Below are 57,671 nucleotides of genomic sequence, written 5' to 3'. Positions count from 1 at the left end.
CCGAAAGAAACGCATACTTCTTCCTCCTTGGAAGAGTCTCAAGAAGTCGCCTGTGATTTCTTGAAACAAGACTTACTTGGACCTAGTCGGTACGAGGCCACTTTCAGTCGCCTCGTATCCTCTTTCGCACACTCCGCATCCTGACACCATACCAAAACTCTATTGTTTCAACAGTAGCACTTTGGCTGCGGCGCCAGTGTAGTTTCGTTTACAGCTTCTCCGGGTTGTTGGCGCTCCGTGAAAATCAGGCAACCGACGCAAAGCAAATCCCTTGGAAAAATTATGCGACGGTTCGTGCCTTCACCCGCATTCCCCTTCCCAACGGGCCACTCTTCCCCATTGCTAGAGGGAGGTGCTCACTTGACCAGTCGCCGGTGCAATAGCGTGGTAGCGATGGGGAATAGCACGGCAGTCAGAGCGAATACATAGAGTAGGGCAAACAGGTGCGAAATCCCCAATTCTCCGGTCGCGAATCCCCGGGCCAAGTGCACAGAGGAGGTGAGGGGCGCAGCCCACGCTATCGGCTCTACCCAATCCGGCATGACGGCGATGGGGAAGAACGCGCCGCTGAAGAAGTAAAGGGGACTTGCTACTACCGTGAAGGTCAGCGACAGAATGTGCACGTTCGGAGAGAGCGCGGCGAATATGAGGCCCAGCGCCCCAAACTGCATGCCAACCAGCGCCGCTGCCAGCAGGACGCCCACGCCGGACACGTTGTCAATCCACCCAAACAGCGCCGCCACCGTCCCGATGCACACAGCCGTGAGGACCGCCCTGGTCATGGACCAAGCTAAGTCGCCCATAGCAATCTCACGCGTGCTCACCGGCGCGGTCAGCGTTGTTTCATACACACCCTTCTGAATGCGCATGAACCCACCCCAAGCGCACTCGAAAATGGCATGGAACATGGCAGAGCCAACGATGACTCCGGGAGTAACGAACTTTGCGTACGGTACACCATCGACACTATCCACCAGCGTGCCAACACCGATGCCAATGGCCATGAGGATGACGAATGGCTCTACGAAATACCAGGATAGGGATGTAAGCAAGTTGCGCCTGAGCACCAGGGCGTGCCGGTACCAAATACCGGTAATGCTGCGCAGCCTGAAACCGGCGAGGTAGGTGTTGGGAGCGGCGATGTTCACTCGTCCGTCAGCTTCCTGCCCGCCATGGCCAAGAAAACGTCCTCGAGATTTGAAGACCGGTAGGAGACGCGTACACCTTCCAGGCCGGAGAGATCAGGACGCTCGCCGTTACGGGATGTGACGGTGATTATCGCGCCGGCTTCTCGATAGTCGAATCCGGCGCCTTCGATCCAGCCCACAACGTCTTGCCGTACACCGTTAGACACCCGTACCTGCGCCACCTCCGGCCCCGCGTGCCTGTTTACAACTTCGTCCGGCGCGCCCTCAGCCAGGATTTTGCCGTGGTGCATGATGGCAAGCCGGTCGCACAAGGCTGTGGCTTCATCCATGTAATGCGTGGACATGAGAATAGTCACGCCTGCCTGCTTCATCGTATCCAACTCTTGCCAGACGCGATTGCGGCCTTGCGGGTCAAGGCCGGTTGTGGGCTCGTCGAGCACGATTACTTGCGGGTTCGTCATGAAGGCCCTGGCAATTGCGAGACGCCGCTTCATGCCACCCGAAAGATAGTCGATTTCCCCATTCGCCTTGTCGGTCAAATCGAAGAACATCAGCACGGCGTCCGCTCGCTTTTCAGCTTCCCTGTGTGAAAGCCCAGCGATGAAGCCATACGTAATGAGGTTACTCTTGGCATCAAGATCAGTATCGAGGCCGTCCTCCTGGGTAACGACACCGAGGATGTTGCGGACTTCTCTCGCCTGCCGGGACACGTCGATACCTGCAACGGTCAGTTCCCCTGCAGTCAAAGGAGACAATCCGCTTACCATGCGCATGGTAGTAGTCTTGCCCGCGCCGTTCGGGCCGAGCAGGCCGTAGGTCTCGCCGCGGCTAACCTCGAAAGAAACTCCGTCCACTGCGACGGTCTCGCCAAACCGTTTGGTAATGTCGGTCGCGCGAATGACAATTCGGTTGCTCGAGCCGCTCACCCCTACTCCTTTGTTCCGACTTCACACAGACAGAGAGCCCTAGACCGCAGCAGACAGTCCGCATGACGCTGAGGAGCCGATCTCTTCAGACCGGCGAAATTCGACGATAGGATTGGCACGCCTGGAGGGATTCGAACCCCCGACCCTCGGTTCCGAAGACCGATGCTCTGTCCACTGAGCTACAGGCGCATGGCGTACTCTTACCAGTATAACAGGGGTACGGGAGGAGTCTCGGAGTCAAATAAGACAGGAAAGGCCAGCAGCAGACTACCAATACTGAACAGCAAGACTAGGCTTCAGCCATGTCTCTCGCTGTTGGATTCCCGCAGGGACTCTAGATTCCGCAAACGTCGTTCAACGCTGCGCTCGAAATAACAACCCAACGGCTTGGTTGCTGGAGCAGGGCGTCCCACTTTCACTGTTAGGGGCTAACGACAGTGCCATCGTCGCGGCGCAGGGGCGCCCAACCACCGCCATACGGCATTTCCGGCAAGGGGAAACGCGCCGCCAACTCTTCGTCGAGCTCAACGCCGAGGCCAGGTCGTTCGTTCGACCACATTGCCCCATTGCGAATCTCAGGCGTACCGGGAAACACGTCCTGTGCGGCCTGGTTGAACACGTGCTGCTCCTGAATGCCAAAGTTGTGGCAGGCAAAATCTAGATGCATGTTGGCTGCATGTCCCACAGGAGAAACATCTGCCGGGCCGTGCCATGCCGTGCGCACGCCGTAGAATTCGCAAAAAGCCGCCAGCTTGCGGGCCACCGAAATGCCGCCAATGTCGGAGATGTGGACCCTGATGAAGTCGATAAGCCGTTCTTGAATCAGGGGCACATACTCGGCCTGATTGACAAAGAGTTCGCCCATGGCAATTGGGGTCGTGGTCTGCTGGCGCATGATGCGAAAGTAGCCGTTATTCTCCGGCGCCAGCGGGTCCTCCAAGAAGAATAGATTGAAGGGTTCTAGCGCCTTCGCCAGGCCAAGCGCCTGCACCGGCGGAATGCGCTCGTGCACGTCGTGGAGCAGTTCCACACTATCGCCTAATTGGTCGCGCAGGTGCTCAAAGAGACGGGGCACCTTCCGCACGTACGGCGTTGGCTCCCAAGCACCCTCTAGAGCTCCATGATCCACTCCGAGCACTTCGTCATCGGGTGTGACGGCATGCCCATCTTGGCTGCCCGGTTCGCCTTGGGCCGAGCGCTGCCAACCGGTGGCGTTGCTGCCAGCGCTGTATCTCGCCAATCCCGGCTCCGACGTTGAACATTTAACATAGCGGTACCCCTGTTCCATAAACCCGCGCACGGACTCTTCCACCGCGTGCACATCGTCGCCGCCGGCGGCGGTATAGAGCGGGACATAGTCCCGGCATTTGCCGCCAAAGAGCTGGTACAGGGGCACGTTTGCGCACTTGCCCTTTATGTCCCACAGCGCCGCATCCACTCCCGCCAGGGCGTTATTCAGCACCGGTCCGCTGCGCCAGTAGGAACTCACGTAGGCCGACTGCCAGATGTCCTCGATGGCGGACGGGTCCTTGCCGACAAGGAAGGGGCGCAAGTAGTCGTTGACAGCAGTTACAACGGTCAGTGGGCGTTGCCTGAACGTGGCACAGCCCAAGCCGTGGAGACCGGGCGTGCTCGTTTCGACTTTGACGACGACTAGCGCAAGGCCTGCCGGCGCGGTACAGATAGCGCGTACGTCTGTGATCCGCATGAGTGAAACTCCTCAATAGGGCGCGTCCCGAGTCTATGCCACGGTCAGCGGCCATCGCTTGCCGCCACGTCAGGCATTCGGTGAAATTTGGGAGATACAGAGTATCCTGTCAAACCCCGCCAGATCCTGGTAAACGTCTGCGCGAGCGTCCGGTAGGTGTTGTGCTGCCAGCGCGGTCAAGCATTCTGCCATATCGAATCCTATTTCAAAGAGCGCGTGACCACCGGGCAGGAGATAGGTTGAGAGTTCAGGAAATAAGGCCCGATAGGCATCAAGGCCGTCCTCGCCGCAGGCAAGTGCAATGGTAGGCTCGTAGTCCCGCACGTCGCGGTCTAGGCCCGCTACCTCTTCTCGTGGGATGTAGGGCGGGTTGCAGACTATGACGTGGACAGATTCAGGCAATGCCTGTAGGTAACTTCCCTGCAGCAAGACGAGCCTGTCCGAAACCCCGTGAGCAACTCCATTCCGCCGCGCCGATGCCAGCGCTTCGGCAGAAATATCTGTGGCGTAAACAGTGGCTCGCGGCAGCGCCTTGGCGATACTCACGGCAATCGCGCCGCTGCCCGTGCCAATGTCGGCGATGAGCGGGTGAGATATACCGTGGCAAATCGGCGGGCCGAGCAAACGGTAACTGTTGCTGCTATCGCAGTCGAACAGATCAAGCGCCTTCTCAACCAGCAGTTCCGTTTCCGGTCGAGGGATGAGGACGCGCCGGTCTACGGCGAAGTCCAGTCCCATAAACTCTTTCCTGCCAACGATATAGGCAACGGGTTCACCTTGCTGACGGCGCTGTACATGGCCGCGAAACGATGCCACCTGCGCGGGCGAAAGCGATAGGACGTTTCCCCCGGCCAAGGCTACTTCAGTGCAGTCCAACACATGCCTAAGGAGTACGCGCGCATCTCGGGCGTGGGAGTCAATGCCACTCCCCTTGAGCTGCTGTGAGGCCCAGTGGAGTACGTCCTGCAGGCAAGATGATTGGGGACCACTGCTCGCCGTCGCGACAGCGTACACACCTGGGGAGCGTGCCTGCGGAGAAGCAGCGGCTGCTTCATTTCCCGATGCGGGAGATCTTGTTGCTGAAGATGTGAGCACGGCGGCGTTCCAATGGCTTAGCCCTTCGAGCCGGCGGCAGCCAAACGCTCTGACTCGTTCGTGGTTGTGAGAGCGTCCACGATGCCTTCTACGTTGCCGTCCATCAACTGGTCCAGGTTATAGACGGTAAGGTTGATGCGATGATCGGTCAGCCGGTTCTGCGGAAAGTTGTAGGTGCGTATCTTCTCGCTCCGCTCTCCCGTACCAACCAAGCTCCGACGCATGGCAGACTCTTCCTCCCGCTGCTTACGCTGCTCCAATTCAAGTAGGCGCGCCCGCAAGACTGCCAACGCACGCATCCGGTTCTGCTGCTGCGATCGTTCATCCTGGCATGTCACCACCAGTCCAGTGGGGAGATGGGTAATGCGCACGGCTGAGTCGGTAGTGTTCACGCTCTGGCCGCCGTGACCGCTCGCGCGATAGACGTCGATTGAGAGATCGTCCGGGCTGATGCTGACGTCGATATCCTGCGCTTCGGGCAATACGGCGACCGTGGCAGTGGAGGTATGGATGCGACCGCTCGTCTCAGTAACTGGAACGCGCTGCACACGGTGCACACCGCCTTCAAATTTGAGCCGGCTAAAAGCGCCTTGCCCTTTCACGAGAAAGATGATCTCTTTGAAACCGCCAATGCCCGTCGGACTGGATGACAAGAACTCCGTCTTCCAGCCCTGCTTTTCCGCAAAGAGGTTATACAGGCGAAAGAGGTCGGCAGCAAAGAGCCCTGCTTCATCGCCTCCCGTGCCGGCACGAATCTCCATGATGACATTGCGGTCGTCGTTTGGATCTTTCGGCACCAAGGCAGCCCGGGTCCGCTCCATGAGCGACTCTTTTTCCGTCTCAAGTTGCTGTATTTCGAGCCGCGCCATCTCCAGGAGCTCGTCGTCATCCTCTTCAGCCAACAATTCTTCAGCACCGCTGATTTCTCTATCCACCCGCCGGAGGTTGTTATAGAGGACAACTACCTTTTCCAAAGAGGCCTGTTCCTTGGCGAATGCAGTGATTTGAGGAATGTTGCTGCTATGCTCGGCCATGAGCAGATTGAGTTCCTGATAGCGCGCTTCGATTTCGGCTAGTTTTTCTAACATCGTTCGTTACAATACCTCACGCACTACTCGCTGCATGCAAAGATTCGTTTCGCGCCCGCTCATCTGCCGCCATCACAGCCTGCAAGGCGGCAATGGCAACTGCAACTTGATCGCCATCCGGCTCACGTGTTGTCAGAGACTGCATGAGCAGACCGGGCCACACGAGCGCGCGCACAAGAAGCTGCTGAAAGTGAGTTGCCGAAAAGCGCAGCCACTCGTAAGAGACACCGATGAGTAGCGGGACCAGCAGTATACGAGAGAGCACTCGCAGCCACAATGGCGGATGCCCCAAGGACGCAAACAAGATCACACTCAATGCTACCACTACCAGTAGCAGGGCCGTGCCGCAGCGTGGATGGGCAGTGGAGCAGGTCTGCACGGATTCAGGCTTCAACTCAATGCCCTGTTCCTGCGCGTGGACAGCTTTGTGTTCGGCACCGTGGTATGCAAATACCCGCGCGATCTTCGGTGAATTTCCAATGAGCCATAGATAGCCAATGAACGTGAGAAGCCGTATCAGTCCCTCGATGAGATTGGTTCCTACGGCACTTCCAATCAGACCGTGCATAAAGCCGGCGACAATCATCGGCATGACGAAGAAGAGACCAATTCCTAACGCCAAGGAATTGAGCATAGGCACGCGCACTGAGGCGGCGGAAGGTAAGTGCTCCGGTTCGTCCTCATCACGCTCGTCGGCCTCTGCCACCTGAGCAGAAAACGAAAGCGCCCGGGTGCCCAACGCCAAAGCGTCCCACAGTAGGGCCATGCCTCGCACAAACGGAATCTTGCTTGTCCTTCCTCCGTAAAGTCGCTGGGGAAGGGCCTCGGCGCACGTCACGATGTGCCCCTCAGGATGCCGAACGGCCACCGCCACGTGGCGATGACCGCGCATCATCACACCTTCCAAAACCGCTTGTCCGCCGTAAAGGGACCGTGCCATACTTCCCAAACCGGGTGGCGCCTATCCATCCAACGCTACAACCAACCTCACTTGGCAGTTACTCCCGTCTTGAGTACACACATCTCACCTTCTACAGGGCCAAGACTCTTGACAACACTCTGCAACGTCAGCACAAGAGCGAGACTTTAGATCGTGCGTGCAGGGAAACGGCCAACGCTACTTCTGTAGCCGCTTCGAACGTCTCATCCTCTGCATGAAGCGGTCAACTTGACCCTCCGTATCTACCAGTTTCTGCTGGCCGGTGTAAAAGGGGTGACACTTCGAACAGAGGTCGACGCGCAGCGACTCCGCAGTTGATCCGGTTGTGAACGTGTTGCCGCAACTGCATACGATTGATGCTTGCTCGTGATAGGTTGGATGAATGTCAGCTTTCATTTTCTCTTCCTCTTCAACAGCTTGTTCTCTCAATATATGAAGCGAATTCTCTCGCCATGCGCTTGAATTGCGTGCTTCCTATCCCCTGGTCAAGGGCAGGCAGCGGCGAGGATCATATGTGCTACCAGTATACCCCATGCTTGTCATATGGTACAGTGAGTGCGCCGTGCACCAGCCCGTATTTCGCGCCAGGGACAGCGGGAGTAGATACAGCGAGACCCACTTTCCGCGGGCTACTTCCACCCTCGAGAGTTCGCACTGTCAGGCAGGTTATGATGCCGCAATTGGAAGTGAACATTGCGCCCCGCCACCCGACAGGACTCATACTCAAGAATCCCGTGATTACGGCCTCCGGCACGTTTGGCTACGGCACGGAGTACGCGCCCATCTACGACGTGAACCGCCTCGGCGCCATTTCTGCCAAAGCTGTCACGCTGAAGCCGCGTAGCGGCAATTCTATGCCCCGCATCGTAGAGGTGCCGGGCGGCATGCTGAATGCCATCGGCTTGCAGAATATCGGCGTAGAGGCATTGATCCGCGAAAAGGCGCCGCTCTGGGAGAAATGGGATGTGCCGGTAATTGCCAATGTGGCGGGAGCCTCATTGGAAGAGTACGTTACCATTGCCGAAATGTTGGACGGCGTGCCGGGAATCGCCGCACTCGAACTCAATATATCGTGCCCGAACGTTGCCCACGGTCTCGACTTCGGCACCGAACCGACCATGGCCGGCGCGCTTACGCAAGCCGTCAGCGAGCGCTCTTCCCTACCCTTGATCGTCAAACTGACGCCGAATATTACGGACATACGGCCGGTTGCCGCCGCCGTAGCCGATGCCGGAGCGCATGCTTTGGCAATCATGAATACCGTAACCGGACTTGCCATCGACGTAGAGCAGAAGCGTCCCGCGCTGGCTACGACAACCGGTGGTCTATCCGGCCCGGCGGTGCGCAGCATTGCACTCCGCCTCGTCTACGCCGTCGCGCCTCTGGTAGACATACCAATTATTGGAATTGGCGGTATCGGTACCACCGATGATGCCCTCATGTTCCTCATGGCGGGAGCGACAGCCGTTCAAGTCGGCACGGCGAACTTCTACAACCATCGTGCGCCCTTGGATATCATTGCAGGACTGAGAGACTACGGCGCGAGAGAAGGGTTGGCGAGCATTCAGGACATCATTGGAGTGGCGCTACCCCAGCGCGCCGGGATTCCGGCTACCTAAGATGCCCTGTGCGGCCGGTCGCTACATGATGGAGCGAACGAGCCCGCCGTCTACCTGAAGGGTAGCCCCGGTTATGTAGCTTGCCCGCGGGGACGCCAGAAAAACCGCCAGATCCGCCAGCTCCACCGGTGTTCCCAGACGACTCAGGGGAATCTTGGCCTCATACTCTTGCATGATGCTTTCTTCGGACTGGCCGGTCGCCTTCACCTGGGCGGCCACATTGTCCTTGATCCGGTCTGTATAGATGCTGCCGGGGCAGATGTTGTTTACAAGTATGCCGTCAGCCGCCAATTCATTCGCTAGAGACTTGGCTAAGCCGATGACGGCAGGACGAATTGAATTTGAAAGCAAGAGGTTTTCCAGGGGTTGTTTTACCGAGGTTGAGGTGACATTGATGATCCTCCCACCATCGGTTTTTCGCATATGAGGCAGCACTGCGCGTACAAAGCGTACGACGCTCATGAATGTAAGATTGAATGCGTTTTCCCAGTCCTCGTCTTCGAAGTCTGCAAATGTACCCACCGGCGGACCGCCGGCATTATTCACCAGAATGTCGATCTTGCCCTGCCGCTGCACGATAGTGTTAACGAAATTCTCAATTGCATCGGGTTTCATTACGTCTACGGGAACGGCCAGCACCTCAAATTCGGCTACGGCTTGAATTTCCTGGGCTGCCTGCGAAAGGTTGTCCGGACTGCGTGAACAGATTGCAACCCGCGCCCCTTCCTTGGCCAAGCCCAGGGCGATTGCCTTGCCAAGACCCTTGCTTCCCGCGGACACGATAGCTGTTTTACCATTTAACTCAAGATCCATGTGCTGTCTCCTTAATCTTTGGCTGCAAGTGAGCACATGCTGCCACGCGCTCGTTAAGACCTTTCAATACAATTTACTCTGAAGGGAACGATCTGCAAGTCCACCTCGACGATGAAATGATCGCCGCCTTTCTCATGTGCCTTCTCGCCGACTTTTCGTCACACTGACCCTTCGTCACTCCAAGTCGAGAGCTGCCGGAGCGAGCTTGACAGGGTGCTAAACTGCGGTTTCCACATGGTCAGCAAAGGGAATACGCAAGGTTCGGTCCTCTAGCCGTGCCGTGCCTGGAGAGAGCCGGGCAAGGACTGTGGGAAGCACAATGTTGCGGCGATACACGCCTATGCGCACTGTGAGTTCATCTCCCCTCTTCACCACGTCGATGTTCCCTTTCTGTCCAAAGGGTAAATCAATGTCCAAGATATAGCCCCCGTCTTCCCGCTGTACGGTATGGCTTTGTCCGTCATAGTAGAGCTTTAGCGGGTCGTCTTCCGCAAAGAGCACGGATGCCGTCTGCTTCAACATCTCAAGTCCCACGGCCTCTTGAGCAAAGAGGGGCACCCGCCGTGTCGGCAGCGGTGAGAAAGCCTCATGGATGAACTGCAAATGCTTCTTCTGGGCCTCATGCCACGCCGTGAAGTAGGAATCCTGCACGCTATCCGGCAGCACTCGGTTGCAGATGACGAGGTCAGTGCCGTAACCGTAGAGAGTCAGGTAGGTAAGCGTCCGCTGCGCCTCGCGGATTACCATACGCTCCGGATTCAATACCAAGCGCACCGAAGCACGTTGCCGATCGGCCAAGAGGTCGCGCAGCCTTCCCAACTGCCGCACCAGGTCTTCAGCCTGATTGAAGACCTCACTGCCTGGCGTGGGGACCCCCAAAACCGATTCAAGGACTGGATTCACTACCCGTGCCACACGCCGTTTAAGGGGCAGAATGCGCTCCAGCCACCAGCGGGCATCCTCCGGAAAAGCCAGCAGTCGCAGTGTCTCGGCGGTAGGCGCGCAGTCAACTACCACGGCGTCGAACTCATTTGACTCATGGTGCATATTCACCCAGAGCAGGCTCGACAACTCCTCCATGCCGGGCAGAATTGCCATTTCCTCGGCGAGCGTCTCATCTATGCCGCGCCATGCCAAGAGTGCGCTCAGCCAAGCCTGTACGGTGCCCCAATGTTTGCGCAAGTTGTAGTAGACATCAGTCTCCTGCGCCCATAGATTTGGTGCAATCTTCTTGGGTTCCGGCCCCAGCTCGATGTCCAGAGAATCACCCAGGCTGTGCGCGGAATCCGTGCTGAGGACAACCGTGCGGTAGCCGAGCTCTGCGCACCGCAACGCGGTGGCGGCAGCACACGTGGTTTTGCCTACCCCTCCTTTGCCGGTATAGAGTAAGACGCGCTCTGCCACCTCTGGCTCCTCGAATAGTCTTAAATCTTCATATGCATTTGCCTCATTCCATGGTAGCACCTTTAAATCAGTGCCATGTGAATACTTGCCATGTAGGCACATATTGACATTTGTGCTTAGGGGCGTCAAGACCTTTTGCTTGACTGAGAAGCTGAGTAGACTATTCACCCTCTTCAAACGGTAATGTAACTCGAGAGACCACGCGGCATTTGGTGAAATGGACGAGGCCACACCGTCGTCCCGTATCGCGTAAGGGACAAGCTCCGGCACTCCCTCTCGGTGGCGAAACGACTCAGCGCCACTAACAAGGGATGTGCGAATGTCTCCCAGGGAAGACAAGAAGGAGATTGAGTGCCGTTACACTCAATCTCCTTTCAGCAAATCGCGCCATAGCTTCTCGGTGACGCTAGGCCATGCGGCAGTCCCCTTAGTAATCCAGCCGGAAGCGGCAGAAGGAACAAGGACGATCTCAGCCCCAGCAGTCTATGATGCTGTTTCCAGCCTTGTTGCCGCGCCGCCATTCTGACTGGACCGATACGCAGCTTCGATGAACGAAATTATTTCAATGGTCTCTTCGATTGCCAGCGGCGGAGTGCCGCTTTCGAGCATTTTCATGATCTCCCGCAAGAGATTCCGGTAGTTGTTGCTGGCGTCGATACTGGTGGTAACGGTCTGCTTCTCAGAATATACCGTCAACCCATAGCCGGCGCTCCCACTCCGGATCGCGCGGACAGTACCCAAGCGGCCGCCATCCCAACGCCCCGTCACATGATCCGCGCCGTCGGTGCGAGCGGCCCACACCTCTTGGCAACCGGGCCCCATCAGGGAATAGAGCACCTCAACGCCGTGAATGCCGTAATTGAGCAGTCCTGGGTTTGCGTAGTGTTCGGAGCCCGGACTATGCACAAATGCCCCCACCGCGCCGCCCTCCCCCGCCAGCGATGCTTGGACTTCCATCACTGTTTCCGTATAGCGCAGTGAGGAGGCGGAAAAGATGGGCACGCCGTGCTGTGCCGCCAAGTCGGCGATGGCGCGGGCCTGCGCCGTGGTAGCGGCATAGGGCTTGTCGATGAAGAGCGGCAGACCGGCCTCCAGGAAGGGCTTGGCGTGTCCAAGATGGACGCCGCCCTCATTGGATTCGATAAACACCGCATCAACGGCGCCTATCAACTCCGACGGACTATCGACAATCTGCACGCCCATTTCTCTGAGCTCTTCCGTGTATCCAGGGACTCGCTCAGGCGAAACCCGCGACTCTCCCGGGAATCCCATGACGACGGTTCCGCCGTCCACCCATTGATCCTCATCGATGTCTATGTGGTTGAGCCGCTTCGTGAACTGCACCACGTGGGACGTATCGAAATCCACTATGCCGATCTTACGCATGTTCTCCACTTACCTCTCCAATGCAAACGAAACGAACACCTTACACAAGCCACGAACTCTACGTGCCCAGTTAACTCGATAAGCGATTCAAAGTCCGGGAGTTGTGCATCGTGTCAAGTATAGCCGAAGTACGATGCGCCTTCTAGCAACAGCGCTAGTCAGATGCGCAAGTTGCTCTTATAGCTTGGGGAGCGGGCTTCCCGATTAAACGCCAAGAAGCCGGGACTTGCGGTCACTATGCTACTATGCACCTGACAAGATGACTGCAAGAACCTCAATTACCGGCGTGGAAACGCCGACCTTTGTAACTGAGTAGCGGGGAAGATCCAATGAATCGAAACGACCTGCGCCAACAGTTCGACGACCAGGGCTATGTGAAGCTCAAGGGCTTTCTCGATTCCAATGTCGTAGCTCAAGCGCGCTCTGCAATGGAAGAGTTAGTGGAACAGCGAGCCCAGCAGCTTGTGGCAGCCGGCAAAATCGCCAGTCCAATGCGCGCAGAGCCATTTGAAACACGCTTCTTCCGCCTCTACGAAGAACACCTGGACGACGCCCCGAAGTCGTTTCGCAGGGAGTTGCACTTATCCGGGCTTTTCGACCTCTTCTTCAACCCGGCCCTGCTCGATGTCGTTGAAGTCTTCATTGGGCCGGAAGTTCGCCTCTATCCAAACTACACCGCCCGCCCCAAATTCCCCGATTGGAAAGGGACTGAAGTCCTCTGGCACCAGGACGGCGGCTACACGGAGCAAGTCGCAGAGGATGTAGGGAGCGTGGAGTTGCAGCGGATGGTGAATGTCTGGACGCCGCTGGTTCCCGCCCGCGCGGCAAACGGCTGTATGCAGTTTGTGCCGGGCACCCATAAGCTTGGCGCCGTGCCCCACGAAAGCCGCGAATACTACTTGGAAATCGCGCGTGAATCCCTGGACCCCTACGTGGAATCGGCTGTGGATGTCGAACTCGATCCCGGGGACGTTGTGCTCTTTCAGAACCTCCTCTTCCACCGGGGCCAGCCGAACCTTAGCAAAGAAATCCGTTGGAGTTTCGACTGGCGCTATCAAGATGCGCGGCAGCCTACCCTGCGTAAAGAAGAAGGCCATATTGCGCGGAGTCGCAGCAATCCGGATAGCGCAGTGAAGAGTGCAGCGGAGTGGGCTAGCCTAACGTTTCGCTAGGAACAGGCCTGAACACACGCAGGAGAGGACTGAGGACTGGTGATACTTGGATACAGATGAGCTTTGTAAGCACGGCATACGGATAGAAGCGTGTGTCACTTGCCGACCCGTGTGGGCTAAGCAGAGCACGGCAAGAACAAAAGGCAATCAGAAACTACATCAATTGCCCGCTCCAAAGCCCCAACCTCAATCAGAGGGAAAGAATCCGCTCTTCAAACCTGGAGACAAGGTGCGGGTAAAGGGAGAACCTGCGCGTGAAGGGCTCATTGTCAGAGAACCAATTCGTATTCCTGAAGGGTTTGACTATAGAGTATTCTTCAGTGCGATTGATGAACCAACATTGAGCGAGCGCGAACTAGATCTGGTCCCAGATCGACCGGTCTTGGAGTTTCTGCCGCACAAGGTCTTTTTGCGTGAGTTCATACTGCTCAAGGCTAGCTCCCCGCTGTCTGACACCTTGTATTCATTGGACGCATCGCGCATTGAGTATTACCCCTACCAGTTCAAACCAGTATTGCGATTTCTCAAGTCGCCGAATCAACGCATTTTGATAGCGGACGAGGTCGGATTAGGTAAGACGATCGAAGCCGCGCTCATTTACAGAGAGATGTCTGCGCGTCGTGATTTGAAGCGAGTCTTAGTGATTTGCCCGGCCGGGCTTCGAGAAAAGTGGCGTCGGGAGCTTCTATCTCGATTTGATGAGGAATTCGACATACTGGATGCCCAATCCTTCAGACGATTCTTGCATGACCAGCATGAATTGGGAGATGCAGTTAGGCTGCGCGGGATTTGCTCGCTTGAGATGCTCCGCAGAGATGAGTTTCGGGAAAAACTCAATGAACAGGCTGTGGATTTTGATTTGGTAGTCATTGACGAAGCTCACCACCTGAGGAACCCGGCGAGAAAGTCCTTTGCACTTGCCAACACAGTAGCCGGGCGATCGCACGCTCTCGTACTACTATCAGCAACTCCACTGCAAACAAGCAATGAGAACTTGTTCAATCTAATGCGACTCATTGACGCCGGTGAATTTGAACGATTCGAGGACTTCGAAGAGAGACTTCGTCCGAACATGTACATCAACCAGACGTCTCGTCTAGTCTCTCAAGGCAGATTCTCAAAGGCGTTGCGTGAGCTAAGAGCAGTAGAATCCACCCTGTTTGGGAAGAACTATCCTAGAAACCCCAGGTACCGCAGAGTTATCAAAACCCTTGGGCGAAAGCGCGCTCCAAGTAACGAAGAGATAGTAAGCGTTGAAAGTGACTTGCTAGAACTCCACTCACTGGCAAGGGTGTTCAATCGTACTAGGAAAAGAGACGTACTTGACGATACTGCCAAACGCAGCCCCTTTACCATTAAAGTCAAGCTCAACTCTGAAGAAAGGCAGTTTTACGATGCCGTTGATGACTTCGTTCGGTGGCAGCATTCCCAGCGAAAAGACACCGGCGAAGTCTCGACTTTTACAGTGATCATGCGCGAACGACAAGCAGCAAGTTGCATTCAGGTGCTAAAGGGACACTTTGAGCGGTCACTTACGACTTCCATTATTGAACTGAACTTAGAAATGACAGATCCAGACATCAGTGAAGAAGATGTTTCTACGCGCAAACTCTCTGATGCTGATCGCCGGCAAGTAATCAAACTACTTAGACTTTGCAATAACTTAGCAAACGAGGACACCAAGTACGAGAGATTTAAAGAGGCACTCAGTCTTTTGTTCGAAGATGATCCGAAATGTAAGGTGCTGGTGTTTTCGTTCTTCCGTGGCACGGCACAGTACTTATTCGACAGATTAAACCGAGAAGGATTCGTCGTAGAGACTATCCACGGCCAAATCTCTTTAGAAGAACGGCAACGCCGAATTGACGAGTTCCGGGATAGCGGCGACATAAGAATTATGGTTTCTACAGAAGTCGGTGCCGAGGGTCTGGACTTCGAGTTTTGCGGCGCAATGTTCAACTATGACTTACCGTGGAATCCCATGCGAGTCGAGCAGCGAATCGGCCGGCTAGATCGATTCGGACAACAACACAAGCGCATCAGGATTTACAATCTGGTAATTGAGGATACGATCGAGACACGAATATTTGAGCGCTTATACAATCGAATAGGGCTATTCGAATCCTCAATTGGCGACTTAGAGCCTATTCTGGGCGAGGAAGTAAGAAAGTTGTCACGCGACGTCTTCTTGGCACGGCTAACCGCAGAAGAAGAGACGCGGAAAGTTGAAGAAGCGGTACGCGTCCTGGAGCGACACCGGCAAGAGCAAGAGGCATTTGAAAGAGAGCAAGGCCTATTCCTTGGGCAGGACTTCTTGCTTCAACGCGACATGGAGGAGATACGATCTTCCGGTCGTTTCGTGTCTGTTCAGGAAGTACGTGCTTTGGTGGAGACATTCCTCGCAGACGCGCTACCAACCGTGCATCTCGTTCAGAGGGAAGACGGTGACTCGTTCAACCTTTACCCTAGAAATGAACTGGCCGACTACTTTGTGAACAGTGCGCGGGCAAGCCAAAGAAACAAGCCCTTGAGTGAGCAATTCCTGAGTCGACTGCAGTCTGAACCTCGTCTCGTGACTCTGACATTCGATGCTGAGACGGCCAAAAGAAGAAACATTGAGTTCGTGACCTTACACCATCCGTTGGCGCAGGCTGCGCTGGCTTATTTTGGGAAGTCTGGTAGTCGCGGTATCCCCATGATCACAAACTGGATTGAACGAACTTCTGAGACGCCCAATGGCGACTACGCTTTTTTTATTTACCGGTTTGATATACACTCGGCTACTCCTCAATGCACTCTGATCCCTATACTTGTCCCCACAGATGACCCTGACCCACGACCTTTTCAATCCGGCGTGTTCTTGAAGGAATTGACAACTGAGCAAGGCAAAGGACAGCCAGAAGTCGCAATTGACGAGGGCAGGTTCTCCCAACTCCAGGATGCGGCTGACAACTACGCAGCGAGAGTTAGGCACGACAAAGAAGTGTCTGAAAGGCAAGACAACGACGCCCTGATCGATGAGCGCATTACCAGCCTGGATCGACATTTCAGTTCACTCATTAGAAATCTCCGGCGCCAACTCAATGATGTCACTGAGGAGCGCATCAAGAGAATGCGGCAATCGCAAATGCGAAACTCCAAGAGGCGTCGCAATGAGCGTATCGAAGAGGAAGAATCCAAAAGAGCGGTACGTGTAGAATACACGATGATTGCTGCAGGTCTCGCAAGGGTTATACAGGACTAATGGCATTGATCAATGATTCGACTGAAAACGCTAGAAGTGGCACTGTCCGATTCTTGGAGAGAGGATATTGATGCAACTAACCGACCGGGTGGCAATAGTAACCGGCGGAGGCCGGGGTATCGGCCGGGCCACGGCGGAGCGGCTCTCGGAGGCAGGAGCCTCGGTCGTCGTGGCCGACCTCGATGGTGGTACCGCAGGGGCGGTCGCAAGTGACATTAGTGCTGCGGGCGGCGCGGCCATTGGCGTGCAGGTTGACGTTTCCAGTGAAGCGGATACAGAACGCTTGGCCCGGACGGCGCGCGATCACTTTGGCCGGATCGACATCCTCGTCAACAATGCCGGCATTGGGCTCTACACGCCGCTCCTCGAAACGACGTTGGCACAGTGGAATCAGGTGCTTGCCGTCAACCTGACGGCGATTTTTCTGTGCAGCAAGTACTGTGTACCCGTGATGATCGGGCATGGGGGCGGCGCCATCGTGAACATCGCTTCCGTGCGGGCCATCGCCACCACGGCACGCACCACGGCGTACACCGCCACCAAGGGCGCGGTAGTGGCGCTTACAAAAGCGATGGCAACTGAGTTTGGCGATGAAAAGATTCGAGTCAATTGTGTACTGCCCGGCGCGATAGACACTGACATGATGCGGGAGAACCTGGCGGAAGACGGCCTCACATTTGAAGAGGGTACCGCCCAATCCATGCAGAAGACCCCGTTGCGGCGTGTGGGTGAGGGGCGCGACATTGCCAATACCGTGACGTTCCTGGCCTCGGACGACGCCTCATACATTACCGGCGCCGGCTTTGTCGTAGACGGTGGCCGCACGGTACACATCTAACCCGCAGGCCCTGCAGACTCCTTGTTCATTTAAGGCGTGCGCGGTTGCCGCCGCCGGAGAATTTCACGACCTCGTGGCGTGCCGCTGCTGAGACGTATTCTCATCGGACAGCCATGACCCAAGCATGGCAGCATGCGCCCTCGCGCTGGCGGCGCTGCCTGCCGTAGTAGTGCCTGAATGCCCAATGGTATAATGAATGAGGATCTCAGCCGACTTCTACCTCGCAAGGATGTACCGGCTAGGCGGCTGAAGATGCAGGAAGAGAGAACCGATGGAAACAATGGTCAACTTTCCCCAGTGCCAGAAATGTCATACGGGCGTACTGGTGCCGTTTTCCGACTTCGGCGGACAAGGGGCATCTGTGATGTTCAAAGCCTGGGTATGCACAAATCCGGACTGTTTCTTCAATTTGAAAATTCGCAATGGGGATGTCTACGTAAACGAACGAGTCACCGATGCTGAGCGGGAGCCGCGCCCCGTTCGCTAGTGTTGTCCGTTGCACCTATCGGATAGCGCACCTGGCATACGGCGCAGACACGGGCACCCTCGGCATTGCGTTCCTGGACAGTTGCTATGGCAAGGATTCTCCTGCGTGAGCAGTACACGTGCTACAACCACCCGCATCGCAAGACCACCGATCGGTGCGATCGCTGTGGCACCGTGTTTTGCAATGAGTGCTTGACAGCACGGGGCAAGCGAGACCTTTGCAATCATTGCGCTACTGAGGTCGATGCCATCCAGGCGCGCCGCCAACGTCCCCTGCGCCAGAAGCTCATGGACTTTGCGCCCAGCCGCGCCTCTGTCGTGGTTACGCTCTCGTTCCTCCTCTTGATTGTGGTAGTCGGCGCTTTCTTCGGCAGACAGCTTGCCTCCGTTACGCTGGAACCGGAAGAAGCCGCGCGAGTGGCACGCGCCTTCCGCGGTACGCTGCAGACGACAGAGGGGCTCAACCTCGTTGAGACGATCGTTGGAGGAGAGGTTGTAGCCGCCACCAGCGAACGGGAAACTGACGATCACGTCGCAAAGCGGCTCGTCGATGGGTGGGCAGATTCGAGAGTGCCGGACTGGCGCTCTGAGACCGCAAGCCTGCCCCAGGAACTCGTCTTTGCCATCGAGCGGCAAGTCCTTGCCGGCGGTCAGGCATTCTCCAATACGTTAACGCTTCAAACCAGCGAACAGAGCCCGCCCGAAACGTGGGTGCGGGAATTCCGCGTATTTGTAAGCACTGAATCAGCAGAGGGGCCTTGGGAAGAGGTTGGCACCTTCACCCTGGCTGATAGCCCTCTCCTGCAGCGATTTACCTACGAGACCCGGCCCACTTGGTATATAAAGCTCGTGATCCTCAGTAACTATGGAAGTACCGATTACATCTCACTGGCGGAGGTCGGGGTCTATCTCACGCAGTGAAGTCTTCGTACAAGCCTCATCGATCCCGCTGAGCGTACCGAGCGTTCCTCGGGCATGTTGGAATCTGCGCAGACCGTAGAGAACCCCTCAGCATTCGATTGCAAAATCTAGAGAGAAAGCAACTCTGTGAAGCAATTCAAGCAGCTTTTTGGTGGGACATCGCTCGAAGAAAGTGTTGCAAAGAGTCGCGGTGGCGCCTTTTCGGCGCTGCGGGATCTCTTTCGACCCGGCGTACGGCTTGATGAAGACTTCTGGGAAGAACTGGAAGATACGCTCATCATGGCTGATGTCGGACCCTACCTGGCAGGGGAGCTCGTCGAGAGCGCGCGCGAGACGATTGCGCAGACTCAATTGGACTCGGCAGCGGAGGCCCACGGCCTCATCGAGGAGCTTCTCGTCGCACACCTTGGCCCCGATTCTGCACAAGTCATTTCCGGCCAACCGCTCACCGTGATATTGATGGTCGGCGTGAATGGCTCTGGCAAGACCACGATGACGGCGAAACTTGCCAATTGGCTGAAAGAGCAGGGCCACACGTGCATGCTGGCGGCGGCGGACACGTTTCGCGCTGCTGCCATCGATCAACTCCGTGTGTGGGCAGAGCGTATAGATGTGCCTGTCATTGCGCAGCAACCGGGATCAGACCCAGGCGCCGTCGTATTCGACGCCATCGACTCTGCCACTTCGCGCAATGTTTCCCATCTCATCGTGGATACTGCAGGCCGTCTCCACACAAAGGCCAACCTCATGGACGAACTGCGCAAGGTACAGCGCATCGCCACAAACCGCGTTGGCGCTGCCGCAGTTGAGACCTTGCTCGTCATCGACGCGATAACGGGTCAAAACGTGCTCAATCAGGCGAAGATCTTTTGTGAGTCCGTCCAAGTCACCGGAGTTGTCCTTACCAAGCTAGACAGTACGGCGCGGGGCGGGAGCGTATTCGGCATCGCTCGCGAGTTGCAGCTACCTATCAAATTGGTCGGCACGGGTGAGCAATTGAATGACATGGATGCTTTTGACAGCCAGCGCTTCGTGCGTGCCTTGCTGAGCGAGTCTGTGCCCACATAGACTCATCTACGCGTTGATAGACGAGCAGTCCATTGCTGGCGGAGTTGCTGGAAAGGAACGGAACCAACGTGAAAGGCGTAATCCTGGTCGGAGGAAGCGGCAGTCGCCTCGACCCGCTGACACGCGTCACGAACAAGCATCTATTGCCAGTTTATGACAAGCCGATGGTGTTCTATCCCATTCAGGCGCTCGTCAACGCCGGCATAACGGACATCATGCTCGTCACCGGCGGCAGCAACGCCGGCGACTTCCTGCGCTTGCTTGGCAACGGCAGTGATTTCGGCCTCAAGCGCCTTCACTATACGTACCAAGACCGCCCCGCTGGCATCGCCCACGCACTGGGACTGACCCGCGACTTCGCGGAAGGTGATTCTCTGCTGCTCATGTTGGGGGATAACATCATCGAAGGAACCCTGCTCGCGGCCCGCCGCAACTTTGAGGCGCAAGATCGGGGCGCGCGTGTCATGCTGACCCGAGTGGAGAATCCCTCAAGCTACGGCGTGGTGGAGATCGAGGATGGCGCCTGCGACGAAGTCGGCCACATCAAGAGCATTACGGAAAAGCCTGCAGATCCAAAATCGAACCTCGTGCAGACTGGGATATATTTCTATGACGAGCATGTGTTCGACGTCGTCTCCAGCCTCCGGCCGTCGGGGCGCGGCGAACTAGAGATAACCGACGTCAACACCCACTATCTCCAGGAAGGCAACCTGGAGTACGATATCCTTGAGGGCTTTTGGGCGGATTGCGGAGAGTCTTTTGAAACGTACCTAGAGTCTCAAACCCTCGTGGCCACGCATGGTGCGAATAAGTTGAATATGTAATGGAACGCATAAGTCATGTTTGAAACGCTTTCCGATCGCCTACAGGGCGTATTCCAAAAGCTGCGGGGACGCGGCAAGCTAAGCGAGGCCGACGTGGACGCGGCCCTGCGGGAAGTCCGTTTGGCGCTCCTGGAAGCAGACGTGAATTTCAGGGTCGTGCGCGGCTTTCTCAAGTCGCTGCGCGAGCGGGCGGTAGGCGCCGAGGTGATGGAGAGTCTGACACCGGGCCAGCAGGTTATCAAGATCGTACACGAGGAACTCATCACCCTACTCGGCGAACCCGCTCCGCTCACCCTTTTGGGCTCTCCCCCGCATGTTATCATGCTCGTAGGCTTACAAGGCTCAGGCAAGACCACTGCCGCGGGCAAGCTTGCCCTCGCGCTGCGCAAGCAGGGACAGCAATGCCTGCTGGTTGCGGCAGACATCTACCGTCCCGCCGCAATTGAACAGCTCGAGACCATTGGCCGACAGGTAGACGTGCCTGTGCATTCCATGGGTACTTCCCAGCCACCGGTGAAAATTGCCGAGACAGCCATTGAGAGAGCGCGCAATGAGCGCCTGGGGACGGTGATCGTCGATACGGCGGGGCGTCTTCAGATTGACGCGGAGATGATGGCTGAGATTCACGAAATCGCAGAAGCTGTTGAGCCGCAAGAAGTGTTGCTGGTTGCCGATGCCATGACCGGCCAAGAAGCCGTCAATGTTGCGCAGGCCTTCCACGAGCAGGTGACGCTCACGGGCCTGATCCTCACCAAGACCGACGGAGACGCCCGCGGTGGCGCGGCGCTCTCAGTACGCAGCGTGACCGGGATACCAATCAGGTTCCTGGGAAGCGGTGAGAAGATCGAGCCGCTCGACCCCTTCTATCCGGACCGCTTGGCCTCGCGCATTCTCGGCATGGGCGACGTGCTCAGCCTCATCGAACGAGCGGAAGAGACCATCGATGCAGAGCAAGCCGCCGAGCTGGAGAAGAAGATTCGCACCGCCAGCTTTACCCTGGATGACTTTGTCGATCAGTTGCAGCAGATCAAGAAGATGGGCTCATTGGGCCAAGTCCTTGAGATGGTGCCCGGTATGAATCAATTTATGCGCAATCCCGCGATGGCTGCGGCCTTGGACGAACGGCAATTTGCACGCGTAGAGGCGATCATTTACTCGATGACGTTGGCTGAGCGCCACAATCCAGCCATCATCGACGGTTCGCGGCGGCGGCGGATTGCGGCCGGCAGCGGAACGACGCCTGCAGAAGTCAACCAGCTCCTCGGCAATTTCCGTCAAATGCAATCTATGATGAAGTCGCTGGCTTCCGGCAAGATTCCCCGCAATCTCATGCGCTTCTTTGGCTAAACCGGCACCTTGTTGATTGCTTAGCTTGGGGAAGAGCCAAAACTCACCGCAACTCACGGGCCGGCGCCTGTGCCACACTGCTGACACCCGCGGCAGGTGCCGCAATTGCAGAGTCCGCTTAACCCTGGATGAAACTCGTTGCGTGCCACGGCTTGCTCCCGGGGTTTGCGGACGCTAGTTCCTCGCTAGCCACGTCACACCCTTGAGCCCACTCGTTCGAGTGGTGAAACACTCTGTCTCTTACCGACGTTGCATCTGGGCTTTGTGGGGCCTATTCGCCACTGCGGCCGCGGCCATGAATGGGGGCGAACTGAAAGACCAGCCAGCCGAGAATAGTGGCCAACAATGACCCAACTAGGATGCTCATCTTGGCCGACTCCAGCAATTCCGTTCCGCCAAGGGCCAAGTTTGCAATAAAGAGCGACATTGTGAAGCCGATACCTGCTAAGCACCCGGCGCCAAGTACGTGGAACCAGTTTACGCGACTGGGTAGGGCGGCGAGACCGAGACGCACCGCGACTACGGAAAAGAGCACAATTCCGAGCGGCTTGCCGACGAGCAGCCCCAGGGCCACACCGCGTGCCAGCGGTTCCTCTACAAAACCGGTAAGGTCGGCGTCAATTGCAACGCCGGCATTGGCCAGTGCAAACAACGGCATGATGCCAAAGACCGTCCAGGGATGGAGCGTGTTTTCGAAACGCTGTAGTGGCGACTGCGCCCCCAAGGCCGTCCGCTCTATAGAACGCATCAGGGATACTTGCTCTTCATTCGCCAACACACTCTCACCTTCAGACGATGCCTGGGCGAATTCATCAATGTAGACGCGGCTCAGGTTGGTGAATTCGGCGCTATCTATACGCCGACGGACCGGAATCGTAAACGCCGCAATTACCCCCGCCACCGTAGGGTGCACTCCCGATAAGATGAAGGCCGGCCACAGACCGCAGGCGCCCAAGAGGATATACACGAGCGTGCTGCGAATCCCCAAGCGATTGGCAGCGATAAGCAATACCACAAAAACCGCGGCGATTCCCAACGCCAAGAGCGAAATGCCGCTGGTATAGAAGATGGCAATGACAAGCACCGCCCCAATGTCATCAACTATCGCCAGAGCCGTAAGAAAGACCTTAACAGGCGTGGGCACTCGGCTGCCAAGGACCGCCATCACGCCCAGCGTAAAGGCAATGTCAGTCGCCATCGGGATGCCCCAACCGCGTTGTCCCGGCTCGCCCCAGTTAAACCACAGAAAGATGGCAGCGGGAACGAGCATGCCGCCGATCGCCGCCATGATGGGGAGCATGGCACGCCTTGGTGAAGCGAGTTCTCCGGCAATTACCTCACGCTTGATTTCTAGGCCGACCACAAAGAAGAAAATTACCATCAAGCCATCGTTGATCCAGTATTCGAGCGGCTTGTCGAATACGAAGTCGCCAATTCTCACAGCAAAGTGAAGGTGCCAGAGGTCATAGTACGATGAGCCAAAAGGAGAATTGGCCCACACAATTGCCACGATTACGCAGGCCAGCAGGACTATCCCACTGGATGCCTGCGCATGGGCAAATTCCTGGAAGAGACCCAGGACTCGAAACCGTCCTTGCCCTGGGGAGGATGCGCGGTTACCGCGTTGATCCGTGTCTGTAATATCGTTTTTCACTGCTGAGTCCTCAGCATGTCGAAAATTGTCTCCCGATTAGCGTGCAGCACCTAGCCAGGGGCTTCCGCGGGGCGTTCTTAATACTATAGCGCACCGCATCATAGCAGTCTCGATACACCAGAGAGTGACAGTCCGGCACGAGGATTCTGCAAAGTGCACGCGGATTCCCGGACTGTTCGCGAGCCTCTGCGTTGAACGATGTTTTGCTTGGAACACACGTATTCTGTCACGCACATAACAGAGATTCAACACTTTGCAGCAGCCGGCTGCATAGTCCTGCCTGCGACATGGTTAATTGTTGAGCTTGGGACGATACTGCAGGGCTTCAGCGAGGTGTTGGACAGCTATGACATCGGCCTCATCCATGTCCGCAATCGTGCGGGCGAGCTTCAGCACGCGATGGAAGCTGCGCGCCGTCAATTGCATGCGGTCCATCGCCGTCCGCATCAGATTCTGAGCATCCGACTGCAGTGTACAGAACTCCCGCACATGTCGGGGGCCAATTTCTCCATTAGTCTTGAAGGGAAGCGCAGCAAAGCGCTCCTGCTGAACTTGCCGGGCGCGCACCACACGCTCCCGCACACTTGCTGAGGGCTCGCCTTGGCGGTCTTCTGTCAGTTTTTCGTATTCGACGCGCGGAACTTCAACATGTATGTCAATGCGGTCCAGCAGTGGACCGGATAATTTTCTTTGGTAGCGCGTGACGATGGCAGGATTGCACGTGCAGTTGCGCACCGGATCACCATACCAACCGCACGGGCAAGGATTCATCGCGCCAATGAGCAAGAACTGCGCCGGAAACGTCAGCGAGCCCGAAGCGCGCGAAATCGTAACGGCGCCGGACTCAAGCGGCTGCCGGAGCATATCAAGGAGATTTGTCGGAAATTCAGGTATTTCGTCGAGAAACAAGACGCCGCGATGCGCCTGGCTGATCTCACCCGGGCGCGGAAAGCGGCCGCCGCCAACGAGCCCCGCGTGAGAGACGGTGTGGTGGGGAGAACGAAACGGACGCTTCAATACCAGAGGCTCGTCCGCCTGCAAGAGCCCACAGACACTATAGATCTTGCTCACCTCTATCGCTTCATCCAGCGAGAGCGGCGGCAATATTGATGACACGGCCTGGGCCAAGAGGGACTTGCCAGTGCCCGGCGGACCCGAGAACAACACGTTGTGACCGCCGCTGCATGCCACTTCTAGCGCCCGCTTGGCGTGCTCCTGGCCTTTTACGTCGGCCAGATCAACATCGTAGGCTATGGTATCGTTTTCGGCGGCATTCGGCGGGCGGGCTCTGGCGAGGGATTCCATGTCACTGAGGTGCAAGACCAGTTGCCGCAAGTGCATTGCGGGGTAGACTGCCAAACCAGATATGATCGCCGCCTCCGCGCCGTTTGACACGGGTACGTAGGCGGAGCGTATACCCCAACGGAGTGCATTGGACACGAGCGGCAGAATTCCGTTCGTAGGCCGTAGCGCCCCTTCAAGCGCCAACTCGCCGAGAAAGAGCGACTCTTCCAGACCTTCCGCCGCTAACTGACCGCTGGCGACGAGAATGCCGATGGCTATGGCTACGTCGAGCCCTGTGCCTTCCTTTGCCACGTCGGCAGGCGCAAGATTGACGGTAACCCGCTTCTGAGGAAACACGAAGCCTGCGTTTCGAATTGCCGCGCGCACACGCTCACGGGCTTCTTGCACCGCCGTATCCGGTAAGCCGACGATGACAAACGAGGGCAGCCCGTCGGCAAGATCAACTTCTACCTCGACTTGGGCGCTATCCAGCCCGACCAGCGTGGCAGCCATAACCTTGGCGAGCATACTGAATCCTAGAGTCCAGCTATATCGGCCTTACACATGCATCACAAAAGGTACGGAGACTTGTACACGTAAATTAGGAATGCAGCAAATGGCTACGTCGTCGCTCTCTGCCGCACATCGCCGATGTCAATGGTGCATAGTCCCTTCGCGGGTAGCGCCTGTCCAACGTGAAGCAATTTCGCCCCCAAACGGCGGAAGCCGCCGTCTCCGGCACTGATCGAACACTTATTTCGCCGAAGGAATGTTACGCGCTTTCGGCCTGCAGCCGAAACCAACGTGTCACAGTCAGTCAAGCGGATCGAAAAACGTCAGATCAGCGCCGAAATTGTCCATCGCCGCCACCGCGTCTCCTTCAAGAGCCGTCCGGATGTTGCGCGTGCGGTGAGTGAGCGTAATCTCAGTCCGTGCCGCCGGGTATTCCAATAAAATTGGTTTGCCCGGATCAGGCTGGGCAATGAACAGGTGATCTCCCAATACCCGGTAGTCGGCGGTACCACTGACTTGCAACGCAGACCTGTCGGCCCACCGCGGCAATCTGATCCAAAGTGGCGCCGCGTGGCTGGTTGTCACGCTCACTCGGCCTGACGATTCGCCCGCCTGCACCCGCGCGTCCGGCGTGTCCTGGTCCAACAGCAGGTTCACGCGGACGCCATCGGACCCTGTCACGACGCCTTCCCTGAGCACTTCGCAGAGGGTCCCGACTACTCCGCCGACTATGTCCATATTGAAGCTGATCCGTTCGAGACCAAGCGGGCGGTGGCCGTACGGCGCTGGAAACCCAAACGCTCCCAAGTGGCGTTCTTTCACACTTCTCAGACCATCTTCGCCTGCCGGATTGGCAGGTTCGGGGATGAAATCCACGTCGCGAAGTTGGGACGGCAACAGGTGCCCGCGTAGTATCCTTTCGGCGTCTTGGAAGCGCCCGGGATATCCATGCCGGCCGAGTATCAGGTCTGTTTCGACGATGTCGCCGGTGTTGTTGCCCTCGCCCTTGTCGGCCGGGCTGTCGTCGGCGCTGCTCTCGATCACCCAGCCCAGTTCGTCGCGGATCGCCCACAGCCCGTTGTCGGCAAAGGCCCGTACTCGCTCCAGGAGTGCGGCGTCACCGGTCAGGTCCGCAAGCTGCGCCAGCGAGGACATGACGCAGGTCGTCGAGTGCGTGTGCACGCCAAACTTCTCACGGTCATACGACCCGTCCGGCAAGAAGAACTCAGACGTGGCCTTCTCGGCCAGGAGAGACGCCAGTTCGAGCGCTTTGCCCGAGCCGGTGGCCCGGAAGTACTTGACCAGCGGGCCGATGGCGCGGGCGACTCCCGTAATGAATGTATTCTGCCGGGTCCAGCGAATGCCGTGGGCCGCTGAAATCCTCTCGCGGTCCCAGCCGTCCACCGGGTCCCACGCATCGAGTATGAACTCAATGCTGGATTCGGCCACTTCCCTCGCCGTGTCGGAGTTTCGAAACTTGACCAGTGCGTAAAGAGCATGCATTCCCTCACGCACGTTGTGATCGTTGAAGTTCTCGATTGGTCCGTCCACGCGGTCGCGGTTCATGGGCAAAGGCACGGGGCCGGAGTAAGAGAAGAGGGCCGCTGCGGCGTGTTTTTCGACCGCCTCTTCCGAGATCGAGACGCCAGCCGCGTCTTCGGCATTCAGCAGTGCGTTCAGGTGCCTGCCCGGCACATGCGACTCAGAGTGGACGTTGCTGAAGCTGAGCCGGGGGTTGGGAAGGACCTCTGAACCGAAGAACGGGATGTCGTTGTCGTCAGCGTTGAACACGCTCGACATCGTCCGGCAACCGAGTTTGATCGCCGACTTGATGTCGGTAGTGTTGACGTTGGATACCTTCACGTTTGCGCTCCCGTAGTCTGCTCGAAAACGGTCCGACCAGGTTGATTTACACTTTGCATCATGGACGATAGATCATACCGGCGGGCAGCTCATCCGCCCGATAGCACCTGCGGATAGTGCCCCGGGCAGGCTGCTGAAGCCCGGCAATGAACGGGACACACGCAATTCGGACCCGTGCATGCCGTGCTCGCCATGTTCGCACGGCTGATTGGACGCAGGTAGGGCCGGCCCCTTACTCTTCGCACTTTCTGCGCGTGCGTCTCCAGGCTGCACTATCAAGCCCCATACCCAGCCAGCGGGCACGCCACCAACCACCGTAATCGGCAGGCCGTCAGCACAATCAACTCCTACCTCAACTTGGGCGCTATCCAGCCCTACATGCGTGGCAGCCATAATCCTGGCCGGCATCTCCACCTCCACCGCGAAGCACAGCTTGCAGCCCTTGCCTATACGGGGACTATAGACCCGGCGCCAAATGCAAGCAAAGCCGTAAATATTCGGTACTAAAGGAGTACCGGCACAAACATGCCACAACTGCTGGCAGTTTAGCAATGCGTGAGGTAGCCTGGCAGCCAAATTCGTAATTGTCTTGTCGGTCTGGTAGCATTACAGTAGCATACGAAAGAATATCTTTCGCGCCCACGTACGGCGGGTGCGGGTTAAATGTGTCCTGCCATTTGCGCATTGCACATTGCACTCTGTATACTCCCATTCAATACGTAGTGTATTGGTATTGGGGTGTCCAAATCGAGATCAAGTGGACTAAGAACTCATTACGCAATCAACTATAAGATTGACTGGTTCAGGAAGGAGAATCGATGAGTAATTCCGGATCAACAGTGATGGAAAAGCAAGCATGGGAGGTGGCAGGCCAACGTCTCGGTGGTACAGTTGCGTCACTGGCCGTTTCGCCGAGCTTTAGCGAGAACAACCTAGTGCTCGCCGGAACCATGGCGGGAGTGTTTTGCTCCGAAGATAAGGGCAAGACCTGGAAGATTTCCAATGAAGGCATTACGAGCCCCTATATTCAGGCGCTCGCATTTGCGCCTAACGTTGCGAATCATGAGGTAGCGTTTGCCGGTGCTTTGGAAGGTGGCGTCTATCGCTCTGACAACGGCGGCAAGACCTGGCAGCAGCTTGACTTTTGGCAAGGAGCGGCCTCAGTCACGTGCCTGGCGGTGTCGCCGAGCTTTTCCGATGATGGAGTGATGCTCGCCGGCACCCAGGAAGATGGCGTCTTCAAGTCAACCAACCGCGGACGTACGTGGAATTCGGCCAACTTCGGCATTATGGAACTCAGTATTCAAGCCATTGCCATCTCGCCGGACTTTGAAGAGGATCAGACCGCATTCATAGCTGGTGGCGACGGCCTCTATCGAACGCTTGACGAAGGCCGTGCATGGCGGCTGGTAGACAGAGGGCTGGATAGCATGGCCATCCAGGCAATTGCCGTTTCGCCAGATTTCGCAGAGGACCGAACGGTGCTTGTCGGCACGGAAGATATGGGTGTCTTCAAGTCTACCGACGGCGGTACAAACTGGCAGGAAGCGAACAGCGGACTGGACAGTGTCTCGATCAACGCGCTCTGCCTCTCGCCGGGGTTTGCCAGTGACAGCCTGGCATACGCGGGTACGGCAGAAGGATCGGTTTACCGTTCGTCCGACGGCGGCAGTACCTGGGAGAGCGTTATCGATCAAGATTCGTCGGTACTCTGCTTGCTGACAACCGGAACCGGCGAGGACGACATTGTCCTGGCAGGTGTGCACCGGGAGGGCGCTCTGCGCGCCAATGGCGACGCTGCTGATTGGGAACCGGCCGTAGAAGGCCTTGCCGCACGCTCGCTGCTTGGCACGGCACTTTCTCCAAATTGCCATCAGGACGGTACGCTCTTTGCGACTAGTCTCGAAGACGGAGTCCTGCGTTCTGCCGATGAAGGGTTGACGTGGGAAGCAGCCGGTGCAGGCCTCGAAGAGATGCAAGTCGCATCACTCTTAATCTCGCCTGAGTATGCAAACGACTCCACCGTATTTGCGGCAACTCATCAGGGCGTTGCAATTACCGCAGACGGCGGCAGGAGCTGGCAGGCCAGTAACGAGGGCATCGATGAAGAAACGTTGGACCTCCGCGTCTTGGCAGTTTCTCACACGTACGCGGAAGATCGCTTGGTCGCGGCCGGGGGGCCGGGCGGCGCACTGTACTTTAGCCGTGACGCGGGTCAGTCCTGGGAACGGTCCGAAGAGACTTTCGGCGAGGAAGACGTAATCGGTATAGCGCTTTCCCCGAATTTCGCCGATGACAACACGCTCTTGCTCGGCACTTTCCGTGCTTCTCAAGGCGATTACGCCAGTACCATTACTGTATGGCGCTCTGCTGACGGCGGAGAGATTTGGAAACGAATCCTCGTCCATGCCACGGGAGCACAGTGGATCAGTTTCGCCATGCCGCCAAACTATTCCGGCTCGGAAGAGGACTATAGCAACTTCTTCATTGCCACGGCGACTCGTTTCTTCCGCCCGATGTGGCGCGGCAAGAATCTCTGGGTAGGTGATGCCATTGGCGAAGCGACAGCGGCCGTGGTCTGCCTGGCTATCTCGCCCGAATACGAAAGCGATACCACCATCTACGCCGGTACCAGCCGGGGCGTGTATAAGTCCTCAGACGAAGGGCTGACATGGCAAAACATCAACGAAGGGCTGGACAACAAGGCGATTGTCTCTCTGCTGGTCTCACCAAACTATGCTGAAGATCACGCGGTATGGGCCGTGTCGCTGGGCGGCACCGTGTGGCGATACGTCGATGCGTAGCTGGTTGCTGCCGACTACAGCCCTGCTTTAAACCTTGATCCCGGCAAACTAAAGAGCTACGTGCCGCTTTGCCGGCACGTAGCTCAGTGTTTAAGCGCCGCAGAATCGCATCTGCTGACGCCTTACAGGGGGGCCTGGAAATGAATGGCTTCACTCACGCGCAAGTACATGCATTCCGGCTCAAACGTCACCATCTTGAGAGTCCTGTTCAGCCGGGAAAGATTCGAGATGTCGTAAGCGATACGTGTGGCATCCAAGCGCAGGTAATGTCTGCGGCACAGTTGGCGTTACAGGTCAGGAGTCTCGGTCTGTCCGTGGCTGCGATCGAGCGCGCGCTCTGGCAGGACCGAGACCTGGTAAAGGTGTGGTGCATGCGCGGCACGCTGCACGTGCTGCCTGCACACGAACTTCCCGTCTACGTAGCAGCACTCAAGCCCTATCGTCTCACGCAAGAACAACGCTGGATGGCGCGGTACGGCGTAGACGCTGCAGCCATTCAGGCAATGACAGAGGCCATCCTCGCGGCACTTGGCGAGATCCCTCTTACTCGGCGCCAACTCTCACAGAAGCTGAACGCCGGGTTACGCAAGCATGCTCCGCAGGTGATGGAACTGGTCGAGCACGGTTGGGGAGGTTTGGGAAAATATGTTTGCCTGCAGGGCGACCTGTGCCTTGGCCCCAATCAAGGTCAGGAAGCAACATTTGTACGGCGAGACATGTGGTTAGACAATTGGGAAGACGTGCCTGGAGAGGAGGCTGAAGTCCTGCTCTTGAAGCGCTATCTTCAGGCCTACGGGCCGGCTACCGTGCAAGACTTTTCCTTCTGGGCGGGCATGTCGGTGAAAGATGCCAGCCGGATTTGGCGCAGACTGCAGAGCGAGATGCAGGATGTGACCGTTGCAGAAAGAACCGCTTCCATCCTTAAGAGCGACCTCCCAACTCTTCAGGAGACGAAGTCCGTTGCAGAAGCGGTGCATCTCCTGCCTCACTTCGACGTCTACCTGCTCGCCCACCGCAGCAAGACGCATCTCGTGGCGGAAAGTCATTACAAGCGCGTGTATCGCGCTGCGGGTTGGATATCCCCGGTAGTGCTAGTCAACGGGCGTGTCGCCGGAGTGTGGTCGCAGGCGCGCCGGGGCGGGGTGCTGCAGGTTACTATCGAGCTCTTCGGCAAGCTCTCCAGATTCCAGTACGCCGCGATAGAGAAACGCGCCGTTGACGTGGCCAGTTTCTTCGACTCTCGCCTGGAGCTTGCGTACACTAGCACTGCGGAAGCGATTCCTGCAAACTAGGAACAAGATTGGATCTGCAGCAAGTCGAATGAGAAAAACCACAGACCCGAGGAGTGTATCATGGCAAACCCGGTTCAGTTGGGAACAGCGAGCATTAACATTACCCCTTCCGTAGGAACCTGGATGGGCGGCTACAGCGCCCGCGACCACGGCGCGACGGACATACACGACGACCTCTATGCCAAGATCTTAGTTTTCTCCGATGGTGAGACAAAGGCCGCCGTCGTCACCTGCGACCTCGTCGGCATTACCGAAGAAAGCACTGCCGCAGTGCGCAGCCTGGTCGAGGAGCAAACGGACATCCCCGGCAGCCACGTGATGATAACCTGCTCCCACACGCACTCCGGGCCTACAACGCGGGAGTGGCGCTACGATGCCCCATTTAACACTTCCTATATGCGCGAGCTCGAGCGCAAGCTGGCGGGAGGCGTGCAGGTAGCGAACCAACACCTGCAGCCTGCTGTCGGCGGTCTGGGTGCGGGCTCTTTCCCGCTTGCCGTAAACCGCCGCCTCACCACGGACGGCGTAACCGAAATGCGCGCCAATCCGGATGGGGTGGTGGATCACACCGTTGCGGTGCTTCGCTTCGACAAGGCAGATGGCACGCCATTGGCCACAGCTTTCCACTATGCCTGCCACTCAACGAGCATGGGCGCATCGAATTACGCGTTTAGCGCCGACTATGCCGGCGGCGCGAAGGCCTTTGTCGAAAAGACTTACGGAGGCGGCCACACTGCGGCGTTCTTGCTGGGCTGCTGCGGCAACACGCGGCCCAACTTCACCAGCGACGGCAGCCGCTTCCGCTCCGCCACCTTCGACGAGTTGGAAAGCGTCTGGCGGGGCCTTGGCGCTGAAGTCGTGAACGTGCGGGAGTCGATCGATTGCGCGCCGCTGGATGGCGTCGCCGTGGCGCAGCGCATGGTGACCGTGCCTCTGCGAGAAGTTCCTGATGTCTCCTTTTACAAGGAGGCGCTTGAAACGGAAACCTGGCCTGATACACAGGAACGCATTAACCGCGACTCACTCAAGTGGGTACGAAACCGCGTTTCAGAATACGAAACCGACAACTTGCTCCTTGAACCCAAAGCGGAAATCCAGGTTATCCGCGTCGGCAACCTCATCTTCGCCAGCTTCCCCGGCGAGGTATTTCTTGAATACGGTCTGGCGGTGCAAGAGCGTGTAAAGGCCGAATTGGGTCTGGAGGCCCTGCACGTCGAACTCGCCAACGGCATGATTGGCTACGTGCCCACGGCAGACGCAATCCCACATGGCGGCTACGAAGTCATGGCCTATCGCCACGGCGCGCAATCACCGGCGGGCTACTCCGGCGACGCCGAAACTCTCTTTGTAGACACCGCCGTGGAACTGGCCCATGAGGCAGCACTTTAAACCAGGTAACACTTAAAAGGAGTCTGAGAAACTAACGGAATGAATCTCGATTGGAATTCGATCCGCACATTCAAAGGTTCGCAGTCTAATGCTTTTGAAGAGCTGTGCGCACAGTTGGCACGCGCCGAAACTCCCCCGGACGCCAGATTTGTGCGAAAGGGCACTCCCGATGCCGGCGTCGAGTGCTTTTGCCAATTGCAGGACGATAGCGAGTGGGGCTGGCAAGCTAAGTACTTCACTGCTTCACCCACAAGCACTCAATGGCAACAACTCGATAAGTCTGTAAAAAGTGCGCTTGACAAGCACACAGACCTTGTTCGCTATTACGTCTGCATCCCAATTGATCGACCGGACGCCCGCATCGAAGGGCAACAGTCTACCATGCAGCGGTGGGAGACACGCGTTGCGAAATGGAAGTGCTGGGCACAAAAATGGTGCATGAATGTCGAGTTCGTTTGGTGGGGTTCCTCGGAACTTCTCGATCGGCTCTCTCTGCCGGAGCACTTCGGTCGAGTGTACTTTTGGTTCGATACCCGATACTTCGATGACAGTTGGTTTGGAGACCGCCTGGAACAGGCGATTGCAGCCGCCAGCGCCCGATTTACTCCGGAGTTGCATGTTGATGTGCCCATAGCGCACAAATTCGAGCTACTTGGTAGGACCGAATCAGCCCTCAATCAGATAAAGTTGCTCGCTAGGGACATTCGGCGAGCACTCAGTTTTGTCCGCTACACCTCCACTCCTGACGAAAGTTCATCTCAGATTGTAGACCTTGCCGAAGTCTCCGACTCTGTAAGACTAGAGCAACTCTTGCAGGCAGGAGAAGACGCGCTTAGCGCGTTTTCGGACTTATACTTCGCACCTACCGACAAATCCCCTCTTGCTTCCGCAATAGGAATGGTCAAAGCAGCCAGAAACTTGGCGGAGGAAACTATAGAATCACTGCATAAGGTGATTCAAGACGATTCTTCGAGAGTCGAAGGTGAAACCCAATCTCCCTACTTGCCTAGTCCGATTGATCGCCTACGCGACAGCGTGGTCAAACTTGGATTTCGACTTGATAATGCCAACTTCGAACTCTGTCAAGCGGCAGAGTTTGCTGACAGCAATCTCATGATTCTCGAGGGAATGGCGGGTACCGGCAAAACACACCTATTGTGCGACTCTGCCCGTTTACGCACCGATTCAGGTGCTCCCACGATATTCCTGATGGGCCACCGCTTTACAACTTCGGAGGAGCCTTGGACTCAAGTTTTCCAGCAACTTGAGTTGCACGATCTAACTGTAGAACGATTTGTCGGCGCACTTGAAGCTGTGGCGGAAGCAAGAAACTGCCGTGCGCTGCTCATTGTCGATGCGCTGAATGAAGGGCTCGGCCACAAAGTCTGGCCGAATCATTTATCTGCATTCTTAAAGAGTCTTGAAAGGTCGGCATGGATCGCCGTTGTGCTATCGGTTCGTTCGACCTATTGGGAAATCATACCCGAGGAAGTGCGCAACAATGCAGTAGTTGTTGAGCACACAGGCTTCACTGACGATGAGTACGAAGCCGTTGCGAGATTCTCTTCCCACTATGAGCTTGAACTTCCATCCGTCCCCATCTTGCAGCCCGAATTCTCCAATCCCCTCTTTTTGAAGATGATCTGCGAAGGACTGCATAGTCGCGGAGAAAGAAGACTGCCCAAGGGGTTGCAGGGTGTTACGGAGTTCTTTGGATTCTACCTTGATACGGTGAATAGTAGTCTTGCGAAAGCGCTTGATTACGATCCCAACCAATCTCTTGTTCAGGATGCGCTAGCGAAGCTTGCCCAGGAGTTAGTCACCAATCGAAGCCGCTACCTGCCAAGACAAAGAGCGCAAGAGATAATTGACCAATTGCTGCCAAGTCGTGACTTCTCAAGGTCACTGTATCGCGGCCTGGTTATTGAGGGAATCTTGCTCGAAGACATAGATTGGCGAGCGACTAACGGGAGAGAAAAGGTCACGTCCATCACGTATGAGCGCTTTGCCGACCACACAATTGCTAGCAATCTTCTGGAAATTTATCTGGATGCAGATCATCCCGAGGCTGCATTCGCAATAGGGGGCGGCCTGGCGTTTTTGGAAGAGGAAGGTGTCTACACGCGGGACGGTCTTATCGAGGCTCTGTGCATTCAGGTCCCAGAGCTAATAGGCCGAGAGCTTTTCAGGCTTGCCCCTAGTCTCTTAGAATGCTCGAACCTTGGCCGTGCATTTCGACAGAGCATAATTTGGCGAAAGTTAGGCGCATTCTCTGACGACACTTGGGAGGTCTTGCATGAATGCGCCAGTTACGAAGGAGATACTGCGGAAACTCTGGAAGTGCTGCTAACGATCGCAACAGTTGAGAATCATCCGTTTAATGCCGAAATGCTTGACACAGTTCTGCGCCGCTGGTCTATGCCTGAACGCGACTCATGGTGGAGCACGTACCTACACCATGCATATCAGTCTAGTGGCGGCGTTAATCGACTCGTCGATTGGGCATCAGGGGTTTCCTCCGATGCGACCCTAGAAGAGCGTACGGTTGACTTGGCTGGTATAACGCTTACTTGGATGCTCACAACGTCCAACCGCTTTCTCCGTGATCGGGCGACTAAGGCTCTAGTCTCGTTGCTCTCAGATCGCCTTGATGCGGCCGCACGTCTAGTTGGAAGATTCCACGATGTTGATGATCCTTTTGTTACAGAGCGCCTATACGCAGTCGCGTATGGTGTTGCAATGCGGTCTCATGATGCCGCAGCAGTGGGAAACCTAGCATCAATCGTATATGAGAGAGTATTCGCTTCCGGCAATCCTCCAGCGCACATTCTGCTCCGCGACTATGCCCGAGGTGTCATCGAACGTGCAATTCATCTTGGATCAACTCTCCAGATAGATCAAGAACTCTTTCGTCCACCTTACAAGAGTGAGTGGCCAGATATTCCAGACGAGAACACAATTGAAGCGCTTATGCCGGACTTGAGCAGGGATTCCGATGACAGTCGAGAGTTAGAGTTGGCACGGCATCAGATTGAGTTTTCAGTAATGCATGACGACTTCGCACGATACGTAATCGGAACAAACTTCGGAAGAGCCAATTGGCTGTCAATGCGTCTTGAGGAAGCACCATGGCTCTCGCACACAGAACGAATTAGGAATTGGAAGTCCAAGCTAAGCGGACAAGAACTCAAAGCATGGGAAGAGTATGAAGACAGACACAATGAAGGGCCAATTACCATAACTCTTGCGGTTGAAGGCGAGAGGGGCAGCAGCACCCAATTCGTAAGAATAAATGGGAAGTCCAGGTGGGTAGGTATTGGCTCATTAACTGAAGCGGACCGACGGGAACTTGACCAAGCTGCAGAGAGAGCAGATGAGGAATCGAAAGACAGGTTGTTTTCAGCATTGACGAAAGACCATCGGACCGAATTGGAGTCCATCTTTCGAAAATCATCAGAGGACCGGCCTAGCTTCGACCTGAGTCAAATACAGCGCTATGTTCTGTGGCGTGTTTTCGACCTGGGATGGACGATTGAGCGCTTCGGACATTTCGACAGCCAATTCGTCCAAAACTATCAACGTGATGCAGCAAAGCCGGAGCGCATCGGAAAGAAGTATCAGTGGATCGCCTACCATGAAGTCCTCGCATACATAGCCGATCACTATCAGTACAGGGGCATGTACGGTGAAGATGACTCTGACAGAGCGTACGAGGGTCCTTGGCAAGAACGTCTTCGAGACATTGATCCCTCCTATACTATCAAGCGAACTCCTGGTGATCCATCTTGGGGCAGCCACAATCCTTCATGGTGGGCAAGCTACGACTGCGTAGACTGGGGTGAAGATCTAGGCTACGAAGCATGGGCCAAAAGGGATGGAGACTTTCCTGCCGTAGAGGAGCTACTTAGTGTGGTCCGACCGGAGGATGAAACTCGGTGGATTAATGCGAAGGCTTTCTTGCTTTGGCGCCAGTCTCATCCAGCCGACCTCGAACCCGATATGGTTGACAGACGAGAACTGTGGCTTAGAATCACAGCCTTTTACTTACGGGCGGAGTGCGCAGAAGACTTCATGCAGTGGGCTAGTTGTGCAGACACTTGGGGAACATGGTTGCATGAGCCAAGTGGGGTTCAAGACTTCTACTTGGGAGAGTATGGATGGTCACAAGCGTTTCGACACATCTTCAAGCCATTCTATGGTTACTCTGATTGGGAGGAACCTGGGGACGGCAGTCCGACCTCAGTTCGACCTGCAAGTTTCCAATACACTGCTGAGGCAGGAACCTTTGACTGCTCAATTGAGGAGAGTTTTTCACTTCGACTGCCCCACCATGACTTCGTCGCAAAGTTAGGGCTAAGATGGTCGGGCACTGGTACTAACTTTTGCGATTCGAATGGCCGCCGCGTAGCCTTTGATCCCACCGTGCACGAAGATGGGCCTTCTGGTCTTCTGTTGAGAGAAGACTACGTAAGAACGTATCTGTCTCAGAATAACCTGGCTCTCGTTTGGATTGTTCAGGGAGAGAAGGATATTCTTGGAAAGGGATTGGATAGCGTTCCTCACGGATGGCACAGTGTCACTGGCGCATTCCTGTACACGGACGGAAAGCCTACAGGTAGTCTAAGGCACCGCTTCGATGCGCCGGGAGAATAACACAAGCGGACAAGTGAATAAGGGCCCAAATGCATATCGGACGACTATTTTAATGCGCTTCGATCGAACCATCACGGTGCCGGAGGGAGGTCTGGCCACTAAGCATGACGACCTCTTGCCGGAGGGCATGGCAGATAGGGTAGACTGCATTCTTATACCCGAATGGGTCCTGCAAGACCGCGTTGCGGGCCTGGCGCAACAGATCCACGATGGTTGCGCCAATTGCAACGAGCTTGTCTTGCTCGTGGTCCTCAAGGGCGCGTTCGTCTTTGCCGCGGATCTCGGCCGCGCCATCTCACGGCTCGGCGGCTTGGAATTCCGCTATGAGTTCATTCGCACCAGCGCCTACGGTCATACCATCAAGCAAGAGAACGAAGAGGCGCGTGAGGTGAGCGTAGCAAGGCTGCCCGCAGACCTGGCGGGCAAAGACGTGCTGCTGGTTGAAGACCTGATTGACCAAGGCTTTACGCTGACCGCCCTCAAGCAACGCGTCCTCGAGGCAGGTGTCCGCTCAGTACGCACGTGCGTTCTCCTTTCCAAGCGCATCAAACTGCCTTCGACAGTGGTGGAGCGCAATCGCTCCGCCCTGACCCTCGATTACGTCGGCTTTGAAGTCCCTGACCGCTGGGTTGCAGGCTACGGCACCGACGCGAGCGAGGACTTCCGCATGCTGCCGTACATCGTCACCGTGCGCGAGCAGCTCTATGCGACAAGCGACGAGTGATGAGCGTCGATCTGGTATTGCGGGGCGGCACCATCGTCGACGTCGTAGCAAAGCGCTGCTACGCTGGCGATGTTCTCATCAAAGATGGTTTGATCCACAGCATTGCGCGCACGCCCGCCACGGTTGAGGCAGCCGAGACGCTCGACATTGCAAGGCAATACGTCATTCCGGGATTCATCGACCCGCACCTACACATCGAAAGCAGCCTCCTCAGTCCGCTCGAATTCGCACAGGCCGCCGTGAGGCGTGGCACCACGGCCGTCTTTGTTGACCCGCACGAGATTGCCAACGTGGCCGGCAACGACGGCATCGTCCTCTTCCTGCGACATGCCGCAGTCGCTCCCCTCGACATCTTCATCGGTGTCCCCTCGTGCGTGCCGGCCACGGCTTTCGAGGACTCCGGAGCAGCGCTCGCCCTCGACGACATCGAGGAGCTCTTACCGCATCCCCGCGTCTATGGGCTTGCCGAGATGATGAACTTTCCCGGCATCATCCATAACCTGGGAGACGCCCGCGCCAAAGTGGAGAGTGCCTTCGACCTGGGCAAAGTCGTTGACGGCCATGCGCCGGGCGTAACGGGACACGACCTTGCGCTTTATGTCACAAACGGTACGAACGACGGCACGGTCAGGATTATGTCTGACCACGAGTCTCGCACAGGGCCGGAGGCCCTGGAGAAGCGCCGGGCAGGCATGACCGTCGCTATGCGCTATGGCAGCGCCACGAAGGACCTGGATCAAATCCTGCCCTTCCTGGCGGAGCAAGGGGAAAGTCTGGATGGCTTCATGCTCTGCAGCGACGATCTCGATGCGGAGGAGCTGCACACTCACGGTCATGTTGACCGGATCGTGCGCCGGGCGCGCGACATCCTCGTACAACATGCGGGATTGAACACTGAACAAGCCGCAATCCAGGCGATCAGGATGGCGACCTTACACCCGGCGCGCTACTTCTCTCGCTTCTTTCGCCACCACGGCTACTCTGAAATGGGAGCAATCATCCCCGGCAGAGTTGCCAATCTCGCTATTCTCGACTCGTTGGATACCCTTGAGTGCTCGACCGCAATCCATCGCGGCGAGGTCGTCGTCGCCGGCGGTGAGGTAGCACGACGGGAGCACCCCGGCGATTACGGGCAACTCCTGCAATCGGTAAGAGTTGAAAGGCCCGTTGCAGCATCCAATTTCGTCGTACCCTTTAGCGGACAGGGAACAGAGGCAACCGTGCGCGTCATTGGCGCTGAAGACGGCAGCCTAGCGACGAAACACAAAGTCCTTCGACTGCCGGCAGGCAACGGGGAAATTCAGGCCGACCTTGTGCAGGATGTTGTGAAGATTGCCGTGATCGAGCGCCATCACAACACCGGCCTGCACGCCGTAGGTTTCGTCAGCGGCCTTGGCATGCAACGTGGGGCTGTTGCTTCCACCGTGGGACACGATAGCCACAACCTCATCGTGGCCGGCGTAGACGAGACCGCCATGGCGGCAGCAGCCAAGCACTTGGTAGCAATCGGGGGAGGCATGGCGGTAGCGTTGGGAAATGAGTTGACCTCGCTACCGCTAGAGATCTGCGGCCTTATGTCAACAGCGACTATTGACTCGGTCGTGCCGCAATACCGCTTACTTCTGGCAGCCGCCAAGCAGACCGGCACAACGAGCAAGAACGTCTTTCTCTTGCTCTCGTTTCTCGCCTTGCCCGTCATCCCACAACTAAAGATTACGAATCGCGGCCTGGTGGATGTGGATGCCTTTGCGCCGGTACCACTACTCGTAGAATAGTCGGGTCACCGCGGTCACTCTCGACGGGCATTTAGCTTGCCGCGCGCTCTGCACCAATCCGAACGGCTTCCGGATCGCAATCTGGGTTCAGAGTCTCTTCGCAACGGCCCCCTGCTCTGCGCAGGACAATAAACGAGTGCGGGCGGGTGACTTGTGGGACTCGGCAGCGGCGAGCATGGCAGCGGCAATTTCGTCAGGATTGCAGAAGGTCAGCGCCAGAATCGACGATCCGGCGCCGGATAGGGCGCTACCGCACGCCCCCGCCGCGAGGGCCGCATCCATGATCGGTTCCATGGCGGGAAATATGGTAGCGCGATGGGGTTGATGCAGGCGGTCGTTCATGCCCACACGGATCAATGCTCCGTCAGCTTGCGTGATTCCTGTGAGCAAGAGAGCTGCATGTCCGATGTTGTAGACCGCGTCGCTAAGAGATACCTCTTTGGGAACCACTCCGCGGGCGAGTTCCGTAGGCAAGTGCTGATCGGGAATACAGACCACCGCGTGGAGGTTATCCGGCACGGGGACTCGCGCATAGGTCGGCAATTCTTCGCCGTCTGCGGCACAAACAATGAGGCCCCCAAACAATGCGGCGGCCACGTTGTCGGGGTGGCCCTCTATATTAAATGCAAGTTGCAGCAGCCTCTCAGATGAGAGCGCATTTTCGAGAATGTAATTGGCCGCCACCAATCCACCCACCGTCGCACTGGCGCTGCTGCCTAGTCCCCGAAATAGCGGAATGCTGTTCCGCATGTGCAGGCTGATAGGAGGTGGTGTTTCCTCAACTGATTCAAAGGCACGGGCAAATGCCTGCGTGAAGAGATTGTCTTCATCGCCTGCAAGCTCTGCCGTCCCTTCACCCTCGACTGTGACTTTGGGGCCATGCTCTGCCGGGCCTACGGTGAACTCATTGTAGAGCGTAAGTGCCATGCCAAACGCATCGAAGCCAGGTCCCAGATTTGCGGTAGTGGCCGGCACCCGCACACCGAACACCGGAAAACTAGCTGCCATTGAGAGCACTCTCGACGAAGGGAACGTGGGGAGAAAAACCTGCCTGTGGCGGCTTTAGTGTACCATTAAGCTGGCGTTCGCCGAGAGGCCCGATATGGTTTGGCCCTCAGCGATCTCATGGCCGTTCTCGATAGCGATAGATGTGCAATACATCGCAGTGAGTTTCAAGGAATAGCGCAATGCTCAAGTGGTTGAAACGCGGCTTTATCTTAGGAGTCACCGCCGTGACTGCCTACGTGGCCTATACACGTTTCAGGCCACGACCAATTCCTGTGGAGTCACTCCGCACCGACGGTAAGTTCATAACTGTAGAGGGCTTGCGGATTCACTACCGTACGGCCGGCGCGGGCCCGCCATTGATTCTCATCCACGGCATCGGCGCCAGTCTCTTTGCCTGGCGTCTTGTCTTTGATCAGTTTGCTGAGAATCACACGGTGTATGCGCTTGATCTGAAGGGTCACGGGCTCTCCGATAAGCCTAACTCCGGCGACTACTCACCTTTCGGCATGGCCGACCTGGTGGCACACTTCATGGATGCGTTAGATGTAGAATCCGCCAAGATCATAGGCTTATCCATGGGCGGCGCGGTGGGGACCGCATTGGCAATCAGGCATCCCATGCGTGTTCAGCAATTGGTGCTCATCAGTGCGGCAGGTTACCCACTCAACTACCACGTCATGCCGCTGATTGTTCGGTTCGCCAGTACGTCCCTTGGGAGCGCATTTGTAGCATTCGTGTTGCGCCAGCGAAAATCCATCGAGTGGTATTTGCGCAGTTGTTTCTACGATCCTAACGGCATCTGTACACCCGAAATGATAGATGGCTACTTCCTGCCGTTGCTAACGCCGGGATTGGGCGGCGTGGTGCCACTGCTGGCACGCGACTTCGGGCAGACCAGTCTCGCCCATCGCCTCAAAGAGGTAGCCGCCCCGACCCTAATCGTCTGGGGACAGTATGATGCCGTGATCCCTATGCATTGGGGTTACCGCTTTCAGCGGGACATAGCCAACGCTCAATTGGTTGTCTTCCCTAAGTGCGGACACTGTCCTCACGAGGAATGTCCCCAGCAATTCCTGGAGGTGGTGAATGGCTTCTTCCAGGGGGGAATCGTTGACTCCAGCTCTCAGCCAGAAGGCATTCTCCCGGCAAACCCGTAGTATGCTATGAAGCGGGAGAGATCAGGATACGATTGCGGCGCACGTGGGTGACGGGAGACCGTTGCCTACCGGATTCCAGGCGAGGTCAGCGAATTCCGCGTGATAGACCGCGTCATCTAGCACAACCGCAAAGACGTCCTGCGCGTCGCAGATGATATGTTCGCACATGCGGTCGAGAGGGAATGTGAGGTTTTGCTCGGCGTCCTGCCAGGTGTCGCCGCCATCGTGTGTCACCATCATGCGTCCGAGACGCCCGACGCGGCGGGATGGCCCGACCACGACGGTACTGGGATCGTCTGCTTTTATGCACACGCCGCGGGTGTAGTCATCAATGAGGTGTTGCCAAGACTGTCCACGGTCAACGGACCGGAACACGCCGCCGCCGGTGGCAGCCACGATGGTTTCCGGTTTAGCGGGATGTATGTCGATGCTGTGGACGTCCGGGTGTAAACCGTTTGCAGGAAACTCCCACTGTCCGATCTTCTCTGAAATTTCCCACGTCGCGCCGTCATTGCGGCTGTCGGCTAAGCCACCGACCTCGATTGCAGCCCATACGGACGGATCAGCGCCATCCAGCATGATGATCTTCCGCACCGCGCCAGCGCGGGGCGAATAGGGCAGAAACCATTCGGCACACCCGGGAAGCGCCGTAAAACCACTCTCTTCCGCCCACGTCGCGCCGCCGTCGCGGCTGCAAGAAACACGAGCCGGTTCTGTGCCGACACGCACGATTTGCGAGTCGTGGGGATGGTAGGAAACCGAGCGGATGTACGGACTGCCCTCCCAGGCTGCGATTGGTTCCCAGTTTTCTCCCCCATCGGCGGTTGAAAAGAGACCGGCGCCATGAGTACCCGCGATGGCGTGCTGTCCGTCCGGATGGGCGGCTACCGCTTCGATTTCATTGTCGCCGAGACCGGACGTCTGCCGTACCCAATCGTCACCTTCCCGCGTGAGCCGAAAGATGCCCTGCTCTGTACCGACATAGATTTGCTCCGCCATGGCATGCACCTCATGCATTTTCAGCAGTTATCTCGTCACTTAACTGGCAAGAACTCTCGGCACTCCGTTGCAGCTATTGCGTGAAGATGTCCAGCACTGCCGAGATTGCAATGCCCGCCGCCACAAGCCCCTCCAGGCGAATGGTCAGACGCTGTTCCAAGTCTCTGAGATCAGACTTGGTGGCCAGGGACTCTCCAGTTTCGCCCAAGGTGTCCAGAATGGCCTCTGCCTTTTCCCTATCGAATCCGGCCGAGTTCAGCCGTTCAAACGCTTTGTGCGTGTCAATGATTGCCACCGGTCACGTCCACGCGGTCTGCTATGTCGCGACGGCCCGCTCTGCCTGCTTCTGGGCCACAATCTCATCGACTTCCTCGATGAGCAAATCGAAGAGTTCATCTTCCTTGCAGCTTCGCACCGGCTTTCCCTTGCGGAAGAGGGCGCCCTTGCCGCGCCCGCCGGCGATGCCAACGTCGGCATCCCGTGCCTCGCCCGGGCCATTCACCACGCAGCCCATCACCGCGACTTTGACCGGTTCCTTGACGCTTTGCAGGAAGCTCTCGACGCGCTCCGCCAGCTCGATGAGTTCGATCTCACAGCGACCGCAGGTGGGGCAGGCGATGAGCGTGGGGCCGTGCTCGCGGAGTCCCAGCGACTTGAGAATCTCATAGCCGGCAAAGACTTCCTCGGTAGACTCCGCCGCCAACGAAACTCGCAACGTATCGCCGATGCCCTGATAGAGCAGGACGCCAAGCCCAACGGCGCTCTTGACCATGCCGGCCTTGGGGGTGCCGGCTTCCGTGATGCCCAGGTGGAGCGGATATTCGACACGGTCGGCGATGAGTTGGTATGCGAGGATCGTGGTCGGTACGTCCGATGCCTTAAGCGAAATCTTGATGTCGGTAAAGTCCATGTCTTCCAGGATCTTGACGTGGTCGAGCGCAGACTCCACCATCGCCGCCGCCGTCTTTTCGACTTTTTCATCGCCTTCGAGCATCATCAATTCTGGGATGAGCCGCGATTCCAAAGAGCCTACGTTGACGCCGATCCGCATCGGCACCTGGCGGTCCTTGGCTTCTTTCACCACCATGCGGGTCTTTTCTCGGCTGCCGATATTACCGGGATTCAGGCGCAGACCGTCCACGCCCGCTTCCAAGGCTCGCAGCGCCAGGCGGTAATCGAAGTGAATGTCGGCAATCACCGGAATCGGGGAACGTCTGCGAATCTCAGGCAGCGCGTCAGCATCTTCCTTGTGCGGCACGGCCACGCGCACAATCTCGCACCCGGCCTCGGCCAGACCGAGGATTTCCGCCACACTTGCCTCCACGTCCCGCGTAAAGGCGGTGGTCATGGATTGCACGCGAATCGGCGCGCCGCCGCCAATCGTGACGTCGCCGATCTTAAGCTGTTTGGATACACGTCGAGGGATCATGGGGTGTTGTAACCACCTTGATTCACGTCACGAGTACTCCATTAAGTTTGACGCATCTCACGGCGCGGCGCAAGCACAATTTCCTGCAACTTCAGCCTGCCAAAGGGGCGCAGCCCATTACAGAACGGAGCAATTCGTGCGCTAGTACCGGAAATCTGCCTCGCAGGCGTTTGCGCTGGGGAGTACTGGCATGCCGGCGCCTCTCGCCTCTCTTGCCAGACTCTTGATTCTGGCTGGCAACTCCACCACCGCAGGGGTGGCCGCATTCAATCCTAACAAACTGTTCCCTACCAGACGTCCGGATCGCGGACGACGACCGTGCCGACCATCTTGTCGTGCCAGGTCTGGCCGTTCTTGTCCCAGAAGGCGGACAAGAACCCCCACGTCAGGGGCAGGAGGCTGACGAATTTGCCGACCACCTCACGCCGCAGCATGGTCTTGAAACCGGGGTATCTATGCTGCGTCAGTTGTACCACCTCCAAACCGAACAACGACTTTCCTGGCGTGGTGCCGCGAACCAAGAAAGAGACAAAGAATATGCCGTAGACGATCGGCATGAAGAGATACTGCCAGAATATGGTGAGAAAGTTGTAGCCATCCGCAGGATTGAAGCCGGTTAGTCCAAACAGAAGTATAAGACCCACCGGCACGGCGAAGTCCAACGACGCCGCAAGAAACCGTGGGAAAAAGTGGGCGCGGTGGCCAAGGTCTTCATTCTGAACAAACGTCTTGCACTCTGTACAGAACAAGCGCCCGTCGTAGACCGGAGTACGGCAGCGAGGACAGCGCAACCCGCCGGCCTCCATGTCTTCGAGTACCAAGTCCTCCTCGGCTTCTGTGACGGCGAGGTCTTCCACTTCAACCGCCGTCAACCCCCGAATGCGCATGGCGCTCTCTTGCACACGCCTCATCTGGTCTGGGTGCCGGAAGTAGCCCTTCACCCGCGCCACCATTCTCTCTGAATCTACACCCGCCGACATGAAGGTGGCTCCCGTGAGGTCCGAGTCTTCGCCCTGCAGCAGTTCCATCAGTCCGATGTTCCGCCGGAACCAGACTTGCTGGCCTACGCGGCGGTCAAGTACGCGTATCATGAGCGGACGCCAGTACGTTTGAAAGAGAAAGCCCGCCTGCACCCACACCGGCGTTAGCACGACAGAGGCTGAGAGACCGGCAATGAGCGGCGGCGAAAAGGCAGCGGTGATTGCACTAATCGCCAAAACATTGCCGCCCATGATCGCCAGGAAGGTATGAGGTTCGACATCTAGCGTGAATATCGACGTGAAGTAGAGGCGCATGCGCTTCTCGTGTTGCAGTGCATCCCGTTGGACCGCAGCTACCACAGTCCCCAGAACTCCTCCCGCGATCACAACAACCCAAAGACGTCCGATGAGGACCGGGATGCCGAGCGCCATGCTGAGCAAGAGTCCGCCGGCGTTAGTCAGCACGGAAGCGCCCGTGGTGTCCGCCGTCAGCGATGCCACGGCAAAAGCCAGCACAAGCATCACGGCAATGAAGATTCCAACGACCCTCGCCGACAGCAGCTCTGGAATGAAGTACCCCGTGATGCCAAGAAACGCAATAAAGATCACAAGCCCCACGGCGGCAATGAGAATGCCAAAGTAGAAGGGGCGCAGGAGTTCCCAGAGGCTGGCGAGCACCACGGCCAAGCCAATAAAGGCGCTTATTATGCCTATACCCCCGACAAATCCTGCAATCAGAGTCGAGCGGATGTCCGCCACCATAATGAGGACATCGTCCTCAGTGGCTGCTACAAGCTCCCGCCTATTGAAATCACGCATATCACGCGACCTCCACACAGTTATCGCACTGCATCCCTATTGTGCCTATGCTACCCCATTTCCACCGGAGTCGCTAAGTTTCCCACTCGGAATTAGGAAAGAACAGGATCATTCCTTCAAGTAAGATTCCAGCCAGTCTTGCCCGTGCTGCGCGGCTTGTTCCACGCTTATCTCACTACGCGCCAGCGGCAGCGTCAGCCGTTCAAATAGCCGAATCGTCATCATAAGGCTGCTCGCCAACGGTGATGCCCGGGCGGTATCGAGCAGATTAAACACGAGCTCCCTGTCCTCGGGCGGCAGCATGAGTTCCAAGTATTCAGTAGAGGGTTTCTCAATGTGCTGCTGTCCCGCAATAACGGGCGGCATGAGGAGGTGCTCGCCAAGGTGAAGGGCAAACGGCCGCAACACCTCGTAGGAAAGGGCGGCATCGCGCGCAACGGTAGGTATTGCCACTGCCTGCGAGACCGCGAGCGGCGTCACGTCCCGGGGCCCGGCCGGCAGCGGGGCTTGTTGGCCCGGCAGCATGTTGCTGGGAGGTATATAACTCCAGAAGAGCATGCCAGACAACAAAGTGGTGAAGTCCGCATCAAAGTGGTCCGCGGTCACGGTTAAGCCATGCGGCATGATGCCGTGCACGCGCCCCAATTCATCCCAGAACTGAAGGCCGCGTAGCGCCGCGGAGTCCGTCAAGCGCACTGCGCCGGTATCGAGGTTTATCACGTCTTCGTCCAGCTCCTGCAACACGAACGGCAACCAGCCTGAATACAGTCTCGCTGCGCTGAATCCCCACTCATCCACATTCCCGTCGCTATCGGTATCCTTGGTAAGCTGCTGGGCAGCGGCGATGAATTGTTCGCGGGTCCAGCCCTTGTCGGGCAGCGAAATGCCGGCATCGGTGAATTGCTTGGGTTTGTACCGCGTCACGCCGGCTTCCAGAGCAACCGGCAGCGCCATGGTCTGGCTTTGATAGCGCACCAACTCGAGCGCAGCGGGGAGAAACTTCCCTATCGGTTCGGTGCGATCTTGCTGCAGGTACCGGTCGATCGGCTGCACTAGGCCGCTCCCATATCCCCAGGGGAAGTCAAAGAATGTGTTGACCATGAGCAAGTCCGGCGGTATGCCGGCAGACTCTTGTTCGCTCAGGAACGCTCTCAATGTGACCTGCGCGCGTTCGATGAGTGTCAGCGGCTCGGGCGACCACGGAATGCCAATCTTGACGCGTTGTAGCCGGACATCTTCAGGAGCGCCCGGGACCCCGCCCTCATTCCAGCGCTCGATGGCATCGCCGACGGAATTGCCGTGCCGGTCCAGCACAGCGGCAACCTTCAGCGTTACGGGCTCGCGGGCAACTTGCGGCACTGAGGCTTGCGGCGCCTCCGGCGCAGCGCGCGGCTGCTCCGCGTCGTCCTCATCGTCGCCACCGCACGCAGCCACGAGGAGCACCTGCGCACCAAGCAAGGCACTGCCGAGTAACTCACGTCTCGTCACAAGAGACTCCTCTCATTGCTCGACTTGAAGACGCTGACCACCGGATGAACCACTGGCGCTCCAAAGGCATCGTTTGACCGCTTTCGATTTGGATGTGGCGCTCTCACAACAAGGCAATTACCACCTACCCCAGTACTCTTTCCTAAGTGAAATTGCGCCAATTGGCAGCACGCTCATCTACTCGTTCACATAGGCTTGCAGCCAGTTCTGTGCCTCTTGCGCAGCTTGCTCTACCGCCATCTCACCGCGCGCCAGCGGCAGTGTTAGCTTCTCGAACAGTTGAAAGAGCATCATAGTACTACTGGCCAGTGGCGATGGGCGGGCAGTTTGCAGTGCGTGGAACGCAAGCTGCCGGTCATGTTCCGGCAGCATGAGATTGATGTAGCCGGACTGTGGTTTCTCAATATACTCTTGTCCGGAAATAACAGGCGGGAGTAAGAAGCGCTCGCCGAGGTAGCTTGCCAGTGGGACCAGCGCCTCATATGACTGAACAGCATCGCGGGCGCTAGCGGGTATAGCCAAGGAAGCGCCCAAATCCAATGGCGTTACGTCGCGGGGTCCGGTGGGGAGTGGAGCTTGCTTACCCGTAGAGATGCTGGCGGGGGACGCAAAGTAATAGAAGAATGTGCTGGGATGCCAATACCAGAATTCAACCTCGTAGAGGTCCGCTGTCACCTCGGCGCCATGGGGCATGATGCCATGCACTCTTCCCAAGTCATCCCAGAACTGCAGGCCGCGCAGGGCCGCTGGGTCCATGAGACGCACTTCGCCGGTATTCAGGTCTACCACGTCCCTATCCGTCTCCTGCAAGACGAATGGCAGCCAATTCATGAAGTTCCATATAGGACGAAAGCCCCAGGAATCGATCTTGCCGTCGTTGTCAGTGTCTTGCGTGAGTCGCTGTGCAGCGGCAACGAATTCCTCACGAGTCCAGCCGTTGTCGGGCACAGGCAAGCCCGCATCTGCGAAGTGCCTGGGGTTGTACCGCGCTACGCCGGCGCCCAAGGAAACGGGCAATGCCATCATCTGGCCCCTAAAGCGCACCAATTCCAAGGCCGGCGGCAAGAATTTCGCTAAGGGATCGTTGCCGTCTTGCTGCAAAAGGCGATCAAGCGGCTGGATGATGCCGCTGCGGAAGGCCCAGGGGAAATCGAAGAGGCGATTGACCATGAGCACATCCAACGGCGTGCCGGCAGATTCCCGCTCGGCCAAGAATGCTTGAACGCGCTCTTGTATATGCTCGAGACTTTCCATTGGATCGCGCCGCGAGGAAATCTGAATCGTGAGGCGCTCTAGCAGGATGTCCTCAGACGCGCCGGGAAACTCGCCACTGTTCCACTCATCAACGGCTTTGCCAACCACAGAGCCGAATTCAACCAACATTGAGGCCAGCGTTAGCGTCGTCGTTTCTCGCGCCGGCTTGGGCACGGAAGCCTGCGGGGCCTCCGGTGCGGCCCGCGGCTGCTGGGCGTCGTCCTCATCATCATCGCCGCCGCAGGCAGCCAGGGCGACCGCCTGAGCGCCAAGAAGAGCGTAGCCGAGCCAAGTTCGCCTCGTGACTTTCCTGGCAAGAGTCGGCGGATATGACAGACTCCGAAGTCTCGTCGCAGTCATGCGGGACCTCCTGAATTGCACACATTTCTCCGTGATTGGAGAAACCCCCATCTTCGAGTATGTTCCGATATGAGGATGCAGTCAAGAAGATTCAGGAAGTGGTGCAAGACACTAGGTTCCCTGCAACGGGCTAGGGCGGCAATCCAGATCACCTGCGCGGTTGAAGTTTCACTCTTGCCTAGGTGTATAGAGAGTTTCCGCCGAGGAGAGGTCTCCGTCCGCCGGAATTCTGCAGGAGAGCTCTAGGCGAATGCAGGTAGGTTAGTGGGTTTGTGCTTCGACAGGCTCAGCACGAACGGTGCGCGAAGCTCAGGGAGACCCGTCTTGTAAGATTGGTAAAGCGCCTTCAGGAGCGTGGCAAGTTACGGGAGCGTGGCAAGGTGAATGTAAAGCGGCTACCTTCACCCAGAGTGCTCTCAGCCCGGATTGTGCCGCCGTGGGCCTCGACCAACTGCTTCGCGATGGTTAGTCCGAGTCCAGCGCCGCCGGTGCTGCGGGTACGTGAAGGATCGACACGATACAGCCTATCAAAGACGTAAGGCAGGTCTTCATTGGGGATGCCCTCGCCGCTATCGGCGACCGTCACCGATAGCTTCTCAGGATGCTGTTCAATAGAGACGCCAATCCATCCGCCCTCAGGCGTGTGCGTCACCGCATTCTGCAGCAGATTGTTCATGACTTGCTCAATACGCGTGCGATCGATATTGACGAGGCGACCTGCCGCCGCCTCGTCAGGCCTAAAGTCACATGTCAATTCAATGCCCCTACTCTGTACCTGCTGTCGAAAACTCTCCACCGACCGCGTAATCACCTCGGCAAGAATCGCCTGCTCAAGATCTAGCTGAAAGTCAGCGGATTCGGTCTCTGCCAGCACACGCAGGTCCTCCACCAGCTTCGAGAGGTACATTGTTTGCTGGTGTATGTGCGCAATCGTGGCCTCGTCCGCATCTAGAATGCCATCGCGAACCGCCTCGACATAGCCCCGGATGTTCGTGAGTGGTGTGCGCAGTTCATGCGCCACGTCGGCAACCATATTGCGGCGCTGCCGCTCGGCGTTTTCAAGTCCCTCGGCCATGGCATTGAATGTGCTCGTCAGTTCGCCAATTTCATCGCGCCCGGAGACAGTTACCCGTTGTGTAAGATCGCCTCTTCCCAGCTTCTGCGCCGCGGACGTCAGCCTGCGCACCGAACGGAGCATCCTCCGCGACAGCAACGACACCAGCAGAATTCCACCCAAGCCCGCACCAAGTCCCGACCACAGGAGCGAACGAAACGTCGTATCGGCAAATTGCCGCAGAGAGGGTTCCGTGATTTCCGCCAAAGTCTCGTCTGCGGCAGCCACCCTTCCCGGACCTCTAGACCGTCTGAACGTGGGGCGTGAAGCTACCGGGCCGACATGAACGGAACCAACGTCTACGTTATCCACAACTACGGGCACGTCGGTGTAGTTCTTATTCTCAAGGGAGCGCCTGCCATTGCTCGCTTGCTTTGGAGCATAGAGAACTACGTCGTCCTCGTTGAGAATGAGGATGTCACGGCCTGTCAGGTAACTCGCGCGTTCAACAATGGCTCCAACGCCCGTCCAACTGCCTCTAAGCTCATAGAATTCTGTGAACGCTTCATGAATTCTGGCTAGGTCGGCCTCATTGGTAGCGGCCCGCAAGTCCTCAACTTCCCTTTCCGCTGCAAGTCCGCTGATGAGCCCAACCGCCGCAAGCGCCAACATGAGTACGAAGGCGAACGCGACGATGAGGCGAAATTGGAGGCTGAAGAACCACCTAGTCATTGCTAAATCTATAGCCCACGCCATACACGGTCTGGATGTGATCGGGGCCGCTCAGTGGCCTGATCTTCCGCCTGATATTAGCGATGTGTGCGTCTACTGTCCGGTCAAAGCCCTGAAAGTCAAAACCAAGCACGCGATCTATGATCTGTTCGCGCGAAAACGTCCGCTCCGGTTCCTTGATAAGCATGACAAGGATCCCAAACTCGGTTGGCGTCAGGTCTGCCTTTTGGTCATCCGCGTAGACTTTCCGACGATGCAAGTCAACGGTAACACCGCTGTGCGCAACCTCCGCCGGGCCGCCCTCCAGTTCATCTTTGACGCTACGGCGGAGCACCGCCCGAATGCGCGCTGCCAGTTCCCGGGGACTAAACGGCTTGGTCACGTAGTCATCGGCGCCCAGGTCCAGTCCCTTCAAGCGGTCTTCCTCCTCGACGCGGGCCGTCACCATGACAATCGGCACCATAGACTCCTGCCGCAATGCCCGGCACACTTCGATTCCGTTAAGTTTTGGGAGCATGAGGTCCAAGACTACCAGGTCCGGCTGGGCACTCCTGGCGAGCTGCAAGCCTTTGATGCCGTCGTGCGCATACAGTACCTTGTGCCCATCGCGCTGCAGATAGAGGCTGACCAGCTTTACGGTATCCGGATCATCTTCAACTATGAGTACTGTACTCGCCATGTGAGACTTTCTCCGTATCTAAATGGACTTAGCGGACCGCACCTCTTCTCCTGCACCCCATTCGGTCCTGATAAGAGCGAAAGGCGAGCCGGTCCATGTTGGTCCTTCTCCACTCGCACGAAATTCGGCTCTTGTATTGCTCATTCCCCGTGGGATACACTCCTGCAACTCGGTGCCAGAAAGCGGTAAAGTCTTGGCACGGTCTTTGACTTGCCCTCTCCTTTTAAGCATAACAACAACTGTGAAGGAATTATGAATGTTCTACGGCAGCGAGCAACCCCTGGCAAGCGCCGGATCGGCAGGCCTGCCAGGAGTTGCTCATGGTGGTACGTGTTCCAATGCACCGTACAATGCGAGGCGGGTGACGGTGCTTCAGTCCGCCACTCTAGTTGTCATCCGAAGAATCTGTGGGAGCAGTCGTGGGCGTAGCTGAGTCAGGCGTAAGCGTGGGCACTGCCGGTATCAGTTCATTCTTTTCCTGATGATATCCTCTGAAGTTGAAGAGCCCATTTTGGAAGGATGACCCGTGCCCCCGCTGCCAGCCATGGTTTCCACCGCGATCGAAGCGACCGCGCATTTGGATACCATTAAGTTGGCCGGCATACCGCTCGCGAATCTCGTCTGCCTGCTCTTGGGTGATACGGCCGCTGCCGACAAGCGTGTCAAGATACTGGGTCAATCTCTCCTCGGTCACGCCGGTCATCATGCCCATCTGCCCTTTCGAGGAGAAGTGGCCGCGACCACTAGCCGTGCCACGCCGTTCCCATTCACCTCTCTTGCCGCCAACTGAGTCGCCGGCAAGCCAGAAGGAGTCCGGCCGAGCCGCGTACCAATCGCGGAGTTCACCAGCCTGGTCCTCAGTGATTTGGCCGCTCTCCACCAGAGCATCGAGCCTCTGCCCGATCATCTCTTCGAAACGTTCGTCGCGCATCTCCTGCCGCGCCTGATCGAAGGCGTCCTGGACGCGCTGTTCATCCAGCCCAAGAATGTCGGCGACTCGGGTAATCAACCCGCGCACCGATTGGTCTTCCCCGTTGCCACTCTCCTGTGCCAATGCAGTGCCGCCCCCAACACCCACCGCCAGTGCAAGTAACGCACATAGACCAATGAGCCAATGTCTTTTTCTCATACTTTACCTCCCGTGGTAAGAGTTGCTCTGTCCGCCTCTCATTCGATCGTACTGAGAGATTGTCAAGGAATTTCGAACGCAAGCTCGCGGCAGCCTATTGAGTGCCGCTATTCCCACTCTCGACTACCCGGATACTTCATCCTTGGGGGATAGATTGACCCCAGACCGCCGGAACCTTCATAGTTAATTCACAATTTGCGAGCATCATGGCGGAGCGTTGTAGAGGCGAATGCAGGGTTCATAGCGTCCTAACGGTTAATGCGGGGGGTCAAGTGCGGCCTGACTGCCACACTCTTCAATCGCCCACAGAAACAACCCGCAACGCAATTTCCTCGACAATTTACGTCATGCGATAGGGAGGCACACTTTGGAACTGTTTGCCAACACCATCCAAGACCTGCATGCAATTGCCGTTCATTTCCCGATTGGGCTCCTCGTTGTCAGCGCCGGACTGAGCGCGTTCCTCTTCATTAGAACTAGTCCTTCATTGCAGCACGCTACATGGTTCATGCTTTGGCTGGGGACAATTGGCGCTGTGGTCTCGACGATTACGGGACTGATCTCACACTTTCCATACGAAGAGTTGGAAGTGCACAGCGTCATTAACATCCATCTATTCTGGAGCTTTGGGGCTACTGCCCTCTTCATTGCCGTGACAATGTGGCGAGGGATCTCCCGCTGGCGCAAGCGCGACGTGGGAGCGAATCCCCTTTACCTCGTCTTCGTCTTGCTTGGCATCGCAGCCTTGACGGTTTCGGGAATGACCGGTGGCGACCTGGTCTACGAGTACGGCATCAACGTGCGGGGCATAAATCCATTGCTCGAGCAATAGTTCGAGTATCCTCCTGGCGAGAGAGTCTCACCTCACTTCGTGCTCTCTCTTACACACAAAAGAAAGACGCCCTTCCTCGGCGAGGAAGGGCGTCTTACATGTCGGTTTTCACGTCCGGCAGCGCCGTGAACCGCTAAGCTACAGTCTCATCACGGCAACGAAAAGACTTCAGTCGTCCCAGCCAATGCTCGCCCGGTCAAGATACGCCCTCTGACTGAGAAAACTCATCGGGCACTTCGACGCGCTCGATCGCAGGCCGCCGACGCGGCTCGCGACGGAACAGGCCGGGGATGCTCTGGTTGGCCAGGGTATAGACCACGGGCACCACGAGCAGGGTCAGGAACGTCGAGCTCACCAAGCCGCCGATCACCACGGTTGCGAGTTCAGCGCCCAATATACCGCCCGAGTCTTCTGAAAAGGCGGCCAAGGGAACCAAAGCAAAACTCGTGGTGATGGCCGTCATCAAGATAGGCCGCAACCGAATACGCCCGCCCTGCATGAGGGCTTCGTAGACGCTAAGACCACGCTCCCGCAGTTGTTCGACAAACGACACGAGCACCACTGCGTTGGTAACGACAATACCGATCAGCAGCAGAATGCCCATCATCCCCGGTAGGCCGAGTGAGCGTCCGGTGATTGCCAGCGCTGCCAAAGCGCCAATCAAGGCGAGCGGCAAGCTGGTGACAATCACGAACGGATTTCGCAGCGAACCGAGGCTGGCAACCATGACCAAATACACCAAGATGATACCGATCGCCATGGCAAGGAAGATATCCTCAAAGCCTTCCGCGATTTGCGCAAAGACTCCGGCATTCGTAACAGTCACGCCGGGAGGCAGATCGAGGGCATCGATCTTCTCCTGGATCAGGAGCCCAACAGCTTGGGTGTCATCTGCGGTTATGTCACCACTGATGCCCGCCGAACGCAAACGGTCAGTGCGATTGATTGCAACTGGACCCTCTACCACCTGAACCGTTGCAATGTCACTCAGGGGAGCAATCCCCCCTGGGCCGGCAATCATGAGTGAACTAATCGTCTGGACGCTGTTAATGGTACCCGCCGGCCCACTCAGGATTACGTCAATCGGGCCGTCGCCCACGTCAATCTGGGTGACAGTCTGACCTACAAGAATCTGGTTGATTTGGAAGGCGACCGTCTGGGTGCTCAAGCCGAGCGTCGCCGCCCGTTCAGGGTCAACGTTGACGACCACCTCCTCCCGGGCCTCGCTCACGTCGCTCGTGACATCCTCAAGGCCGTCGATGGTTGCCAACTCGCTCGCGAGCAGCAGCGCGATAGACGCAATCTCGTCATAGTCATTCCCTGTGATACTGATTTCCAAGCCGGCGGCAGGAGGTCCACCACCGACATCGACGATAGTAATCCTGCGGTCTGCCGTGGTGGGCAGCCTTTGCCTCAGAATGTCAACGATGTCTTCCGGTACATCCTCCTTTAGTTGGACGAATGTGGAAGCTTGATTGAATCCAGTCGTGAAACTTTGCGCGGAGGCGCCGGCAGCGGCGCCGGCAGTCGTGCTATAGATATCCGAAAACTCGCTAATTTGCTCCTCTAGAGCGATGACCTCGGCCAGGGTTTCCTCAGCACGTGTGCCTGGAGGCAACTCCATGTTGATGGTGACGAATTGTGTCCCACCTGATGAAAAGAGGTTTATGGGAATGAAGCGCAGCAGCCCCAGGCTGCCCCCGGCAATGACGATTGCCGCAAGCAGAGTAAGCGTCTTGTGATTCAGCGACCAGCGCAGCATGGGCACATAAATGCGCTGCATCCAGTTATTCGTCTCCGGAATCTCATCTTCTTCGCCGGTGCCCTCGGGCAAGTCGCCAGGCCGCAGCAAGTACGCTCCCAGCACGGGCACGGCGGTCAAGGCCACCAAGAGCGATGCGATCAAGGCAAAGCTGACCGCCAACGCAAAGGGGAAGAAGAACGCCCCTACGAGACCCTGAATAAAGGCCAGCGGTGCAAATACGACAATTGTCGCCAGCGTGGAGGCCGTAATGGCGGGGCCAACTTCCACCGTTGCGTCTAAGGCGGCGCGCCAGCGCTCCCTACCGCCCTCGATATTCCGGTAAACATTCTCCAGCACCACGATGCTGTCATCCACCACACGTCCTACGGATATGGCTAATCCCCCCAACGTCATAAAATTCAGCGTCAAGCCCTGCCAGTCCATGAGCAGAACGCCGGCAAAGATGCTGAGAGGGATCGAAAGAACTATCACCAAAGTCGGGCGTAGGGTCCGAAAGACGCCCCGAAAGGCATTTGGGCGCAGGGTAAGGAAGAAGGCAAAGACGACGATCGTTGCAAGGGTCAGACCCAGTACCGCTTCCCGCTCCAATGTATCAATCTGCGCTTGGATTTGGGGGCCGTCGTTGTAAACGATGATCACTTCCACATCCGGCGGCAGAATGTCCAATGCTGTCAGAGCCTCTTCCACGGCAGTTGTGACGTCTACCGTGTTGGCGTCCGGCTCTTTGAAAACGGAAATATCAATGCTGGGCTTGCCATTCGTTCGCGAGATACTGCGCGCAGCGCTCGCGCCGAGCTGCACGTCAGCGACGTCAGCTAACCGCAACGGCTGCGGCGGGGCGCCAGTCTGTGATGGTGGCCCGACGAGCGTACGTGGAATCACCAACTGCCGGAGCTCGTCCAACGTCCCGAATCGGTTGGTTGTCTTCACCGGCAGAACCTGGCCGTTGCTCGTTATCGCCCCACCGGGAAACGTGATGTTGTTCTCACGCAGCGCCTGCGAGACCTGGAACAGCGAAATACGCTCCTCCAAAAGACGATCCGGATCTACCGTGATGAGAACCTGTTGCTGCACGTCTCCGGTGACCTCAACGCTCGCAATGCCGTCGATACCGGAGATCTTGGGGAGGACACTGGTCTCGAGAATTTCCTGCAACTCAACTATTTCCCTCTCGCCAGTGACGCTAATGCGCATAGAAGGAATCGAGTCCGGGTCTATGCGCCCAACATTGGGGTCATTCACGCCATCAGGAAAGGAGATCCCACTTACTTTGGAGTTGACGATGTTTTCCGCCTCTTCCATGTCGGTGCCGAACTTGAAAGAGGCAATGATGACGGACAGGTTCTCTGTAGAAATGGACTGGACAGTGTCCAAGCCATCCATCCCCGCAATCGCATCTTCTATCGGGATCGTAACGTTTTCTGCGACCGAGACTGGATTGGAAGAAGGGTAGAACGTCGTAACCGTGACAATTGGGAAGTCGACTTCCGGAAAGAGCTCAACCGGCAGTCTGGTGTACGTAAATATGCCCGAAACGAGCACCAAAATGACGGCGAGCACCGTAACTGAACGGCGGCGCAGCGCGAGACCTGTGACAAAACCGATCAAGGCAACCTCCCGGTGGATTGTTTTGTGAAATTGCTCACAATTAAAATATACTCGAATTTTTTTCTCTCGTGTAGCTAAAGTGAATTCGCAACCCTAAGTTCTTGCTAAGAATGTCAATGTCGCACACGTGTATGAGACTCAAGAAGGGCACGCGCGGTGGACGTCGCATTTTGCTGAATTTTGCGCCCTAAATCGTTCGAATTCATCTTTCGTGCTTTAGTCCGCGGGATCTTTGCGCTCAGTGGCTGGACCTGAATGTCTAGGGTGTGTCGTCAAAGTAAGGTAGTGGTGGTAAGCTGAGGTAGTAACCAATGTAGCAGGATGGGAGCTATGTCAGCAACAGCCGCAGCGCCGGCGCACCGCCGCCACGATATTTCCGACCGGGCGTGGGAGGTATTGG

General features: G+C 57.0%; 43 protein-coding genes and 1 tRNA gene (1 of these 44 running past the window's edge). 17 read left to right on the top strand and 27 right to left on the bottom strand.

Annotation, left to right across the window (positions count from 1 at the left end; genetic code table 11):
• From OXE05_10640 to rpmE, 9 genes are all read right to left on the bottom strand, one after another.
• Window positions 1-15, bottom strand: partial view of an ABC transporter substrate-binding protein gene (locus OXE05_10640; protein MCY4437777.1) — the beginning only. Its footprint begins 1,920 nt before the window's first position; 15 of the gene's 1,935 nt are visible here — the first part of the coding sequence; it begins with the start codon at window positions 13-15; its stop codon lies beyond the left edge, outside the window.
• A gap of 341 nt (window positions 16-356) precedes the next feature.
• Window positions 357-1,148, bottom strand: coding sequence for an ABC transporter permease (locus tag OXE05_10635; protein MCY4437776.1), 792 nt, complete (start codon window positions 1,146-1,148; stop codon window positions 357-359).
• Window positions 1,145-2,074 carry an ABC transporter ATP-binding protein gene (locus tag OXE05_10630; GenBank protein MCY4437775.1) on the bottom strand — a complete coding sequence of 310 codons (930 nt, stop codon included), beginning with the start codon at window positions 2,072-2,074 and terminating at the stop codon, window positions 1,145-1,147. Before OXE05_10630 ends, OXE05_10635 begins: the two co-directional genes overlap by 4 nt.
• A 113-nt stretch (window positions 2,075-2,187) precedes the next feature.
• A tRNA-Arg gene (locus OXE05_10625) sits at window positions 2,188-2,263 on the bottom strand.
• A gap of 232 nt (window positions 2,264-2,495) precedes the next feature.
• Complete coding sequence (locus OXE05_10620; protein MCY4437774.1) at window positions 2,496-3,782, bottom strand: starvation-sensing protein RspA; 1,287 nt, start codon at window positions 3,780-3,782, stop codon at window positions 2,496-2,498.
• A 69-nt stretch (window positions 3,783-3,851) separates the two neighbouring features.
• A complete protein-coding gene (prmC, locus tag OXE05_10615) occupies window positions 3,852-4,796 on the bottom strand; it encodes a peptide chain release factor N(5)-glutamine methyltransferase (GenBank protein MCY4437773.1) in 945 nt (314 codons plus the stop codon).
• Between the two features lie 98 nt (window positions 4,797-4,894).
• Window positions 4,895-5,965: a peptide chain release factor 1 gene (gene prfA / locus OXE05_10610; protein MCY4437772.1), complete on the bottom strand. Its 1,071-nt coding sequence runs from the start codon at window positions 5,963-5,965 to the stop codon at window positions 4,895-4,897.
• A 16-nt stretch (window positions 5,966-5,981) separates the two neighbouring features.
• Window positions 5,982-6,905, bottom strand: a complete 924-nt coding sequence (locus OXE05_10605) for a DUF1385 domain-containing protein (GenBank protein MCY4437771.1) — start codon at window positions 6,903-6,905, stop codon at window positions 5,982-5,984.
• 177 nt (window positions 6,906-7,082) lie between these two features.
• Complete coding sequence (gene rpmE, locus OXE05_10600) at window positions 7,083-7,301, bottom strand: 50S ribosomal protein L31 (protein MCY4437770.1); 219 nt, start codon at window positions 7,299-7,301, stop codon at window positions 7,083-7,085.
• 275 nt (window positions 7,302-7,576) lie between these two features.
• Between rpmE and OXE05_10595 the strand changes: the two genes are divergently transcribed.
• Window positions 7,577-8,524, top strand: a complete 948-nt coding sequence (locus OXE05_10595; GenBank protein MCY4437769.1) for a dihydroorotate dehydrogenase — start codon at window positions 7,577-7,579, stop codon at window positions 8,522-8,524.
• A 21-nt stretch (window positions 8,525-8,545) separates the two neighbouring features.
• Here OXE05_10595 and OXE05_10590 read toward each other — a convergent pair whose 3' ends face one another.
• The 3 genes from OXE05_10590 to OXE05_10580 form a co-directional block, all read right to left on the bottom strand.
• Window positions 8,546-9,337, bottom strand: a complete 792-nt coding sequence (locus OXE05_10590; protein ID MCY4437768.1) for an SDR family oxidoreductase — start codon at window positions 9,335-9,337, stop codon at window positions 8,546-8,548.
• 216 nt (window positions 9,338-9,553) lie between these two features.
• A complete protein-coding gene (locus tag OXE05_10585; GenBank protein MCY4437767.1) occupies window positions 9,554-10,741 on the bottom strand; it encodes a TRC40/GET3/ArsA family transport-energizing ATPase in 1,188 nt (395 codons plus the stop codon).
• Between the two features lie 483 nt (window positions 10,742-11,224).
• Window positions 11,225-12,127: a Gfo/Idh/MocA family oxidoreductase gene (locus OXE05_10580; protein MCY4437766.1), complete on the bottom strand. Its 903-nt coding sequence runs from the start codon at window positions 12,125-12,127 to the stop codon at window positions 11,225-11,227.
• A 329-nt stretch (window positions 12,128-12,456) separates the two neighbouring features.
• Between OXE05_10580 and OXE05_10575 the strand changes: the two genes are divergently transcribed.
• From OXE05_10575 to ffh, 8 genes are all read left to right on the top strand, one after another.
• Window positions 12,457-13,299, top strand: a complete 843-nt coding sequence (locus tag OXE05_10575) for a phytanoyl-CoA dioxygenase family protein (GenBank protein MCY4437765.1) — start codon at window positions 12,457-12,459, stop codon at window positions 13,297-13,299.
• Between the two features lie 46 nt (window positions 13,300-13,345).
• On the top strand, window positions 13,346-16,543 hold the full coding sequence (locus OXE05_10570; GenBank protein MCY4437764.1) for an SNF2-related protein: 3,198 nt from the start codon (window positions 13,346-13,348) through the stop codon (window positions 16,541-16,543).
• Between the two features lie 70 nt (window positions 16,544-16,613).
• Window positions 16,614-17,381, top strand: a complete 768-nt coding sequence (locus OXE05_10565; GenBank protein MCY4437763.1) for an SDR family oxidoreductase — start codon at window positions 16,614-16,616, stop codon at window positions 17,379-17,381.
• 271 nt (window positions 17,382-17,652) lie between these two features.
• Window positions 17,653-17,868 carry a hypothetical protein gene (locus tag OXE05_10560; GenBank protein MCY4437762.1) on the top strand — a complete coding sequence of 72 codons (216 nt, stop codon included), beginning with the start codon at window positions 17,653-17,655 and terminating at the stop codon, window positions 17,866-17,868.
• A gap of 86 nt (window positions 17,869-17,954) precedes the next feature.
• Window positions 17,955-18,788, top strand: coding sequence for a hypothetical protein (locus OXE05_10555; GenBank protein MCY4437761.1), 834 nt, complete (start codon window positions 17,955-17,957; stop codon window positions 18,786-18,788).
• 126 nt (window positions 18,789-18,914) lie between these two features.
• A complete protein-coding gene (gene ftsY, locus OXE05_10550; GenBank protein ID MCY4437760.1) occupies window positions 18,915-19,856 on the top strand; it encodes a signal recognition particle-docking protein FtsY in 942 nt (313 codons plus the stop codon).
• Window positions 19,857-19,924: 68 nt separating this feature from the next.
• Window positions 19,925-20,680, top strand: a complete 756-nt coding sequence (locus tag OXE05_10545) for a sugar phosphate nucleotidyltransferase (protein MCY4437759.1) — start codon at window positions 19,925-19,927, stop codon at window positions 20,678-20,680.
• Window positions 20,681-20,695: 15 nt separating this feature from the next.
• A complete protein-coding gene (gene ffh, locus OXE05_10540; GenBank protein ID MCY4437758.1) occupies window positions 20,696-22,027 on the top strand; it encodes a signal recognition particle protein in 1,332 nt (443 codons plus the stop codon).
• 271 nt (window positions 22,028-22,298) lie between these two features.
• Here ffh and nhaA read toward each other — a convergent pair whose 3' ends face one another.
• From nhaA to OXE05_10520, 4 genes are all read right to left on the bottom strand, one after another.
• On the bottom strand, window positions 22,299-23,681 hold the full coding sequence (gene nhaA, locus OXE05_10535) for a Na+/H+ antiporter NhaA (GenBank protein MCY4437757.1): 1,383 nt from the start codon (window positions 23,679-23,681) through the stop codon (window positions 22,299-22,301).
• Between the two features lie 291 nt (window positions 23,682-23,972).
• Window positions 23,973-25,493: a YifB family Mg chelatase-like AAA ATPase gene (locus OXE05_10530; protein MCY4437756.1), complete on the bottom strand. Its 1,521-nt coding sequence runs from the start codon at window positions 25,491-25,493 to the stop codon at window positions 23,973-23,975.
• Window positions 25,494-25,778: 285 nt separating this feature from the next.
• The gene (locus tag OXE05_10525) at window positions 25,779-27,341 is read right to left on the bottom strand and encodes a hypothetical protein (protein ID MCY4437755.1); all 1,563 of its coding nucleotides are present in this window, start codon (window positions 27,339-27,341) and stop codon (window positions 25,779-25,781) included.
• Window positions 27,342-27,413: 72 nt separating this feature from the next.
• Window positions 27,414-27,749 (bottom strand): hypothetical protein, encoded by a 336-nt coding sequence (locus OXE05_10520; GenBank protein ID MCY4437754.1) that lies wholly within the window; start codon window positions 27,747-27,749, stop codon window positions 27,414-27,416.
• 410 nt (window positions 27,750-28,159) lie between these two features.
• On the opposite strand from OXE05_10520, the gene OXE05_10515 reads away from it, so the two are divergent.
• From OXE05_10515 to ade, 6 genes are all read left to right on the top strand, one after another.
• Window positions 28,160-30,145, top strand: coding sequence for a YCF48-related protein (locus OXE05_10515; GenBank protein MCY4437753.1), 1,986 nt, complete (start codon window positions 28,160-28,162; stop codon window positions 30,143-30,145).
• Between the two features lie 140 nt (window positions 30,146-30,285).
• Window positions 30,286-31,437 carry a winged helix DNA-binding domain-containing protein gene (locus tag OXE05_10510; GenBank protein ID MCY4437752.1) on the top strand — a complete coding sequence of 384 codons (1,152 nt, stop codon included), beginning with the start codon at window positions 30,286-30,288 and terminating at the stop codon, window positions 31,435-31,437.
• A 60-nt stretch (window positions 31,438-31,497) separates the two neighbouring features.
• Window positions 31,498-32,826 carry a neutral/alkaline non-lysosomal ceramidase N-terminal domain-containing protein gene (locus tag OXE05_10505; GenBank protein MCY4437751.1) on the top strand — a complete coding sequence of 443 codons (1,329 nt, stop codon included), beginning with the start codon at window positions 31,498-31,500 and terminating at the stop codon, window positions 32,824-32,826.
• Window positions 32,827-32,865: 39 nt separating this feature from the next.
• The gene (locus OXE05_10500; GenBank protein ID MCY4437750.1) at window positions 32,866-37,479 is read left to right on the top strand and encodes an NACHT domain-containing protein; all 4,614 of its coding nucleotides are present in this window, start codon (window positions 32,866-32,868) and stop codon (window positions 37,477-37,479) included.
• A 52-nt stretch (window positions 37,480-37,531) separates the two neighbouring features.
• Window positions 37,532-38,203, top strand: coding sequence for a phosphoribosyltransferase family protein (locus tag OXE05_10495; GenBank protein MCY4437749.1), 672 nt, complete (start codon window positions 37,532-37,534; stop codon window positions 38,201-38,203).
• Entirely contained in the window at window positions 38,203-39,978 is a 1,776-nt protein-coding gene (gene ade, locus OXE05_10490; protein MCY4437748.1) for an adenine deaminase, read from the top strand. Before OXE05_10495 ends, ade begins: the two co-directional genes overlap by 1 nt.
• Window positions 39,979-40,065: 87 nt before the next feature.
• Here the strand turns inward: ade and thrB are convergent, their stop codons facing one another.
• A complete protein-coding gene (thrB, locus tag OXE05_10485; protein ID MCY4437747.1) occupies window positions 40,066-40,986 on the bottom strand; it encodes a homoserine kinase in 921 nt (306 codons plus the stop codon).
• Window positions 40,987-41,165: 179 nt separating this feature from the next.
• On the opposite strand from thrB, the gene OXE05_10480 reads away from it, so the two are divergent.
• Window positions 41,166-42,143: an alpha/beta fold hydrolase gene (locus OXE05_10480; protein ID MCY4437746.1), complete on the top strand. Its 978-nt coding sequence runs from the start codon at window positions 41,166-41,168 to the stop codon at window positions 42,141-42,143.
• Window positions 42,144-42,164: 21 nt separating this feature from the next.
• Here the strand turns inward: OXE05_10480 and OXE05_10475 are convergent, their stop codons facing one another.
• From OXE05_10475 to OXE05_10435, 9 genes are all read right to left on the bottom strand, one after another.
• Window positions 42,165-43,142: a hypothetical protein gene (locus tag OXE05_10475; protein MCY4437745.1), complete on the bottom strand. Its 978-nt coding sequence runs from the start codon at window positions 43,140-43,142 to the stop codon at window positions 42,165-42,167.
• Window positions 43,143-43,215: 73 nt separating this feature from the next.
• Window positions 43,216-43,437, bottom strand: a complete 222-nt coding sequence (locus OXE05_10470) for a DUF1640 domain-containing protein (protein MCY4437744.1) — start codon at window positions 43,435-43,437, stop codon at window positions 43,216-43,218.
• 21 nt (window positions 43,438-43,458) lie between these two features.
• Window positions 43,459-44,571: a flavodoxin-dependent (E)-4-hydroxy-3-methylbut-2-enyl-diphosphate synthase gene (ispG, locus tag OXE05_10465; GenBank protein MCY4437743.1), complete on the bottom strand. Its 1,113-nt coding sequence runs from the start codon at window positions 44,569-44,571 to the stop codon at window positions 43,459-43,461.
• A gap of 287 nt (window positions 44,572-44,858) precedes the next feature.
• Window positions 44,859-46,370 (bottom strand): RDD family protein, encoded by a 1,512-nt coding sequence (locus tag OXE05_10460; protein MCY4437742.1) that lies wholly within the window; start codon window positions 46,368-46,370, stop codon window positions 44,859-44,861.
• A 108-nt stretch (window positions 46,371-46,478) separates the two neighbouring features.
• Entirely contained in the window at window positions 46,479-47,858 is a 1,380-nt protein-coding gene (locus OXE05_10455; protein ID MCY4437741.1) for an extracellular solute-binding protein, read from the bottom strand.
• Between the two features lie 177 nt (window positions 47,859-48,035).
• Complete coding sequence (locus OXE05_10450; GenBank protein MCY4437740.1) at window positions 48,036-49,472, bottom strand: extracellular solute-binding protein; 1,437 nt, start codon at window positions 49,470-49,472, stop codon at window positions 48,036-48,038.
• A gap of 346 nt (window positions 49,473-49,818) precedes the next feature.
• The gene (locus OXE05_10445) at window positions 49,819-51,258 is read right to left on the bottom strand and encodes an ATP-binding protein (protein MCY4437739.1); all 1,440 of its coding nucleotides are present in this window, start codon (window positions 51,256-51,258) and stop codon (window positions 49,819-49,821) included.
• The gene (locus OXE05_10440) at window positions 51,251-51,937 is read right to left on the bottom strand and encodes a response regulator transcription factor (protein ID MCY4437738.1); all 687 of its coding nucleotides are present in this window, start codon (window positions 51,935-51,937) and stop codon (window positions 51,251-51,253) included. The genes OXE05_10445 and OXE05_10440 overlap by 8 nt, the downstream gene beginning before the upstream one ends.
• Window positions 51,938-52,322: 385 nt before the next feature.
• Window positions 52,323-53,066: a hypothetical protein gene (locus OXE05_10435; protein MCY4437737.1), complete on the bottom strand. Its 744-nt coding sequence runs from the start codon at window positions 53,064-53,066 to the stop codon at window positions 52,323-52,325.
• Window positions 53,067-53,433: 367 nt separating this feature from the next.
• On the opposite strand from OXE05_10435, the gene OXE05_10430 reads away from it, so the two are divergent.
• Window positions 53,434-53,898 carry a DUF2231 domain-containing protein gene (locus tag OXE05_10430; GenBank protein MCY4437736.1) on the top strand — a complete coding sequence of 155 codons (465 nt, stop codon included), beginning with the start codon at window positions 53,434-53,436 and terminating at the stop codon, window positions 53,896-53,898.
• Between the two features lie 196 nt (window positions 53,899-54,094).
• On the opposite strand, the gene OXE05_10425 is transcribed toward OXE05_10430, so the two are convergent.
• A complete protein-coding gene (locus OXE05_10425) occupies window positions 54,095-57,271 on the bottom strand; it encodes an efflux RND transporter permease subunit (GenBank protein ID MCY4437735.1) in 3,177 nt (1,058 codons plus the stop codon).
• Window positions 57,272-57,671 lie beyond the last annotated feature (400 nt).

The sequence above is a fragment of the Chloroflexota bacterium genome (assembly GCA_026710945.1).
Lineage (GTDB): Bacteria > Chloroflexota > UBA11872 > VXOZ01 > VXOZ01 > VXOZ01.
The sequence above is the reverse complement of the archived record's forward strand: the minus strand, read 5'-3'. Positions and strand labels throughout refer to the sequence as shown.

Excerpts from the sequence above, each read along its gene's own strand:
- OXE05_10595 (MCY4437769.1), top strand. The coding sequence starts at position 7,577 with ATGCCGCAATTGGAAGTGAACATTGCGCCCCGCCACCCGACAGGACTC.
- OXE05_10620 (MCY4437774.1), bottom strand. The coding sequence starts at position 3,782 with ATGCGGATCACAGACGTACGCGCTATCTGTACCGCGCCGGCAGGCCTT.
- OXE05_10505 (MCY4437751.1), top strand. The coding sequence starts at position 31,498 with ATGGCAAACCCGGTTCAGTTGGGAACAGCGAGCATTAACATTACCCCT.
- OXE05_10555 (MCY4437761.1), top strand. The coding sequence starts at position 17,955 with ATGGCAAGGATTCTCCTGCGTGAGCAGTACACGTGCTACAACCACCCG.
- OXE05_10495 (MCY4437749.1), top strand. The coding sequence starts at position 37,532 with ATGCGCTTCGATCGAACCATCACGGTGCCGGAGGGAGGTCTGGCCACT.
- thrB (MCY4437747.1), bottom strand. The coding sequence starts at position 40,986 with ATGGCAGCTAGTTTTCCGGTGTTCGGTGTGCGGGTGCCGGCCACTACC.
- ffh (MCY4437758.1), top strand. The coding sequence starts at position 20,696 with ATGTTTGAAACGCTTTCCGATCGCCTACAGGGCGTATTCCAAAAGCTG.
- ispG (MCY4437743.1), bottom strand. The coding sequence starts at position 44,571 with ATGATCCCTCGACGTGTATCCAAACAGCTTAAGATCGGCGACGTCACG.
- OXE05_10565 (MCY4437763.1), top strand. The coding sequence starts at position 16,614 with ATGCAACTAACCGACCGGGTGGCAATAGTAACCGGCGGAGGCCGGGGT.
- OXE05_10510 (MCY4437752.1), top strand. The coding sequence starts at position 30,286 with ATGAATGGCTTCACTCACGCGCAAGTACATGCATTCCGGCTCAAACGT.
- OXE05_10575 (MCY4437765.1), top strand. The coding sequence starts at position 12,457 with ATGAATCGAAACGACCTGCGCCAACAGTTCGACGACCAGGGCTATGTG.
- OXE05_10440 (MCY4437738.1), bottom strand. The coding sequence starts at position 51,937 with ATGGCGAGTACAGTACTCATAGTTGAAGATGATCCGGATACCGTAAAG.
- OXE05_10520 (MCY4437754.1), bottom strand. The coding sequence starts at position 27,749 with ATGCCGGCCAGGATTATGGCTGCCACGCATGTAGGGCTGGATAGCGCC.
- rpmE (MCY4437770.1), bottom strand. The coding sequence starts at position 7,301 with ATGAAAGCTGACATTCATCCAACCTATCACGAGCAAGCATCAATCGTA.
- OXE05_10460 (MCY4437742.1), bottom strand. The coding sequence starts at position 46,370 with ATGCGTGATTTCAATAGGCGGGAGCTTGTAGCAGCCACTGAGGACGAT.
- OXE05_10515 (MCY4437753.1), top strand. The coding sequence starts at position 28,160 with ATGAGTAATTCCGGATCAACAGTGATGGAAAAGCAAGCATGGGAGGTG.
- OXE05_10500 (MCY4437750.1), top strand. The coding sequence starts at position 32,866 with ATGAATCTCGATTGGAATTCGATCCGCACATTCAAAGGTTCGCAGTCT.
- prfA (MCY4437772.1), bottom strand. The coding sequence starts at position 5,965 with ATGTTAGAAAAACTAGCCGAAATCGAAGCGCGCTATCAGGAACTCAAT.
- OXE05_10560 (MCY4437762.1), top strand. The coding sequence starts at position 17,653 with ATGGAAACAATGGTCAACTTTCCCCAGTGCCAGAAATGTCATACGGGC.
- OXE05_10450 (MCY4437740.1), bottom strand. The coding sequence starts at position 49,472 with ATGACTGCGACGAGACTTCGGAGTCTGTCATATCCGCCGACTCTTGCC.
- OXE05_10480 (MCY4437746.1), top strand. The coding sequence starts at position 41,166 with ATGCTCAAGTGGTTGAAACGCGGCTTTATCTTAGGAGTCACCGCCGTG.
- ade (MCY4437748.1), top strand. The coding sequence starts at position 38,203 with ATGAGCGTCGATCTGGTATTGCGGGGCGGCACCATCGTCGACGTCGTA.
- OXE05_10580 (MCY4437766.1), bottom strand. The coding sequence starts at position 12,127 with ATGCGTAAGATCGGCATAGTGGATTTCGATACGTCCCACGTGGTGCAG.
- OXE05_10605 (MCY4437771.1), bottom strand. The coding sequence starts at position 6,905 with ATGGCACGGTCCCTTTACGGCGGACAAGCGGTTTTGGAAGGTGTGATG.
- OXE05_10530 (MCY4437756.1), bottom strand. The coding sequence starts at position 25,493 with ATGCTCGCCAAGGTTATGGCTGCCACGCTGGTCGGGCTGGATAGCGCC.
- OXE05_10475 (MCY4437745.1), bottom strand. The coding sequence starts at position 43,142 with ATGGCGGAGCAAATCTATGTCGGTACAGAGCAGGGCATCTTTCGGCTC.
- OXE05_10590 (MCY4437768.1), bottom strand. The coding sequence starts at position 9,337 with ATGGATCTTGAGTTAAATGGTAAAACAGCTATCGTGTCCGCGGGAAGC.
- OXE05_10435 (MCY4437737.1), bottom strand. The coding sequence starts at position 53,066 with ATGAGAAAAAGACATTGGCTCATTGGTCTATGTGCGTTACTTGCACTG.
- OXE05_10445 (MCY4437739.1), bottom strand. The coding sequence starts at position 51,258 with ATGACTAGGTGGTTCTTCAGCCTCCAATTTCGCCTCATCGTCGCGTTC.